We start from the raw sequence: 53,412 nt of genomic DNA, 5'->3' as shown, positions 1-53,412 counted from the left end.
CCGGGGGCCGGGGGCTCGTCGCCGGGGGCGGGGGGCTCTGTTGTCGGGCCCGGGGGCCGGGGGCTCGTTATCGGGCCCGGGGGTCGGGGGCTCGTTATCGGGGGTGGCCGGAGTCTCATCTCCGGAGGCCTGCGCTCCGTCCTCGGCGGCGGCCGCAGTCTTGTCGCCGGGGCCCGGGGTCGAGGACCCGTCGCCCGGCCCGGAAGCCCGCGCCTCCCCGCCAGAAGCGGCAGCCGCACCCTCACCGCCGGCACCGGAAGCCGCCGCCCCGTCGCCAGACCCAGAGCCCTGCGCCCCGTCGCCGGAGGCGGTGGCCGAGGCTCCCTCGTCAGGGCCGGAGCCCTGCGCCTCGTCGAGCGGTGGCGGCGGTGGGGGCGGGGCCTCGTCGTCTGCGTCCGGGGTCGTTTCGTGGTTCGTCGTGGCGCGGGGCTCGTAGTCCTGGGTGGCGAGGGACGTGGTCGTCTCCGGGGCCGCCTCGGCGAGGTGTTCCACGAATCGGTTCAGCAGCCGGGTGACTGCGCCCTCGACCTGGTCCGCCGGGAGGCCCTCGATCCGCCCGTCCGCCGCAGCCGTCCCCTCGAAGACGACCGTCGCGCCGCCCTCCGCCTCCCGCAGGGAGATCCGCAGCGCGAGCGTGACCGAGCCGCTGCCGCGCGACTCCTCCGCCTCGCCTTCGACGGAGTACGCCCCGTCGTCCCGCCGGGAGACCCGTGCGGTACCCCGGTAGGTGACGGAGTGGCTGCCGACGCGGATCTTCAGCCGTCCGGCGACGGGCTCTGCGCCGGCGTCCTGCTGGAGCCCGGGGACCGCCCGGGCGACCCGCGCGGGGTCGTCCAGCACCTCTCTGAGCCGCTCGGCCGGGACCGGAACGAACACCTCGTGCTCCATGTGGACGGACTCTACCCAGCACGGGCCGAAACGCACCCCCGGCTTGGGGATTCGTATCCGAGACGCCCCCGCCGGGCGTATGCTCCCCGGCCCTCCCAACTCCCCGGGCCCCCCTCAGTAGCGCGGATGCACCAGCGTCGACGCGGGCAGCCCCGCGATCCGCGTCCCCCGCGCCGCCCGCTCCCCCGCCGCGAGGGACGCGTCCGTCAGGACGTACGGCCGCGGACCGCCCGGGTCGAGCCGCGGGCGCGGCTCCGTGCGGGCGGCCAGGATGAAACCCCAGTCCCGGGGCGCCCGGGAGCGGTCGGCGGGGGTGCGATCGGGTCCGACAGTGGCGAACCCGGCCCGGCGGCCGCCCGTGCCGTAGGGGGCGGTGCGCAGGCCCGCCGCACGGACCGTCGCCTCCACCGTCCAGAACACCCGGGGACGGGACGCGACCGGCCCGGCATGCACCACGAGCCGCCCACCGGGCGCCAGCACCCGCCGCGCGAGGCCGTAGAACTCCTGCGAGTACAGCTTCGTACTCGCCGTGATGCCCGGGTCCGGCAGATCCGAGACGACCACGTCGTACGCCGCCGCGGGCGCTCCACGCAGCCAGCCGAAGGCGTCCTGCGTGGTCACGTGCACGCGCGCGTCGCCGAAGGCGTGCTCGTTCAGCGCGGACAGGGCCGGGTCGGTGCGGGCCAGCCGCACCACCTCCTCGTCGAGTTCGACGACGTCGACCCGGTCCACTCCGGGGTACCGCAGCGCCTCGCGTGCCGCCAGGCCGTCGCCGCCTCCGAGGACCAGTACGCGCGCGTGCGGCCCGGTCATCGCCGGGTGCACCAGGGCCTCGTGGTAGCGCAGCTCGTCGCGCCCGCTGACCCGCAGTCGGCCGTCGAGGAACATGTCGAGGGACCGCCCGTCCGTACCGCCGGCGAGGACCACCTCCTGCACGTCGGTCTGGAGCGCCACGCGTACGTCCGTTCCGTACACCGCGTGCCGGGCGGCCCGCTCGAAGTCGTCGACGAGGACGGCGGCCGAGGCGAGGACCGCGAGCACGAACGCGTTGAAGAGCAGCAGCAGCCAGCGGGCGCGCCGGGTGAGGTCCCGGCGGAACAGGCCGAGCACCAGCGCACCGCCCACGACCGCGTTGACGGCCCCGGTGAGCAGCGCGCCGGTCAGCTGCCCCAGGAACGGCAGCAGGAGGAAGGGGAAGGCGAGACCGCCGACCAGGGCACCGACGTAGTCCGCGGCGAACAGGTCGGCCACCGCGCCGCCCGCGTCCTGGCGGCGGATGCGCTGGATCAGCTCCATCAGCAGCGGCACCTCGGCGCCGATGAGCAGTCCGGTCGCGAGGGAGAAGGCGACCAGGAGGCAGCGCGGCCCGCTGGCCCACACGCCGCCCCAGCCGCCGGTCCAGGCGAAGACCGCGTACAGGGCCATCGCGCTGCACCCGCCGACGAGGGCGAGGGTCGCCTCGAGCGCGCCGAAGCCGGCCGCGGCGAGCCCGCGCAGCCGTTTCGCGGCGAGGGATCCGACGCCCATCGCGAAGACCATGACGGACAGCACGACGGACGCCTGGGTGACCGAGTCGCCCATCAGGTACGAGGCGAGGGCGACCAGTTCCAGTTCGTACACGAGTCCGCAGGCCGCGCAGACGAACACGCCCGCGAGGACCAGGAACCGTCCGGTGCCCGGCCGGACGGGCAGTCGCGCCGGTCCGCAAGGGCGGCCCGGGGTGGTCCAGGGCGGCGGGGAACCGGGCGGGGCGGGCGCGTGCGGCTCGATCACTCTGCGACGTTACGTCACGCCTCGACTGCGGTTCGTCACCCACACGTGTGGTGCTGGTCTACAGGGAACCGATACCGGCATGAGAGGGGTTTCGCCGCATAAGGAAGGCCCGGCGGGTTCAGTCGGTGGCAGCCGCGGTCGGCACCCGTACGCCCACCCTGGTGCGGGTCGCCACCAACTGGCCGTCCTGCGGGTAGGCGTGCCAGGTCCGCCAGTGCACCTGTCCCTCGTGGTGCTGGGCCAGCAGCGCCGTGAAGGCGTGCGGGCTGCCGGGGAAGACGCCGGCCAGGCCGTGCGGATGGTCGGAGACGAGGGCCAGCAACTCCTGGGCGCGGCCCTCGAAGACGCCGGGTGAGAGGACCTCGACCCGGGCCGTGAACTCGTACTCCCAGTCGTCCACCCGCTTGGCGACGCCGAGCGGAAGCGGAGTGCTGCTGCCCGGGATGCACGCCACCGTCTCCGAGCAGATGCCGCGCCGCTCCTCCAGCAGCACCTGGTGGGACGCGCCGAGGAGCCGCAACTGCAGTTTGGTGCCCGTCAGTTCGAGGTCGAGCGTCGCCAGCGCGGGAAGCGGCTCGCGCCCCAGAGCCCAGGCGAGATCGGCCGCACGCGTGTCGGTGTAGGAGGTGTTCAGGGTCGTGAGCATGGATCGGCTCCGCAGGCACGCAAGGAGAGGGAGATGGTCCGCTGCACCCCGGTCGCACCGGGGGTGTCGGCCCGGAACAATCCGGTCGGCCGGTTTCACGAAGTGTCCGCAGGACGTCCGAGGGGCTGCGTTGGTGATTTAGAGGGAATCATGAACTGTGGCGCTGCCACAGCGTTTTTACCCAAGTTCGTAGGGTTTCCATCCCTCAGAGGGCTCATCAGCTCAACTGTTCAACTACGGCGTGCGCCGGTCTCGCTGAGGCGTGCGCCGGTGTGCCGCGAATGGCGCCCGGAGCCGGGCCTGATCGGCGCCCGCGTCGGGGACCCGCCCCTGAAGTGCCCGCTTGACGCGCGCAGTTGACGGAGTCACGCCCGGGGGCCGTCGCACGACGGGCGCAGTTGTCCTACAGACATGCGAAGCCGCCCGGACGCACCCCGGATCGCCCGACATGCGTTCGACGTGTCCGTCGGCCGAGAACTTGGCACTCCGGCATGGGAAACGCGGGGCCGCCCCCAGGTGCGGACCCCGCGTCGGTGGATGTGCTCAATGGATGCGGCTTTCCCGTCGGGACGGCCGGCGTGGCTCAGCTGCCTCCGCCGCCGCATCCACCTCCACCACCCCCGCCGCAGGACGACCCGCCTCCGCAGGACGAACCGCCGCCGCAGGAGTGTCCCCCGTGGTGCCCGCCGCCGTCGGACGAGCCGGAGTCTCCCCCGCCCGCCCACCAGCTGCCGCTGCTGCTGCTCGAACCGGAGGACGCCCACGCCCCGCGACGCGTCGTCCGCCCGGATCGGCCGGCCCCGCCCCCGCGGGCCTTGGACACCAGCGCCCCGATGAAGACGACCGCGATCACCGCCAGGATGATGCCGACGACCATGGCTTCACCCTCCTTCCGTTTCCCCCGAAGCGGCCCCCCGTGGGCGCCTCGCTCTTGCGTGAACAGGGGATGCCCGCCCCCCGAGCGCCCCAAAGCAGAGTTGAGGAACTCCAGAGCTTCGGCGGAGGATGGCCGGCATGACCTCCAGCGCGCGCCCCCTCCTCAACCGCCGGCTCGCCGAGTTCGGGACGACGATCTTCGCCGAGATGTCGGCCCTGGCGCTGAGCACCGGCGCCATCAACCTCGGGCAGGGCTTCCCCGACACCGACGGCCCCGAGGAGGTCAGGGAGGCCGCCGTACGGGCGCTGCGGGACGGCCGTGGCAACCAGTACCCGCCGGGTCCGGGCGTCCCCGAGCTGCGCGCCGCGGTCACCGCGCACCAGCAGCGGCGCTACGGACTGTCCTACGACCCCGACACGGAGGTCCTGGTCACCGCCGGGGCCACGGAGGCCATCGCCGCCGCGCTGCTGGCCCTGCTGGAGCCCGGCGACGAGGTGATCGCCTTCGAGCCGTACTACGACTCGTACGCGGCGTGCATCGCGATGGCGGGCGGGCGCCGGGTGCCGGTCACCCTCCGCCCGCACGAGGGCGAGGGCCGCTTCCGCCTCGACCTCGACGAACTGCGCGACGCCGTCACCGACCGCACCCGTCTGCTGCTGATCAACACCCCGCACAACCCGACCGGCACGGTCCTCACCCGCGAGGAGCTGGCCGCGATCGCCGAGCTCGCGGTGGAACGCGACCTGCTCGTGGTCACGGACGAGGTGTACGAGCACCTGGTCTTCGACGAGGCCGAGCACGTGCCGCTGGCGTCTTTCCCGGGGATGCGCGAGCGCACCGTCACCATTTCGAGCAGCGGGAAGACGTTCTCGTTCACCGGCTGGAAGGTCGGCTGGGTGACGGCGTCCCCGGAGCTGGTCACGGCGGTGCGGTCGGCGAAGCAGTACCTGACGTACGTCTCGGCGGGCCCGTTCCAGTACGCGGTCGCCGAGGCGCTGTCGCTGCCCGAGTCGTACTTCACGGACTTCCGCGCCGACCTGCTGGCCAAACGGAACCTGCTGGCGGCGGGCCTGGAGGAGGCCGGGTTCCGGGTCTTCCGGCCCTCGGGCACCTACTTCGTCACCACCGACATCCGTCCCCTCGGAGAGACGGACGGCTTCGCCTTCTGCCGCGGCCTGCCAGAACGCGCGGGCGTCGTCGCCATCCCCAACGCGGTCTTCTACGACCACCGCGAGCAGGGCGCCCCGTTCGTACGGTTCGCCTTCTGCAAGCGGACCGGGGTGCTGGAGGAGGCCGTGCGGCGGCTGAAGGGCGTCTGCGGGGGCTGAGGGCCTCTCCGGGGGTCTCAGGGCGTCTCCGGGGTGTGAGGGCGCCCGAAAAGGCGTGACGGCGCGTACAGCACGTACCTGCTCGTACGCGCCGACGCGCCGTAGGGGCCCGGCTGGGCCTACTCGTCGTCCTCGGGCTTCTCCGCCTCGTTGATCTCCTCCTCAAGACCGAGCTGCTCGACGAGCCACTTGTCGAACTCGATCGCGGCGCGCACCCAGCTCACCGTCGAGGAGACGAAGTGCTCCAGGCTCACACCCATGCCGATCAGCATCTGGGCCTCGCCGATCAGGCGGACCGTGCCGTCGTCGTGGGTGTGGCTGTAGACCTTCGGCCACAGGGTGCGGCGGTTCCAGTCGTCGATGGACTCCAGGATCTGAGGCTTGGCCTCGATCTCGTGGGGCCGGTCGTAGAACGTCCGCACGGAGAAGACCTGCTGGTCTCCCTCACCCCGGAACATGAAGTAGGTGCGGAACTGCTCCCACGGCGCCGCGAGGTCTCCCTCGTCGTCGACGACGTACTTGAGCTCCATCTGGTCGAGGAGCTGCTTCACGAGGTCCTGATCCGGGACGACGGGGCCGGCCGGACCGCCGGACTGCGGCTCGGGCTGGCCCCCGAAGTTCGGAATCGAGGACGGGTCGATGGTCACCGTGAATTTCCCTTCGTACGGATTCCGCCATCCTCCCCCATGCGGGGCGGGAGGTGGCAAGCCCCGACTACCCCGCTAAGCCCATGGCTGACACGATCCGGTCACCCGCAACCTCCGGGTTCCGGATCCCGTCCTTCCAGGCGGCGGTCGGAGGAGGTCGGACGGCATGGTGACAGCGGGCAGAGGACGTACCCGGTGGGGTCTGGTCATGGCGATTCTGGGCGTGCCCGTGCCCGTGCTCGTCCTCGGGTGCATGGTCGTCGGCCTGTTCCTGTGGGCCCTGTCGGACGGTGACGACCCGCGCGCGGGAGGCAGGGCGACGGTACCCTGCGCCGAGGCGCTCCGCTTCGGCGGCGCCGAACGGCCCGCGGTCGCGCAGGCCGGGGACTGCACCGTGCAACAGGGCATCGACACCGCGTACGCGGCGGTGCTGCGGATGCCGCGCGAGGACGTGCGCGACTGGCTGCGCACGACGTACCGGGACGCGCCGGAGATCCGGACCGGCGGTCCGTGCGGGGCCCTCTGTCTGGATGTGACCCACGAGGACGGCCTGCCCGGTACGGCCGAGGCGCATGTGGTGCAGGTGAGGGTGGAGTACGAGAACGCCGAGACCGCGGTGGTGCGGTACTCGGCGTTCACCATGTGACCGCGTGACCGCTACAGCGTCTTGCCCGTGGCCGGTCCCACCAGCAGACCGTCCTCGGAGCGGTCCACCCGTACCGTGTCGCCGTCCTTGATCTCGCCGGAGAGGATCTCCTTGGCGAGGCGGTCGCCGATCGCGGACTGGACGAGTCGGCGCAGCGGGCGGGCGCCGTAGGCCGGGTCCATGCCCTCCTCGGCGAGCCAGGCCAGGGCCTCGGGTGTGATGTCGAGGGTGAGGCGCCGCTCGGCGAGGCGCTTGGCCAGGCGGTCGATCTGGAGCTTCGCGATGCGCTCCAGCTCGGGCTTGGTCAGCGCGGCGAAGACGACCAGGTCGTCCAGGCGGTTGAGGAACTCCGGCTTGAAGGATGTCCGCACCACCTCCAGGACCTGCTCCTTCTTCTCCTGTTCGCTGGTGACCGGGTCGACCAGGTACTGGCTGCCCAGGTTCGACGTCAGGACGAGGATGGTGTTGCGGAAGTCGACCGTGCGGCCCTGGCCGTCCGTCAGGCGCCCGTCGTCCAGCACCTGGAGCAGGATGTCGAAGACCTCGGGGTGGGCCTTCTCGACCTCGTCGAGCAGGACGACGGAGTACGGCCGCCTGCGCACGGCCTCGGTGAGCTGGCCGCCCTCCTCGTAGCCGACGTATCCGGGCGGGGCGCCGACCAGGCGGGCCACGCTGTGCTTCTCGCCGTACTCCGACATGTCGATGCGGACCATCGCCCGCTCGTCGTCGAAGAGGAAGTCGGCGAGGGCCTTGGCCAGCTCGGTCTTGCCGACACCGGTCGGGCCGAGGAAGAGGAAGGAGCCGGTGGGCCGGTCGGGGTCGGCGATCCCGGCGCGGGACCGTCGCACGGCGTCGCTCACCGCGCGCACCGCCTCGGTCTGCCCGATGAGCCGCTTGCCGAGCTCGTCCTCCATGCGCAGCAGCTTCTGCGTCTCGCCCTCCAGCAGGCGCCCGGCCGGGATGCCGGTCCAGGAGGCGACGACGTCGGCGATGTCGTCGGAGCCGACCTCCTCCTTGACCATGGTGTCCTTCGCGACCTCCTCCTCGGCCTCGGAGGCGGCCTCCAGCTCCTTCTCCAGGGCGGGGATCTCGCCGTAGAGCAGCTTGGACGCGGTGTCGAAGTCGCCGTCGCGCTGGGCGCGTTCGGCCTGGCCGCGGATCTCGTCGAGGCGTTCCTTCAGCTCACCGACCCGGTTGAGGGACTGCTTCTCCTTCTCCCAGCGGGCGGTGAGGCCGCGCAGCTCCTCCTCCTTGTCGGCGAGGTCGCGGCGCAGCTTCTCCAGGCGCTCGCGGGAGGCCGCGTCGGTCTCCTTGCCGATCGCCAGCTCCTCCATCTTCAACCGGTCGACGGCGCGCTGGAGTTCGTCGATCTCGACGGGGGACGAGTCGATCTCCATGCGCAGGCGCGAGGCCGCCTCGTCGACGAGGTCGATGGCCTTGTCGGGCAGGAAGCGGGAGGTGATGTACCGGTCGGAGAGCGAGGCGGCGGCGACGAGCGCGCTGTCGGCGATCTGGACCTTGTGGTGGGCCTCGTACCGTCCCTTGAGTCCGCGCAGGATCGCGATGGAGTCCTCGACGGTCGGCTCGGCGACCAGCACCTGCTGGAAGCGCCGCTCCAGCGCCGGGTCCTTCTCGATGCGCTCGCGGTACTCGTCGAGGGTGGTGGCGCCGACCATGCGCAGCTCACCGCGGGCGAGCATCGGCTTCAGCATGTTCCCGGCGTCCATGGCGGAGTCGCCGCCCGCGCCGGCCCCGACGACGGTGTGCAGCTCGTCGATGAAGGTGATGATCTGCCCGTCGGAGTCCTTGATCTCGGCGAGGACGGTCTTCAGCCGCTCCTCGAACTCGCCCCGGTACTTCGCCCCGGCGACCATCGCGCCCAGGTCGAGCGCGACGAGCCGCTTGTCCTTCAGCGACTCGGGCACGTCGCCCTTCACGATCCGCTGGGCGAGCCCCTCGACGACGGCGGTCTTGCCGACGCCGGGTTCACCGATGAGCACGGGGTTGTTCTTGGTCCGCCGGGACAGCACCTGCACGACCCGCCGGATCTCCTGGTCCCGTCCGATGACGGGGTCGAGCTTGCCCTCGCGGGCCGCGGCGGTGAAGTCGGTCCCGAACTTCTCCAGGGCCTTGTACTGGCCCTCGGGGTCGGCCGTGGTCACCCGGCGCTGGCCGCGCGTCTTCTGGAAGGCGTCCTGGAGCTTCCTGGCGTCGGCCCCCTGCTGGGAGAGCACCTCGCCGGCCGCGCCGCCCTTGGCGGCGATGCCGATGAGGAGGTGCTCGGTGGAGAGGTAATCGTCCCCGAGTTCCTTGGCGCGGGTCTGCGCGTCGGCGACGACCGCGAGCATCTCGCGGTTGGGCTGGGGCGGCGCCACCGTCGACCCGGTGACGCTGGGCAGCCCGGCCAGTACGCGCTCGGCTCCGGCGCGCACGGCCGCCTGGTCGGCGTCGGCCGCGGCGAGCAGGTCGGTGATGTTCTCGTTGTCCTGGCCCTGGAGCAGCGCGAGCAGCAGGTGGGCGGGGGTGAGGTCGGGGTGCCCCTCGGTCACGGCCCGGTTGCTGGCCGCGTTGATCGCGTCCCGGCTCCGGTTGGTCAGCTCGGCGTCCACGTTCGCGTTCTCCTCCTTGCGTGAAGCTGCGTGCCACGTCCCACGGGACCGTCAGCCTGACTCGGCCAACGTGCACAAAGTTGAGTCTATTCCACTCAAGGCCGTTGGGGGAGGTACGGATTGAGTAAGTTCCGGTCCATGGCGACCAAGTACTCCGTGGATCCGGGCGCTCCTGACGCTCCGTACCTCGACTTCTGGCGGGAACGGCATGTGTGCACCCTGACGACTCCCCGCCCGGACGGCACTCCGCACGTAGTACCCGTCGGGGTCACATACGATCCTGCGGCCCGTCTGGCTCGAGTGATCACCAACAAGGCGAGCGCGAAGGCGCGGCACGTGCTGGCGGCCGGGGAGCAGGGGGCGGCGGTCGCCGTCTGCCAGATGGAGGGCCGCCGGTGGGCGACGCTGGAGGGCCGGGCCTTCGTCCGCGCGGAGCCGGAACGGGTCGCGGAGGCGGAGCGGCGCTACGCCGAGCGCTACGGGAGGAATCCGTCGCCGAATCCGGCGCGCGTGGTGATCGAGATCGAGCTGACGCGGGCGATGGGGCGGGGTTGACCCAAGTGAAAATCCACACCCTTGATCGACTGCTTCCGGCCACAGCGTGACGGGGCCGATACCCGGAAATGTCTCCACAAACTGCAGCGGCGTCACCGTGTTCAGGTCACGGTGACGCCGCTGCGGGGGGAAGCACCTGAGCGATCTTTTACGACGGGGGAATCGCGTCAGGCACTGCGGGGGGTGGCAGAGATGGTCCTCGGGGCAGGGGAGTCGGCCTCCACCTGCTGATGGTCCCGCTGGTCCAGGTTCACAAAGATCATTCCGTACCGTACGGCACATCGCACTGGCTGCGGCGCCCCCCGAGGCCGCCGCAGACACCGGTACGCCCGTACGTCTCCGTCCTCGTCCCGCGTGACGACGACCGGCTCTCCGAACACGGTCACCATCAGCGAGTCACCGTCGTGGGGGATGGCGGTGACCAGGTCGATGAAGTGCCAGCCGGAGCGGTAGGCGGTAGCCATTTCACGGCGGAAGGAGCGGTCGTCGGGTGGAGTGGTCACGATCAGCTCCCGATTTCCTCAGCACCGGGGCTCGAAGCGCTGTCTCCGCTGCCGGACTCGGCGCTCACAGCCACCGAGGGCCAGACGCTGTTCGCCCGCACCTCGTCCTTCGCGTCGGAGAAGCCCCCCAGCGCACCCAGGGCCGCAGCGACGGAGAAGGCGGCGACAAGCACCAAGCGAAGCATTCTGCTGCACATAGTCGGCTTCGTCCTCACTTGAAGGTCCCCTTTTCCCCCGTCAGGTACGACGATGGCTCATTCGGGCACGTCATGGCCACACAATCGATGCATCATGTTCCTGCATGTTCAGGACCCTGGGGGGTGGAAATTTGGGATCGAATCAGGCGAATGAGACACATCCCCATTCGATTACCGAGCTGTGCGAGGAAGGTGGCCGCCTTTACACCATCGCACTGCGCGCCGGACGTCTGGCGCGCAAGGACGCCGACCCCGCACCTTGCCTGATCGAGCTGGCCTTGCTCCACCCCGATCCGGACGACCCGACCTGGCTTCGCCCGGTTCCCCCTGTGGTGGCCCTCTCCCGGCAACTCAACCCCTTGGAACAGGAGATAGCCGACCGCCGGCGACGGGCGGTGGCAGTCGCGGAGATCTTCCAGCCGTTCATGACCCTCGGCGCCCAGATGGCCACGACCAGCGACTCCATCACCGTTCTGGAGGGCGGCGAGCGGATCAACGCCGCCCTGAACATCGCCACGTCCCAGTGCCAGAGCGAGATGCTCACGCTGCAGCCGAGTGACCGCGTGTCCGAGCGTAGCCTCCTGCAAGGGATGAAGCGCGACAGGCCGTTGATCGAACGTGGCGTGCGGATACGCACGGTCTACCAGCACACGGCCCGGTACAACCCGGAGCAGCTGACCTACTCCGCGCGTCTCGCCGACGGCAAGGCGGAGTACCGCACGATCGACGAGCTCGTGGAGCGCCTGATCATCTGCGACGAGACCGTCGCCTTCATCCCCATCCGCGACGACCAGCAAGTCGCACTCGAGCTACGGCACCCCGGGATCATCCGGTACCTGATCAAGGTGTTCGAGTTCATGTGGAACCGGGCGGTCCCGCTGAGCGAGACCACTCCCTACGAGATCGCGCCGGACGGCATCACGGAGATCCAGTACTCCATAGCCAAGCTCCTCGTCGAGGGCCACGTCGACGAGGCCATCGCCCGTCGCCTGGGCATGAACGTGCGCACGTGCCGGGCCCACATCGCCAAGCTGGCCTCGTTGCTGGGCAGCGGCAGCCGGGCCCAACTCGGCTATCTCATCGCACAGTCGGGGATCCTGGAGCGGGAGGGAGTGACCGAGTGAGCGTGCCGCACCGCGAGCACGGCATGGAGGACCTGTGCTCCGCGGGCATGGAGCTGTACGAACGGGCCCTGCGCCAGGGGCAGCTGCCGGCCGAGGACGCCCAGGCCGCCTCCTGCCTCATCGACCTGGGTCTGTTGCGACCCGCCGTCGACGACCCGATTCGGTGGGAGCCCGTCGCGCCGGTCGTCGCGCTGCACCGGCTGCTGCGGACGTCCGCGGAGCGGATCGCGAGCGAACGGCGGCATGAGGCACGGCTGGCCGAGACGTTCGGCTCGCTCATGCGGATCGCCGACCCACCTCTCGCGGCGACCGGCACCCGCACGATCCAGCTGCTCACGGGCACGGAACCGATCAACCGGGCCATCACCGAGGCCCTGGCCGACGCCTCCGAGGAACTGGTCACCGTCCAGCCCCGTGCCGGACTCACCGGCGAACGCGGTCAGGTCGCCGACGCAGCGTCCCTCGGCCGCGACCAGGCCGCGTTGGACCGTGGCTGCCGCATACGCACCCTGTACCCGCACACGCTGCGCCACTTCCCGATCATCGCGGCCCGTTGCGAGCGCCTGAAGGGCGACGTTCAGATCCGCACGCTGGACGAAGTCCCCGACCGCCTGATCCTCATCGACCGCACGGTCGCGTTCGTCCCGGCCGGCGAGGACGGCAAACTCGCCCTGGAGATCCGGCACCCGGCCATCGTGGACCACCTCGCCACCACCTTCGACCGCCTCTGGCGCCTGGCCACACCCATGTACCCCGTAGCCGCCCCCCGGCCCTCCCACAACGGCATCACCCCCCGCCAGCACGCCATAGCCGCCCTCCTCGTCGAAGGCCACACCGACGCCGTCATAGCCGACCGCCTCGGTATGAACATCCGCACGGCCCGCGTCCACATCGCCAAGCTCGCGGCGACGCTGGGGAGTCAGAGCCGGGCGCAGCTCGGGTTTCTCATCGGACGCTCGGGGATCCTTGACCGGGAACCCTGACGGCCGTGCCGGAGCTCGGTGGGCCGTCCAGGCCCGCCTGGGCGATGCGGACGCCCAGTTGGGTGCGGCTGGCCGCGCCCAGCGTCTCCGAGAGCCGGGCGATGTGCGCCCGGCACGTCCGCACGCTGATCCCCAGACGTTCCGCGATCACCGCGTCCTGGTGCCCCTCCGCCAGCAGGGCGGCGATCGACTGCTCCCGGTGGGAGATGCCCTCGATGCCGGTGTCGGGGAGCGGCGCGGTCAGCGGGATGGCGAGGCGCCACAGGCGCTCGAAGACCGTGACGAGGTACTCGACGATCGCCGGGTGCCGTAGCTCGAGGGCCATCGTGCGGTCGGTGTTGGCGGGGATGAAGGCCACCGTCCGGTCGAAGAGGATCAGCCGGTCGATCACCTCGTCCAGTGTGCGCGCCTCCACCGCGTGTCCCATCAGCTCCAGATACGTGAGCAGCCCCTGCCCGTGCCGGGCGACGTGCGTGTACAGGTCCCGCATCCGCACCCCGCGGCCGCGCAGCGCCAGTGCCCGGTGCAGCCCCTCGGACAGTTCCGCCTCGCGGCGGATCCCGCCGGGCTGGACCGTGAGCACCTCCGTCGTGCACGCCTGGGTCGCCTCGTCCATGGCGGCCTGGATCCGGGCGAGTCCGTCCAGCACCCGGATGGCCGGGCCCTCCGTGCCCGACGCGGCCGGCGGCACCTGACGGCCGAGTCCGGCGTACCATTCGACGGCCTCCACGGCCGAGCCCACCCGCCGCTGACTCGCGCTCACCTCGTCGTACATCCCGCGCAGCAGCCGGGTCATGACCTCCTGCGGGGAGGTCGGCACCAGCCAGTCCATGTCGTCGGGGTCCGGGTGCAACAGGGCGAGTTCCAGCAGACAGGGCACCGGCTCCGCGTCCCGGCGCGGCACGCGGCCCCGCCGTACGGCCCGGGAATACACGCGATCCCCGGCCCTGCACAGTCGGTCAGCACCGTGTGGATGCTCCTCCACCCCGCGCCCGGCCATCGCCCATCCCACCCCCGGTTTCGCCGTCTTCCGCAGCGCAACTATGCGCGGACCGGACCTGCTCCGCAACACGGCTCCGCCGAACCCAGACTCTCGTTTCGCACACATCTGGAACCATTTTCCCCCCCTCAGTCTGCGGCGTTGCAACAACATGAGGGTGGTGCGTGTGCATGCAACGATGCGATCGTCATTGATCGCGGGAAGCGTTAGGGAGTCACTGACCAACCCCTCAACGTCCGTTCTCGGCAACCGATTTACCTGAGGTATCGACGGGGAAGGTGTACATCGCTGTGACCAGGCGGGATCGCTCTGCGCCACTGTGTCTCGTCCAGTTGCAATATGGCGAGGGGCAGGCTGCTCCGACTTGGTACACGCGAGGCCAGCGACACCTTCGTGCATTCCTCGCAAGCGCGCGGTCCCGGCCTTCCCCCGGTCGGGACCGCGCTCCCGTGAAGTCCTCAGCGCTGCACGCGGCTCGCATCCCCCGCTGTGCCGAACGGAGTCGTTGGTGCCCTTTCAGGTGACCGCGATGTGACCGGAAAGCTTGCCCTGCGTCCGGTCCGCTACCCGGCCTGCGTCTTATCGTCGGCCAACCAACCCACCGCACCGTCGGGCGCGGTCAGCCGCGAGCCGACGGTGTCAGCCCCTTGACCACAAACGCCCCTTGGCGATTCTGGAGCCCCCGTCCGGAAGGGCTGCAGTAACGCCTCACGAGGTGCGGTGGGCCCATGCGACGGTCATCTTTCCTCATCCGGACGAGGGTGATCAAACAGTCAGGGATGCGGCGCATTCTGGGGCCGCCAAACTCGCGCGTGCCCCTGAATATCCACCGGCCTTCAAATGGTGACCCAACCCGTAATTCTGCAATGTGAAGCCCGCACAAAGGAGTTATCAATGCCTGTTTTAACGAGACGAATCTCTGGAGGTAACGTGGTGTGGATCACCGGACGCTAAGGGGGCGGCGTCATGCTGTTCGAAATCCTTGGCCAACTCCGTGTTCGCGGCAACGCCGAAGTGGGCTCGCCCACTCGGCGGGCGCTGCTTACCGCTTTGCTGCTCCGAACGGACCAGTCCATCGGGATGTCCGAACTTGCCGAACTGCTGTGGGACGAGCCTCCGGCTTCCGCCACAGCCAACATCCGCAGCCACCTCACGGGCCTGCGACGTGACCTCGAACTAGCCATGCCAGGACTCAGCCGTAGGATCAGGACGTACCGCGGTGCCCAGAGCGGCTACGGGCTTCACTCCACTCCCGACCAGCTCGACCTCTCGAGCTTCATGCTGGCCGCGCGACGGGGGCGGACACTGCTCGCGCACGGTGACGCCGATGGCGCGGTCGCGACGCTTGAGCACGCGTTGGCCTTGTGGCGGGGACCGTTCGGACAGGATTTGCCGCCGACAAGGTGGTTCGACACCCATACTGCCGGCCTAAACGGGGCACGCTTCGACGCGTACGAAGATCTTTTCACTGCCTGCATCCTCGCCAACAAGAGTGAGATGCTCTCCTACCGGATCGAAAGCGTCATTGCCGAAATGCCCTACCGGCAGCGGCTGTGGGAGTTACTGGCCGCCGTGCGGTGCATCGACGGCGATGTCGCCGGCGCCCTCACTGTGATCAAGCGCTGCAGGGTCCTGTTCGCCGATGAGCTGGGCCTCGATCTACCGCCCGATGTCGATGCGATGCAGACTGCCGCTCTCAGCTGGGACCGTGAACAGGCACTGCGCCTTATCGCGGTGCGTGCCTCCGCTTTCTCCAGCCACCGGCACTCAGCGCCCGAGCGGACTACGATGCCGGGATCGCACGCAGGATGCTGAGAAGATCTCGGGCGGCCGCCTTCGCACCATGGATCTGCGCCACGCCGTTGACATTGAGGACGACCTCATCGACCCCGGCAACCCGGTATTCGTCGAGCCGCCGGTGAATCTCCTCCCCCGTGCCATACAGGAACACACCGCCGTCGACCAGGCGCTTCACATCGTCCGCATTGTGCTCCCCGTGCAGGGTGATTCCAGCCTTGCGCAACGTATCCCGGTAGTGTTCAAGCAGCAGGTGCGAACCGCATGCGGCCGCCGCTAGTTCGATCATGTCGCGGTCTTCGCCGGACAGCGCGACAGGCACGATGGCCGTCACCCTGATCGGAGCCTCCAGTGCTCGGTCCGCACTCCGCATGGCGGGAATCAGGGTGTCGCCCACGTACCGTGCGGATCCCATCCAAGTGACGGCCACGTCGGCGACCTCACCGGCCAGTATCGCCATCCCCTCCCGCAGTACGCCCAGGCCCAACTCCACCGGCGGTACGTCGGTCTGGCTCAGTTTCGCCGATACCGAGTGGTAGTCCCCGGAGACATCCGTTTGCTCTCCGGACAGTAGATCGCGCACGATCTGCAGGTACTCCCGGGCCGCGCGGAGTGGGCTCGCGTACGGCTTGCCAAGCGCTCCCTTCTGAAGCGGCTTTGCTCCTGGGCCGAATCCGGCGACGACCGGATGCCCGGTCGTGAGTGCGACCGATCGGGCCTCGACCGCAGCCTGGTAGGGAGAACGGAACGGCATCAGCGAGACACCGAATCCGACAGGCACCCTGATGCCGATCCCGGCAAGCCAGCTGACCAGGTGGTGGGACTCGAGGGCCATGCCTTGGCCCTGCCACAGCCGTTCGGCACCAGTCCACTGCACCAGGTTGGCGAACGGTACTGCCTCTTCGGGCAGGGCCGGGCCGAGAGGGAGGAGAATCGAGTACCTCACTCAACGGTCCTGGCTGCGTCTGATCCTGACGTGCAGGACAAGCGAGATGACCGCGCCGGCCACCACGGCGAAGACGGCACCGCCGTAGTTGTCCTGGGTAATGCTGGCGACGGCTATCACGGTGCCGATCACGAGTGGGAAGCCAGTGGTCATGCTGTTCTTCTTCACGCGGGCTCTCCAGAGGGGTGGGGGGTGAAAAGCGCTATCGGGATGGCAAGATCGACCACGCCAGCGCGAGCTGCTTGCAGCATGATGTCAGTGTCACCGATGCCGGACCAGCCAAGCATGTACCCCAGCAGTGAGGTTCGGCCCGGGGATCCGGTGTGGAAGCCGTTCGAACGCGCCGCAGCCAACACCCGTTCCTGGTAGTCGGCGGCCCGGTCCAACAGCGAGTTGTCTCGAAGGATTTGGGCCGTGGCGATCAACGACTGGATCACGCCGCTGCTGCCATGGCAGACCGACAAGTCGACCGGCTGATCGGCGGGCAGCCGTGTCGCAGCGTCCGCCAGGGCGGTCAGCCGTGCGCCGGTCAGCAGTTCCTGCCGGCCAGCAGAGGTCAGGATCTCAGCCGAGGTCAGAAGCAGGCCGGCGGTGCCTCTGCACCATCCCGGCACGGGCAACGCGTTACCGTCGGCCGGTTGGTCGGCCAGCCAGTCCGCTGAAGCGTTCACCAGCGCGCTGTCGCCCAGAACCCGTCCGATCCGGGAGGATGCCCACCGCATCCCCAAGTCGCCGTGCGCCACGTCATACCATGGGAACGCCTTGGACACCTCGATGTGTGAGAGCACCAGCCGACGCAGCCGCGCCAGTCGCTCCTGGTCGACAAGCGGGGCTTCACCTCCCTCGAGCCTGGAAAGCAGAACCATCAGCGGACCGGCGGGTCCATTGGCCAGGTCGCTCTCCAGCGTGCCTGCGGCAGCGCGGTCGTCGATCGTGTCGAGAATCCGATCCATCTGGGCCCGGTCCACATGGGACGGCCGGGTGAGCAGAAGGGAGGCGCCTCCGGTGAACACGCCTTCCGATGCCTCGGCCAGAAGCTCGCCGTACTCCTCAATGAGCACGTCCAGCCCCCGGTTTGCTCCAACAGCGGCTTCCCGGAGAGCTTCGTCATGGCGCGCCGCGTTCGTCAGGAAGGTGACGATGCCGCCGACGTCGTGGAAAGAGATGAAGTTGCCCGGCGTGATGGTGGGGGCGTTCCGGTCGGGGCCGATGCCGCAAACCCAACCGATCTCCATGCCTTGCGGCCCCTCGTGGGACACACCGGCGGAGGCGATCGTCCGGGCGATTCCCGGCCACCACGCCGCTGGACGGGCGTCACGCAACGCTTCAGCGAAAACGCTCCATGCGGATGCGCCTGCTGGGTCGTCCGCGGCGACCTCGCCGAAGCACTCCTCCAGGAGGAAGCGATGGAAGACGCCGCTCCGCCTGGCGTTGAGGATGAGCCCACTGCGCGCGAAGTCCAGTGGTGAGGTCTTGTGGACACCGGGCAGTTGAGACGTGGGCGTGGCCAGTTCGGTGGAGCCGCCCCGTGCGGCAAAGTAGGGCACGTTGCCGGTGTTCAGGCTGGTCCGCTCCTCTTCACCCACGTAGGCGGCGGCTTCGGGCGTCAAGTAGTCGGGGTACTTACCCAGCAGCCGCAGAAGCCGTTCGGCATCCTCGGGTTGCCGCAGGTAGTCCGGGTGCGTGGCGGCGTCCAGAAACCGGGTATAGACCATGGTCGACCGAACGAGGCAGCGGACCGGCATGTCCGGATAGCTGTCGAGCACCTTCGCGACGGCGTCGTCCCGGACCGCTCCCAGGGCGTCGTCGTATCCCGCCACTATGTCGTCGAAGTGATCGAGGGGCGAGAGCGCCGATTCGCCGAGCCGGGGCACATTGTCCCCGGGACGGTGGGTGACTTGTTCCCATTGGACGGAGATGCCGTCCGATGCGCTTTCGCGGATGACGGCCCTCTTCATCTTCGAGGTCTGCTCCCCGTCAATGCCAACTCCCGCCATGATCAGGTCGATGGGGGAGCTGGGATTGGCCATCGGGACGAGCATCGTGGAGACCACAGACAGCTTCAGCTGGTTGATCAACACGTGCGGCAGCGAGTCGTTGTCGACCCCGGCGTTCGGTCGGATCATGGTCTCCGTATCGATCACACACGGGTTCTCGCCGGCGGCCAGCAGGTTCTCGTCGTGAAGGTCCGAGGCGCCGATGGCGCCGAAAAGTGCGCACAGCGCACCGAAGCGGTAGTAGTAGCGCGCAGGCTGGTCCGGGGCACTCATGGGCCGCGGTGTGACGAACTGCTGCCACCCGTGCGAGCCGATGGTGATTGACGCCGGTACACACTCCTGCAGCGAGTACACCAGGTGCGGCGCCGCCGTCGTGTAGAGATCGCGTACGAAGCGGTCGGAAATCAGCGCGCGGGGCTTGAAGACGACCTTGGTGCCGCTGGCCAATCGTACGCCGACGACCTTCCGGTTGTGGTTGTGGAGGTCCGAACCGGTTCCGAAGAGCTCCATGACGGGGTCGTCGTCGGCGCTCAGCAACCCGTGATTGCGCAAGGTGGTGCGATCTTGAGCGTAGGCGGTGAAGAGGTCGGCGTAGGCGTCGAGCGAGTTTTCCAGAACGGTTTCAAGGCGCTGCTTGAGTACCGAGTACTTGCCGATGAGCCGCTGGTTGTTACCGGGGTGTTCGACATGCCGGCGGAACAGCTGGAGTGCCCGGTCGCTGTCGGCATCCATGGGCAAGCCGAGCTGCTCGCGGAATTCGTGGAACTCGCCGATCAGCATCCGGAAGGCGTGACCTTCGACGGTGGTGATGAGGTCTTGCCACACCTGATCGAGCAGTAGTTCAGTACGGTCCGGGTCGGACACGTCGGCGGTCAAGACGCGCAGCCGGGCTGCGACCGTGTCGCGAGGGATCGCGTATCGATAGAAAGGGAGGAACGACGGGATGGAAACATGCGGCTCGGTCATTCGCGTTCTCCTCCAACGAGTACGTCCGCGGTCTTCTCTGCATAGAGGTGGGAGTACACCGAACCGCCGTTCAGCAACTCGTCATGCCCTCCGTGTTCGACGACTCGCCCGTTGTCGAACACGTATATATGATCGGCCGATTTAATAGTGGCTAGCCTATGGGCAATGATCACCTGTGTGGCGCCGATGTCTTGGATGATCTCCGTCACGCGCCGTTCATTGATGGTGTCAAGAGAGGCCGTCGCCTCGTCCATCACAAGGATCCGGGGACGCCGCAACAGCGCACGGACGATGGCAAGACGCTGGCGTTGCCCCCCAGAGAAGTTCGCCCCCATTTCAGACACCACGGTGTTGAGGCCCATGGGGAGCTCGTCGAGGAAATCGAGGATGCCGACGGTTTCGCAGTACGCGCGGACCTGCTCCAACGAGATGTCCTGGCCGAGCGTCAGGTTCTCTAGAATGGTTCGGTTATGCAGGTGCACTTCCTGCGGGATATAGCCGATGGTACGACGCAGCGCGTTCGTGTCGTACTCGCTCATGTTCCGGCCGCCGAACTGCACAGTCCCGCTCGTGGGTTCGTACAAGCCGCAGATGATCCGGCCCAGAGTGCTCTTGCCCGAGCCGGAAGGCCCGACCAGGGCGACCTTCGAGCCCGCCTCGATCTTCAGCGAGACGTCTCGGATGACGAAGTCGCTGTGCTTTGTGTACCGGAAGCTGACATCGCTCAGTTGGATCGACGTCGACGCAAGCTTCATACGGCTCCCGCCGGGCGGCTCCACAAGCGCGTTGGTGATGTCGTGGAGACGTGCCACATAGCGGGATGCCTCATTGAATTCGGTATAGGTCTGAAAAACCGATGTCGCGAGCGCGAAATACGTCGCCGACACCGCCTGAACGGAGACCGCCGCACCGAGCGAGATATGACCATGGCTGACGAGGTACAGACTGGCCAGCAGCAGGATGATCGGACCGAACATCTGCGTTGTGGTCGTCACACCGGAGATACGGCCCTGTTGGAGGCGCATCCGCTTCTTCATCGCGTCGAGGGAGAGGGAGTAGCTCAAGCTCCAGTCGTCAATGAACTCCTCTGCGTAGCCTCCCATTTTGATCGTGGGGATCGACACGATGGCGTCGAGCTGGGTCGACTGACTCTTCGACAGGTGAGCGATCTCGGCGTCGACCACTTCGAGAACTCTCATACGGGTCTTAATCAGGTAGCCGGCGTTGGTCAGGAAGATGCCCGACGCGATGATGCCCAGGCGCCACTCGGTGACGTAGAGATAGACGGTGACCGCCACCAGGGTGCCGGCGTCGAGGATGCCCTGGGCCACTCGGGAGGAAAGTAGGTCCCGGATGACATTCACGCTGTTCAGCCGGAACAGCAGTTCACCGGGTTGTCGTGTGGTGAAGAACCGGAACGGAAGGGACAAGAGTGTTCTGAACGTATGCGTCATCAGGTGCTTGCCGAGGAGGACGACAAGCGATGACAGGACGGTGACCCTGACCAGATAAATCGCGAAAAAGCCAGAGGCTACCGCAAGGATCATCGCGATGACCAGCGAAATGTCATCCAAGCCGTGCCAAGAGGTGGCAGACCGGTCGATGGCCCACTGAGTGAGCATGGGGATGCCGAGCACCGCCCCGTACCCACTGAGCGAGAGGAGTGCCACCAGGACGATCCGCTCGCGTGATCCTTCAGTGAAGAGAGGAAGGCTGCGCCATTCGCCCAGCGGCTTCGCGCGTGTCTTCTCGAAATCAGGCCCCGGCTCAGCGCTCAGGGCGATTCCGCTAAACCCGCCATCGAGATCGGCCCGGCTGATGCTGCGGCGGCCGACCGCCGGATCCATGACGATCGCGGTGCGGCCGTCAAACTTCTCGAGGACCAGAAAATGGTGGTCCTCCCAGTACAAGATCACCGGCGAGGTGAACTTCTCCAGCGCGGTGATGTCCTTGATACGGTAAGACTTGACCTCCATGCCCCGGGATGTCAGGAACTGAGCCAACTGGCTGGCGGACAAACCGTCACGCCCCGCGTCCATGGTCTCGCGGGCGCTGGAGATCTCTTCCGCCCGTCCGTGGTAGCGCAGCAGCGCGACGCACGAGCACAGGCCGCACTCGGTCTGCGTGACCTGAGTGACTGTGGGTACGCGGCGTGCCATGCTTATCGGCCCTCACTGGCAACGAAGGTGGTCGGTGAGATGCGGCCGGCCGGGTCGACGCGGTTGACCAGGTGGAGCACGATTCCCGCGGTGCCGACCAGCAGGCTGTTGGTGTGTGCGTAGCGGCTGCTGGTATCCCCGAGCTTGCGGGCGAAGGTTTCCGGATGAAGCCAGCGTTGCTCGATCTTCTCGATCTCCGCCCGCAGCGATGTAACTCCGCAATCCGCGAGAGTTATCAGGGCGTCATGGTTGCCCAAGTCTCCGTGGCACCACGTCAGGTTGCGTCCGAAGCCCTGGCGTAGCACGTAGTCAACGGCCGTGTCCCGCATGCGTACGACCTCGTTACCACCGGAGACGTCGGCGTATGTGGACAGGGCGAGAGCGATGCCAGCCGGACCGTGGCACCAGCCGGTCGCGAAGGACGTCGGCCTGTCGATGCTGGTGTGCCAATTCCTCTCTTCGGCATCGAAAAAGCCGTGCAGTCGGCCAGCCAGATCCTGAAGCGTGGACTCGACGAGCGGCCGGAGGCCGGGCGAAAGACGCGGATGAACCCGGCTGAGTGCATGGAGGATGCCGCTGATGCCGTGACCGAACCCGGACTGAGCGAGTACGGGCCCGAGCCACTCGCCGCTCGCACCGCCCTGGAAGGAGTCCACGAGTATTGAGGTCAGTGCCGTGACGGCTGCGTTTGCATGGGGCCCCCCGATCGCGGTGATGCAGGACATCGCACCGGCGAGACCGCTGATGACGTCTAGGGGCAGCTTGCCGGGGGGCACACTGCTCACCTGGTCGAGGATCAGCGGCACGGCGCCTTGCGCAGCACGAGTCCAGCTGTCCTCGCCGAGGATCCTGCCCGCCGCGGAGAGGGCGAACAGAATGCCAGCCATGCCTGTGTAGCCGCCGAATCCGAGCTGCTGGATGTTGCGGGTCTCATAGCTCTCGGTGGCGAGGATCTCTGCGGTGGTCGAAAAGATCTGCGCCGACAGATCGCGGTACCTGCCCTCGTCCAGTAGGCGGCCGGCGGCGGCCAGCGCGAGGGCGGGGCCCGTCCGTCCGGTGTACAGGTCGTACCCCAGGACGCAGGGCGGCCACGGCCGGTCGGCCTCTGCGGAGGCCCGAGGACCGATCCAGGTCCGGGGAAGGTGCTCGAACCGGTCAGGCAATGACGTGGCTATCAGGTGGTCGCACAGCGTGCGCACCACCGTTTTCAGCTCGTTGTCCGATTTCAGGGCGGCCGAGCCCGGCCGCCCCGGGACCGGTGCCAGGCCGGCGACGGGGGTCAGGTGGTTGTCCGGGAAGCGTGAGGCGAAGGCGGAGTGAATGAGCCTGAGCTGTTCGCTGAGGTCGAACTCGCTCAGGCGCGCGGCCTTGGCCAGAACCAGGTCGAGCGGCGACCGGTCAAAGGCGGCTCCGATTTCGGTGCCTTCGCCATCCATCAGAGCGGTGTCCGTGCTGGCGACGGTGAAGTACGGGACATCACGCTCGGCCAGTTGCCGCAACTCAGACCTGACAAGTTGTCGGGCGGAGGCTGGGCTGGCGATCGCGATGCGCTTCAGCAGGGCCAGGTACGGAGCAGTGTCTTCCAGGGCGCTGGGGCTGGAAGACATGCGCAGCGTTTGCGCATACAGCACGGTCGCGTTGTGGACGTAGCGGATGCGGAGGTCGGTGGCCGTCTTGCGCAGCAGTGCGGTCCAGGTGTCCGGATCGACCATGGCGGCGCGGTAGACCTTAGTGAAGCCGTCGGCCATATGCCGACCGAGGTCGTAGACCTCGTGCTTGGTCAGTGCGTTGACGACAGTACGCCGCTCTGCGGCGGCCGCTGCCTGGAACGCCAGACTGATGTAGTCGGTGTATGGGTCCTTGAACTGCACCGCCTTGAAGGGCGAGTTGCCGTTTCCTTGGGCTCCGAGGAACCCAAGGTCGACATGACCCCCGTCACCGCCTTTGCCGGCCATGACGAGTGGAAGGATCCCTATGCCATAGACCGACTGGGCGATCATCTCGTACGCGTTTCCGGTGACCTCAGGGATCATCCCCGTGTGAACCCTCTCAGGGTGCAGGATTGTTTCCAGGTCTATGGGGAGCGGTCCGCGACGGGTCGGCAGGATGTTCTCGAAGTGCATGTCCCGCGCATTGAGCAGGTAGAGCACGGCGGCGAGTTCGCCGCTGGCGTACAGGAACTCCGGGGAGATGTCGGAAACGTCTTCGGCCTCGATGTACTCCACGTACCCGTAGCGGTCGCGTTCCAGGACGGTGGCCGCGACCAGGCTCGTCCCGAAATGAGCGTTGACTTCGCCGGCAATGGAGACGTAGGCGGCCTCACACGACACGTCGCGGGGCTTGTACACCAGGCGCTTCCCGGACCGAAAGACGAGGACCGCCACGGTGCGCCCATGGTGGTGCGTGTCGCCTTCGGGCAGACCAAAGGACTCCAGAAGGTCGCTGGCGTCGATACCGAAGGTGTCCTCGATAGCGGCCCGGTCGGCTCTCAGTCGGGTGCAGAGTTCGCCGACACTGTCCGTTTCATTGCGGAGAAGGATGCGGGTGACATCCTGCAGGACCGGAAAGGACAGGCCGCTCACGGTGGTGAAGGACGTACGGCTCGATTCCTTGACGAAGTACTCGTAGCGCTCCCTGGGGGTGGCACCCCTGAGGAGGTCGTTCTCGCGCGCGTGGTTGATGGCGGCCACCAACGGGCGCATATAAACACCACGAAGCCGCACTTCGGCCCGTTCGAGCAGTTGGACGAGAGCGGCCTGCTGGTCGGCGAACAGATCCGCGAATGAGGCGAGCGGGTCCGTGTCCGCGAGGGTGGCCGCAACGGTCCTGACCACATGCTGGAACGGATACTGCTCCGAGCCGCGCAGCCATTCTTCCACCGCGGCAGTCCTGCTGCCGGTGCCTACGCCAGGAGCGGATGTCCTCGACGCAACTCCGGACCTGCCGTCCCGGAGCACAGCGGTGGTCTCACTGTCGAACTGCGCCAGCGGTGTGATGGTTTCTTCGAATTCAACGCTGTTGAATTCTGGATAGTACTCGGCTGGAGATATCACGTTCTGCTACTCCATTTTCGCACGATGTCGAGCAACGAGACGACGGAGCGGAATGGAAGCCGGACCATCGGCTTCCATTCCGCCTCATCGTGCTACACGTTGATCACGAGTGGTGAAGCGAGCTTCAGCATTTGCTGGTGCACTTGGTGGTCGGGCACACGGTCGCGGTGACCAACGTGACGGTGGCTATGCACCACGGGCCCGTACCGCCGTGGTTATCCGCTTCACTGAGCTCGATGAGCTCCGCCTCGTCGTAGGCGCCCAGAATGTCCGTCTTCTTGTCCTGCATGATGTTCCCCTTCATGCTGACGCAGGTCAGTTACAGCTGGCCTGGCATTCCTTGGTAAGCGTGCAGCAGTCGCCGTCGTTTCCGAAGATTCCCGACAGCGAAAACGTGGTGAAGTTGGCGCTGCACCCAGCGCCGAAAGCGAAGTCCTGCTCCTCGATCTCTTCCAGCAGAGAAATATCGCCTCTGTACACAGTTTCCTCCAGGTTGATGGCGGGAGCCGCAGGGTCTCTTGAAAGCGATCCGCGGCACATGCACCATCCTCCGCCATCAGAATTCGCCTGGCGCAGCGTGAGAACACAGACGGCGCACAGGCTTCGCATACGCGCGGCACACACAAACGGACGCCTTGGCCGCGCTTACACAGTCGAAGTACGTGACTGACCGCGCCCGGAGGGCAGGTCGGCGTCTCTCGTCTGGTGTGCCGAGTGAATTCGGAGGGGGGCTGCGCTGCCGGCACGTTATCCACTTCAACCGGCCGACGCGTCTTGACAATTACACACCTCATTGATCAGATTATGTGCCGCCTTGCACCCTCGACACCGACCTGATGTTTGCCCCCAGAGCTGCGTCCAGCCGCTCCGGGCCTTGATTCATAGGAGAATCATTGCGTTACTCTCTTGTGCTGCCTGTGCCAATTATTCGCCCCGAGCAGGCTATTCCCTTTGCCGGCCTGGTTCGCTGGGGCAGGGCCGAACGGCTATGGCAGGGACAAACCGAGGTCATTGACAATCACCAGCTTGTCAGCTGGCTGGCCGGCATCGGCTTACGTGTCCCGAGCGGTTTCGGAGTGAACCTGAGCCCGCTGCGTTCTCCCTACCACGCGGCAGTGGAGGCGCGCTCTACGGCCCTGGCCACAGGATGCTCAGTAATTGCAGCGTACGGGCCGGGCTCTGTGGACTTTCAACGTGGCGTCATGGGAAATCCATACCAAAGCCCTCTCACCGCCACTCGTGAGTACGTGACGACGGTACGCGCATTGCTCAATGGCGAGTTAGTGGCCACAGAGGGCGAATGCTATTCGACCACTGGTCGACTTGTTCCCGCGCGTAGCGCCGAGGTGCGTGTGGGTATGGGCGTACTGCGCACCAAGATGGCCGCCCTGGCCGGACAGATTGCGGACGACGCGATCACCTGGCTCTGCCCGCCCACCTACCTGAGCGACGTCATCGTTCCGCAGGTATGGGGGGCGAGTACCCAGGCAGGACGGGATCGGGTTCCCGTGACAGCCATCATTCCGTGTGCGGTAGCTAGAGAAGGTCGGCGTGCACGTGACATCGCCTTCGAAGCGATCGGCATGCATATCCAGTTGCCCCACTACCAGGACACGCTTCGCGACGCGAATATCGAGGTGACGGGAAAGACGGAAGACGTCGACAAGTTGATCGATGCGGGCGTCTTCCTGTACGGAACCATATCGGACATCCGTGACGGCCTCGATCGCTTCAGCCGTGCCGGTGTAGACGAGGTGGTGCTAAATGTCGCCGGTGTCGCCAAGGGATTCGGCCTTCGTGCCGCCTCGCGTGACCTGGAAGAGATCCTTGACGCGGTGTAACCCGCTCTGGTGAGGTGCGGCGAGCACAAGGGCCCATTCCCATAGGGGGCATCCCCGCCAGTCCCAAGCCCCCACACACGGAAGATGGCAGCTGACCCGCACCTTGGTCGGGCCCCAGGGCCCCACCCAGGTGCGGTTATAACCCACGCCCCGCCCGTTCGGTTTCCCTGCTCCCTTCGAAAGCAGTGCCCCACGGGGGCGGTTCGTCATTCAAGACAGGAACAGACTGGCATCATCTCTTAACGTAGAGGTATTGGAAAGGCGAGAAGGGGCCGAACGGGACGCAAACATATGCGCTCCACTTGCCCTCCTCTACGCCATCCCTACCCACCGACTCGCAGGCAGCAGCCATACCATAAAAAGTGACTTCGCGAACGAATCCCTCGGGAGGCGTCAAGGCATCCGCAGAGAAAGCCACTGAGTGCGGTGCGGCGCTAGCGGCGTTGCCATCAGGGGCGGCAAAAGCTTGCGAGGCACCTAGGGCGAGTAAGCCAGTCAGAATCACGCAATGCAGAGCTTTACGTATCGAACGAGTCATGGAACGTTCCTTCTCGTCAGTCGCTTGGAATTGTCCGCCCCCAGGTACGGGCGGTACGAATAAAGGGCGGACGCACTTCGACGTCCGATCGGCTGAGCCGGCCGTGCCCCCTGGATGGGAGATTCGGGGTCCTGACAGCGGGAGTGGACCAATCCACAGAAGCGAGCACACTGAACGCTCAGCACTGTATCTTCCGACTGCAGACACCGCGATCTCCGGCGCATACATACGGAAATTTAAGATGGCTACCCCTCTTGCGTCAAGTATCTTACAAGCCGGATCGAGGCTCATTCCGAATGTCCTCCGCATCGAAAAACAAAGGCGCGGCAGTGTGAACTGAAACTCCCAAGGGAATGAGTTTGTGAGCAACGGGGCCCAGCGATCTTTTCTCGCCAGTGGCTTGCTTCGGCGGTCTCATCGTTGTGGCAATGGCAAGCAAATCACCCAACGATGCGGGTTGGGGCCACGAGGTAGGGCTCTGCGTTCGTAGCAGCGGCGGAGGCGCCGGCATCCGGCGAGCCAAGCCATCGTGCATTGGCTGGTCCAACGGTGCCGCTTGCCTCTTCACGGCTCGATGCCCAGTCGGATGCACACCGCGACCAGTCGATCTCGCCGCGCGACCCGAGCTCGTCCGAGACTAGACGATGCTGCTTAGCCCACACCCAGGCCATCGACCACTCCACGAACCGGCGCTGAGCGGTGGCACCGGACGAACCGACTACCGGATGCCCACCGGCAACCGGTGGGCGCCGCGGAGATGATCGCGGCCAGCCCTCCACGATCTCCATACCGGTGTCGGCCACCGTCCTGTGGACGGCTCGGCACACCGGGAACCACCCGCTCAAGCAAGAGCTACGCTACCCGTAGCTCCAAACGAGGCGTTCGGCAACCGGCAGACCGTCGCCCCCCTCACACAGAAGGGCGGCTCTCCGGCAGGTCAACCTACTTCAGCCCGATCTCCGAGCACGCCGCCTTGTACTGCGCGGTGCAGATGTCCGACAGCTTGTAGATGTCGTCGGCGACGACCGTGTCCTCGATGTTCTCCTTGGTGAGGGCGACCACGGGCACGAGCTGGGCCGGGATGCCCTTGTCCGTGGGGCTGTCGACCTTGTCGCGGGTGAGGGCGGCGAACTGGATGTCGCGGCCCTGGACCTTGGCCACGGCCATCTCGGCGGCGTTCTCCGCCTCCTGGGGGTACGACTTGTAGACGCTCATGTACTGCTCACCGGTGATGATCCGCTGCACCGCGGGGAGCTCCGCGTCCTGCCCGGTGATCGGCGGCAGCTTGGTCACGCCCGCGGCCTCGAGCGCGTCGACGATGCCGCCCGCCATGCCGTCGTTGGCGGAGTAGACCGCAGCGATGTCGCCCTTGCCGATCTTCGCGATCGCGTCGGCCATGTTGGCCTGCGCGTTCTCCGGCTTCCAGTCCTTGGTGTCGAAGGACTGCGCGATCGTCACCTTGCCGTTCAGCTCCGACAGCGCCCCGGCCTTGAACTGCTTGGCGTTCGGGTCCGTCGGTGAGCCGTTCATCATGACGATCTTGTCGGAGAGGCTCACGTCGTCGCCGATGGCCTCCAGCAGGGTGCGCCCCTGGACCTCGCCGACGAGTTCGTTGTCGAAGGAGATGTACGCGTCGATCGGGCCCTCGGCGAGCCGGTCGTAGGCGATGACCGGGATGCCCGCGTCCTTGGCCTTCTTCACGCCGCTCGCGATGGCCTTCGAGTCGACCGCGTCCAGCAGGATCACGTCGACCCGGTCGTCGATCATCTTCTGCATCTGGGTCGCCTGCTGCCCGGCGCTGGCCTCGGCGTTGGCGTACTCGACGCGGCCCTTGTTGTTGGTGAGGGACTCGACCTTCCTCTTGATGATCGGGTAGTCGAAGTTCTCGTACCGGGTGTTCGCCTTCTCCGGGAGCAGCAGCCCGACCGTGATGTCGTCGCCCTTCGCCGGGCTCGCGTCGTCGCTGCTCCCGGTCGCGTTGAGCACACCGCAGCCGGCGAGCGTGACGGACATCGTGGCGGCGGCCACGGATATGGAGATACGACGACGCATGCGGGAGCTCACTTCGCGTGTGATTCGGACGTGGGCACAGCTTTGCGGCCCATGTGACTGAAAAGCCAACGCGGACCGGGCCCCAGCGTCAAGCGTATGCACTTAACGAGATGGCAACACCACGCTCCGCAGTGGTTGTGAAGACGGTGCGGAATCGTCTCCAAGTGCTCTGCACCGGTCAGTCATGGACAGGAGATCCGGCGAAATCGGGTCAGGTCATACGAAAGGGGCCGGGAGTTGCCTCCCGGCCCCTTTCACGCACGTCACACACGCGTACGCGTCAGTCCGACTGCTGCTGCCTCTTCGGCCGCCACACCACCAGCGCGCTGGTCTGCTGGACCTCCTGATACGGCACCAGGTCCCGGCGGTACGACGCGTGCACCGCCGCCTCGCGCTGCCGCATGGCCGCCGCCGCGCCGTCGAGCGCGTCCTCCATCTCGGCCACCCGGGCCTGGAGGGCGGCGACCTGGTTCTCCAGTTCGATGATGCGCTTGATGCCCGCCAGGTTGATGCCCTCGTCCTGCGACAACGCCTGCACCTGGCGGAGCAGTTCGATGTCACGGGCCGAGTAGCGGCGGCCCCGGCCGGCGGTGCGGTCCGGGGAGACCAGGCCGAGGCGGTCGTACTGGCGAAGGGTCTGCGGGTGCAGGCCGGACAGCTGGGCCGCCACCGAGATGACGTAGACCGGGGTTTCCTCGGTCAGTTCATACGGATTGCGTCGACGACCGTCCATCTGACTCATGCTCCCTTCGCGGCCTGGAACAGCTCCGCCCGCGGATCCTCACCCGCGGTCGCCTCGCGATACGCCTCGAGTGCGTCACGAGCCTTCCCCGTCAGGTCCGCCGGAACACTCACCTCGACGGTGACCAGAAGGTCGCCGCGGGTGCCGTCCTTGCGGACCGCGCCCTTGCCCCGGGCGCGCATGGTACGCCCGTTGGGGGTGCCCGGCGGGAGCTTCAGCGTGACGGGCGGGCCGCCCAGCGTCGGCACCCGGACCTCCCCGCCGAGGGCGGCCTCGGTGAAGGTGACCGGGACGGTGACGGTGAGGTTGTCGTCCCTGCGGCCGAAGACCGGGTGGGAGTCGACGTGCACGACGACGTACAGATCGCCCGCCGGGCCGCCGCGCTCGCCCGGCGCGCCCTTGCCGCGCAGCCGGATCCGCTGGCCGTCGCTGACGCCCGCGGGGATGCGTACCTGCATGGTCCGCGAGGACTTGGCCCGGCCGCTGCCCTTGCAGACCTCGCAGGCGTTCTCCGCGATCAGGCCGCGGCCCTTGCAGTCGGGGCAGGGGTCGGTCAGGGAGAAACCGCCGCCGCTGCCCCGGGCGACCTGCCCGGTGCCGACGCAGGTCGGGCACACCCGGGGTGTGCCGTTCTTGTCGCCGGTGCCCGAACAGGCCTTGCAGGGCGACTGCGAGGACATCCGCAACGGGACGGTCGCGCCCTCGATCGCCTCCGTGAAGCTCAGCGTGACCTCGGACTCGATGTCCTGGCCGCGCCGCGGCTGCGTGCGCGTCCCCGCGCCCGCGCCGCCGCGGTTGAACAGGCCCCCGAAGACGTCACCGAGTCCACCGCCGAAGCCGCCGGCCCCCTGGCCGCCGCCCTGGGCGCCGCCTCCGAAGAGGTCGCCCAGGTCGAAGTTGAAGGAGCCGCCCGCGCCGCCCGGCCCCGGGCGGAAGCCTCCGTTGCCGAAGAGGGCGCGTGCCTCGTCGTACTCCTTGCGCTTCTTGGGGTCGCCGAGGATGTCGTTGGCCTCGGAGATCTCCTTGAAGCGCTCCTCCGCCTTGACGTTTCCCTTGTTGGCGTCCGGGTGGTTCTCGCGGGCGAGCTTCCGGTACGCCTTCTTGATCTCGGCCTCGGTGGCGTCCTTGGGGACGCCGAGGACCTTGTAGTAGTCCTTCTCGATGAAGTCCTTGGTGCTCATCCTCGACGTCCCTCCTTCCCTTCGTCCGTTATGACGTCAGCCCTCGTCCGGGCCACCGCTCTCCTTGTCGTCGGCGTCGGCGGACTCGTCCGCCTTGACCGTCTGTGCCCCCGGCTGGGGTTCGGCCACGGCCACCCGCGCGGGGCGGATGGTGCGCTCGCCGATCCGGTACCCGGGCTGCAGAATCGCCACGCACGTCGTCTCGGTGACGTCCGGTGCGTAGCTGTGCATCAGGGCTTCGTGGATCGTCGGGTCGAAGGGCTCGCCCTCCTTGCCGAACTGCTGCAGGCCCATCTTCGCCGCGGTGCCCTCCAGCGACTCGGCGACGGACTTGAAGCCGCCGACCAGTTCGCCGTGTTCGCGGGCGCGGCCGATGTCGTCGAGCACGGGCAGGAGCTCGGTCAGGAGGTTCGCGATGGCGATCTCCTTGACCGCGATCCGGTCACGCTCGACCCGGCGGCGGTAGTTCTGGAACTCGGCCTGGAGGCGCTGGAGGTCCGCCGTGCGCTCGCTGAGCGCCGTGCGGGCCTGGTCCAGCTGGGCCACCAGAGCCACGTCCTGGCCCGTGTCCCCGGCCGGGGCCGCCCCCTCCTCAGCGGAGGGGGAGGCGGCCTTCGGCTCGGCGTCGTCGGAGGTGGCGCCGGAAGGGACGTCGGGCTGCTGCTCGTCGAAGCCCGGGGTCTCCTCCGTCACGCGGCACCGTCCTTCCGGTCCTCGTCGACGATCTCGGCGTCGACGACGTCGTCGTCGGCCTTGGCGTCACCGGCGCCCGCACCGGCTCCGGCGGCTGCGCCGTCGGCGGCCTGCGCGGCGCCCGCGTCGGCGTACATGGCCTGGCCGAGCTTCTGCGAGACGGCCGCGACCTTCTCCGTGGCGGTGCGGATCTCGGCCGTGTCCTCGCCCTTGAGCTTCTCCTTCAGCTCACCCACGGCTTCCTCGACCTCGGTCTTGATCTCGCCCGGGACCTTGTCCTCGTTGTCCTTGAGGAACTTCTCGGTCTGGTAGACGAGCTGCTCGCCCTGGTTGCGGGACTCGGCGGCCTCGCGGCGCTTGTGGTCCTCCTCCGCGTACTGCTCGGCCTCCTGGCGCATGCGGTCGACCTCGTCCTTCGGCAGCGAGGAGCCGCCGGTGACGGTCATCTTCTGCTCCTTGCCCGTGCCCAGGTCCTTCGCGGTCACGTGCATGATGCCGTTGGCGTCGATGTCGAAGGAGACCTCGATCTGCGGGACGCCGCGGGGCGCCGGGGGCAGACCGGTCAGCTCGAACATCCCGAGCTTCTTGTTGTACGCCGCGATCTCGCGCTCGCCCTGGTAGACCTGGATCTGCACGGACGGCTGGTTGTCCTCGGCCGTCGTGAAGATCTCGGACCGCTTGGTCGGGATCGTGGTGTTGCGCTCGATGAGCTTGGTCATGATGCCGCCCTTGGTCTCGATGCCGAGGGACAGCGGGGTGACGTCGAGGAGCAGGACGTCCTTGACCTCGCCCTTGAGGACACCGGCCTGCAGGGCGGCGCCGATGGCGACGACCTCGTCCGGGTTGACGCCCTTGTTGGCGTCCTTGCCGCCGGTCAGCTCCTTGACGAGCTCGGCGACGGCGGGCATACGGGTGGAGCCGCCGACCAGGACGACGTGGTCGATCTCGCTGATGGAGATGCCGGCGTCCTTGATGACGTTGTGGAACGGCGTCTTGCAGCGCTCCAGCAGGTCCGCGGTCAGCTGCTGGAACTGGGCGCGGGTGAGCTTCTCGTCGAGGTGCAGGGGGCCCTCGGCGGAGGCGGTGATGTAGGGCAGGTTGATCGAGGTCTCGGTGGACGAGGACAGCTCGATCTTCGCCTTCTCGGCGGCCTCGCGCAGACGCTGCAGGGCCATCTTGTCCTTGCCCAGGTCCACGCCGTGGCCGGACTGGAACTGCTGGACCAGGTAGTCGACGACGCGCTGGTCCCAGTCGTCACCACCGAGGTGGTTGTCACCGTTGGTGGCCTTCACCTCGACGACGCCGTCGCCGATCTCCAGCAGCGAGACGTCGAACGTACCGCCACCGAGGTCGAAGACCAGGATGGTCTGGTCGTCCTTGTCGAGGCCGTACGCCAGGGCGGCCGCGGTGGGCTCGTTGACGATGCGCAGCACGTTCAGACCGGCGATCTCGCCGGCCTCCTTCGTGGCCTGACGCTCGGAGTCGTTGAAGTACGCCGGGACGGTGATGACCGCGTCGGTCACCTTCTCGCCCAGGTAGGACTCGGCGTCACGCTTCAGCTTCTGGAGCACGAAGGCGCTGATCTGCTGCGGGTTGAAGGGCTTCCCGTCGAGCTCGATCTTCCAGTCCGTGCCCATGTGGCGCTTCACGGAGCGGATGGTCCGGTCCACGTTCGTGACCGCCTGGCGCTTGGCCACCTCTCCGACGAGCACCTCACCGTTCTTGGCGAAGGCGACGACGGACGGCGTGGTCCTGGCGCCCTCGGCGTTGGTGATGACGGTGGGCTCGCCGCCCTCCAGAACGCTGACGACGGAGTTAGTCGTGCCCAGGTCGATGCCGACCGCACGTGCCATGGTTGATTCCTCCAGCTGACTTGAGTGGAACGGACTCAAGTGTGCACGACGGCCCCCAACCGGTCAACAGAGCTGAGTCGGGCAGGCTCAACTCTTATCCGTTCCTTACACGCAACGGGGCGCTGACCTGCGTCGATACCGTACGCCCGGGACTGCGGGGACCGTACACGCGCACGCGTGACAGCGCGAGTACGACGGCGAGAGCCACGCCCGCCACCCACCACAGGGCGTCCGTGCCGACCCAGCCGGCGTGCGCGAGTACCCCGACGAGCACGCCGGAGAACGCGCCGGACGCCAGCAGCAGAGTCGCCCCGGGCGCGGTCAGCCCGAGCCGCCGCAGCCGGTGCCCGAGATGGTCCGGCCCGCTCCGCAGAACGGCCCGCCCGTCCAGCCGCCGCGACACCAGGACCAGTACGGCGTCGGCACCCACCACGGCGGTGAGCGCGAGCAGCACCCCCGCGCTCTCCCCGAGCCCCTGCCCGGCCCGCGCGTACACGACTCCCCCGGCCAGCACGAACCCGGCGGACATCGACCCACTGGCCCCGAGCGCGGCCCGCGCGGGATGCCAGTTGTGGACGAGGAACCCGGTCAGCGCCGCGGCCAGCGCGCTCATCAGCACGGCGATGCCGTCCATCACCTCGATGGCGGCACAGGCCCCCGCGCCGAAGGCCGTCACCACTCCCACGGCTCCCGCGAGCCCGTCGGCGTGATCGAGCCCCCGGAAGCCCAAGGTCGCACACACCACCCACCCGACGGCGAGCAGCCCGCTCCCGATCCCCGTCTCCCCGTAGGGCACGACACACGCCGCCGCCACCGCCGTGCCCACGGCCAGCACCCGCCGCCGCAGCCGCCACACGTCGTCGACGAACCCGAGCACGGCGACCACGCCCCCGGCGACGAGGAGTTCCAGGACCTCGTCGTCCAGGGGCGGCGCGACCCCGATCCAGTGCCCCGCACCCACGACGGCCCCAGTGACGAGCACGACGGCCGGCCCTCCGGACAACGGCACCTCCCGCTGCCGCCGCCGGTCGAACAGGCGCAGCCGGCGAGCGGGGGCCCGGAGGAGGGCCGCGAGCAGGGCGGTGAGAAGGAGGGCGGTTGCGGCGGCGGCGATCCCGTAGAGCACGGATATAAGTTAGGCGTCACTATGACAATTCGGTACGAATAACACGACCGGATCACGTCCGGATCTGAGGCGACCCTCAGCGATTCAGATCACCCCCCACCCGACTACAGTGCGGCGGAAGGTAGGGGTAGTCTCAGACGGACTGCATAAGTTACCGCTTAGTAATTTCGGGAACCCTCCTGAGGAGAGTCCCGACGAAATGCCTCGCAGGCCCGAGGAGCCCCCATGCAACTCGCCGCGATCATCGTGTCGCTGGTACTGACCGTGGTCGGTGTTGCGCTGCTAGCACGCGCGATCGGCCAGTTCGTCCGGTACTTCAAGCTGGGCCAGCCCGTGCCCGCCGGTACCCGGACCGACAACCCCTACCAGCGCAGCGTGACCCTGGTGAAGGAGTTCCTCGGCCACACGCGCATGAACCGGTGGGGCATCGTCGGTGTCGCGCACTGGTTCGTCGCCGTCGGCTTCCTGACGCTGCCGCCGACCCTCGCCCAGGCCTTCGGCCAGCTGTTCCAGGCCGACTGGGTGCTGCCGGTCATCGGTGACTTCCTGCCGTTCGAGCTGTACATCGAGTTCATCGGCGTGATGACGGTGCTGGGCATCGCGGTGCTCATCGCGATCCGCCTGCTGAGCCTGCCGTCCCGGGCCGGCCGCAAGTCGCGCTTCGCGGGCTCCAAGGCCGGTCAGGCGTACTTCGTCGAGTACGTCATCCTCACCATCGGCCTGGCGATCTACGTGCTGCGGGGCCTGGAGGGCGCACTCCACCACGTGGACCACTACGAGGCGTCGTACTTCGCGTCGTATCCGCTGGTGCTGGCCTTCAAGGGGCTGAGCGTCTCCGCGCTGCAGAACCTGGTCTACTTCGTCGCGATGATCAAGATCGGCACGTCCTTCGTGTGGATGATCGTCGTCTCGCTCAACACGAACATGGGTGTCGCCTGGCACCGTTTCCTGGCCTTCCCGAACATCTGGTTCAAGCGCGAGGCGAGTGGCGGGACCGCGCTGGGCGCCCTGCAGCCGATGACGTCCGGCGGCAAGCCGATCGACTTCACCGACCCGGGCGAGGACGACGTCTTCGGTGTCTCCCAGGTCGAGCAGTACTCGTGGAAGGGCCTGCTGGACTTCTCCACCTGCACCGAGTGCGGCCGCTGCCAGTCGCAGTGCCCCGCCTGGAACACGGGCAAGCCCCTCTCCCCCAAGCTGCTGATCATGTCCCTGCGGGACCACGCCCACGCCAAGGCGCCGTACCTGCTGGCCGGCGGCGGCAAGACGATGGAGGGCGAGGAGAAGGCCTCCGAGGAGCAGCTGAAGGACGTCCCCGCCGCGGCTCTGGCCGAGGCCGAGCGCCCCCTGGTCGGCACGCTGGAGGAGAACGGCGTCATCGACCCGGACGTCCTGTGGTCCTGCACCACCTGCGGCGCCTGCGTCGAGCAGTGCCCGGTGGACATCGAGCACGTCGACCACATCGTCGACATGCGCCGCTACCAGGTCATGATCGAGTCCGCGTTCCCGTCCGAGGCGGGCACGATGCTCAAGAACCTGGAGAAGAAGGGCAACCCCTGGGGCCTGGCGAAGAAGCAGCGCCTGGAGTGGCTCAAGGAGGTCGACTTCGAGGTCCCCGTCGTCGGCAAGGACATCGAGGACCTCACCGAGGTCGAGTACCTGTACTGGGTCGGCTGCGCCGGTGCCCTGGAGGACCGCGCCAAGAAGACCACCAAGGCCTTCGCCGAACTCCTCCACATCGCGGGCGTCAAGTTCGCCATCATGGGCGGCGACGAGAAGTGCACCGGTGACTCCGCCCGCCGCCTCGGCAACGAGCCCCTCTTCCAGGAGCTCGGCATGGAGAACGTCATGGCGCTGAACATGGCGTTCGGCGAGGAGACGGACGAGGACGGCAAGGTCGTTCCCGAGACGGCGAAGCCCAAGTCGGCCAAGAAGATCGTCGCGACCTGCCCGCACTGCCTCAACACGCTCGGCAACGAGTACCCGCAGCTCGGCGGCGACTACGAGGTCATCCACCACACCCAGCTGCTCCAGCACCTGGTGGACGAGGGCAAGCTCATCCCGGTCACGCCGGTCGAGGGCATCATCACGTACCACGACCCCTGCTACCTGGGCCGCCACAACAAGATCTACACACCGCCGCGCGAGATCATCGCCGCCGTCCCGGGCATCCGCAACGAGGAGATGCACCGCCACAAGGAGCGCGGCTTCTGCTGCGGCGCCGGCGGTGCGCGCATGTGGATGGAGGAGCGGATCGGCAAGCGCATCAACAACGAGCGCGTCGACGAGGCCCTCTCGGTCAACCCCGACATCGTCTCCACCGCCTGCCCCTTCTGCCTCGTCATGCTGACCGACTCCGTCAACGGCAAGAAGAACGACGGCAAGGCCAAGGAGTCCATCCAGGTCGTCGACGTGGCACAACTCCTGCTGGACTCGGTGAAGACGCCGGTCCCGGCAGCGGACGAGGGCGACGACGGGGAGCCGCCGGCGGGTACGGCGGACTCGGAGAGCGCGCCGGAGCCGGAGCCGGTGAAGTAGGCCGCCTCCGCGGGCTGTTGTGACTGTTCCGACGCCCCCTGCCCGAGTCATCGGGCAGGGGGCGTCGGTGTCTTACGGCTGCCGTCGCCTCCGGCTCTCGGCGACACGAAGGATGTCGCGCAGTGCCTCGGCCAGACGCTCGGCGAGAAAGCGGAGTGGACCTCGCCGGCGTTCGGAAGCATGTCGTCGCCGGGAGGTCTGTCCCTGGCTCGCCGAGGCCAAGTACGGCACGGACGCCCGCATCACGCTCCTGGACGTAGGTGTTTGGAAGGGCGCCGCAGCTACGACGACACCCCCACCGCACTGCGCCGGCGCATGCGGATGAGGGGCCAGGCCACCAGATCGGCCACCAACGTCTGGGTTCCCGTGGCTGTCCGCAGTCCGTCGCTCCGACCGTCATGCGGGACGCCCGGCGGAGAGCTTCTTGATCAGGCCCGGCTCGGGCCGCCTCGGCCGTTAGGGCGGATTACCCAAGGAAGTCGCCGCCTGGTCCACGAATCGGACGATGGTCGCCCGCAGACTGGGTTTTGTGTGAGGCGACGCCAGGAACGCGCGGCGGAAGAGATGGATCCAACGGTTCGATGGCGGCGATCCAGCCTCGTCCCCGGAGAGGAGCACGCGATGAACGGCAGGCACCGGCGTTGAGCGGCCCAGTTGCACCCACCGCAGCGCCGTTCGCGTTCTGATCATCGCGACAGCGCGAACCGAGCAAAGGAGAAAGACCCAAGATGGCAACACCGGTCAGCAAAGCGGTTCTGGTACGCCTCGAAGCACTGCCCGGCAGGGAAGACGACGTCCGCGACTTCTTGAACCAGGGGCTGGCGATCGTCGAAGGGGAGCCCAAGACCGTCAGATGGTTCGGAATCCAGTTCGGACCCTCGTCGTTCGGGATCTTCGACGCCTTTCCCGACGACGACGGGCGCCAGGCGCACCTGTCGGGTGAGGTCGCCCAAGCGCTCGGTGAGAACACGGGCGAGCTCTTCGAGGAGCCCACGATCGAGCAGCTTGATGTCGTCGCGGAGAAGCAGCCCGCGTAGAGCAAGCGGTGCCCGCGGGGCGGCGTGGATCAGCCACCCCGGATCACGGAGGCCCGGAGGTGGAGTCCGCCGAGGTAGCTCCCCGGGGTCTTGTCGTAGCGGGTGGCGATGCCTCGCCATGCCTTCATCCTGTTGATCGCCCGCTCGACGGTGTTCCGCTCCTTGTGGAGCTCGGTGTCGTGACTGACGGGCCTACCGCCTCCACTGCCCTGACCAAGGACAGGTCCACCTCACCGCGCTTCGCAGCTTCCGCGATCAGGCCCTCCAGCAGGGCCTGAAGCCCCCGGCGTCACGCCGATCGGCAGGTACGGCTCGATGAACTCCCGCTCCGGGTCTACCGGCCCAGACCGTGCCACAAAGGCACATCCCGCAGATTGATCACGAATCGATACGTGCCCTAGTTGCGCCTCGTGCTCCACTCCGGACAAGCCCCGATCCACCGCCCTCCACAATGGAGCATGTACGGATTTCGAAGGCCGTCCATAGCCTTGCTGGCCATGAGGCATCCGGAGAGCCGCCACATCCCGGTGTGACCCCGGCCGTCTCACATCACCCGCCCCGTGCGGAAACCGCAGTTCACCTGTCGCCACGAGATCACGCAGGTGCGCCGGATCCAGGGCTTGGCTTGCGGCAACGCGGCCGTACCCCGTCACCTCCCCCATTTCGCCCTCCCTTCGCCCGCCCGTGCCGTCGGCCGGACGCGGCTGGCGCTCGTATCTCCGGACCCCTAGTCGAGGACGCTCATGAGCACGACGAACGAGAAGAGGGTGTCACCCGGCACCCACGACCAGAATCCACCCTCGGCCGGGCTGCAGGCCGGGCTCAAGAACCGGCATCTGTCGATGATCGCCATCGGCGGTGTCATCGGAGCCGGCCTCTTCGTCGGGTCCAGCTCCGGCATCGCCACCGCCGGCCCCGGCATCCTCCTCTCCTACGCCCTCGTCGGCACGCTCGTGGTGCTGGTGATGCGGATGCTGGGCGAGATGTCGGCCGCCAACCCGACCTCCGGTTCCTTCTCCGCGCACGCCGACCGCGCGCTGGGCCGCTGGGCCGGCTTCTCCATCGGCTGGCTCTACTGGTTCTTCTGGGTCGTCGTGCTCGCGGTCGAGGCGACCGCCGGGGCGAAGATCCTGGAGGGCTGGATACCGGCGGTGCCGCAGTGGGGCTGGGCGCTGATCGTGATGCTGGTGCTGACCGCCACCAACCTGGTCTCCGTCGGGTCGTACGGCGAGTTCGAGTTCTGGTTCGCCGGGATCAAGGTCGTCGCGATCGCCGCGTTCATCGTCATCGGCGGACTGGCCGTCTTCGGGCTGCTTCCCGGTGTCGACAGCGAGCAAGCAGGACTGAGCAACCTCACCGCGCACGGCGGCTTCCTGCCCCACGGGCCCGGATCCATCCTCACCGGCATGCTGCTCGTCGTCTTCTCCTTCATGGGCAGCGAGATCGTGACGCTCGCCGCCGGCGAGACGGAGAACCCGCAGCGTGCGGTCACGAAGGCGACCAACAGCGTCATCTGGCGCATCGCCGTCTTCTACCTCGGCTCGATCCTCGTCGTGGTCTCCCTGCTCCCGTGGGACAGCAAGTCCATCACCGACAAGGGCTCCTACGTCGCCGCGCTCGACTCGCTCGACATCGCGCACGCCGGCCAGATCATGAACTTCATCGTGCTGACGTCCGTGCTGTCCTGTCTCAACTCCGGCCTCTACACCGCCTCCCGCATGGCCTTCTCGCTCGGCCAGCGCGGCGACGCCCCGAAGGCGTTCGCCCGCACCACCTCGCGCGGCGTGCCGCGCACGGCGATCCTCGTGTCCGTCCTGTTCGGCTTCATCGCCGTCTTCTTCAACTACAAGTTCCCGGACTCCGTCTTCCTGTTCCTCGTGAACTCCTCGGGAGCGGTCGCCCTGTTCGTCTGGCTGGTGATCTGCTTCTCGCAGCTGCGGATGCGGAAGATCATCCAGGCCGAGGCGCCGGAGAAGCTCGTCGTGAAGATGTGGCTGTACCCGTACCTGACCTGGGCCACGGCCGCGCTGATCGTGTTCGTGCTGGGCTACATGCTCACCGACACCGAGCACGACGGGCGGGAGACCGTGCTGCTGTCGCTGCTCGTCGCGGCGCTCGTCGTGGTGATCGCCCTGGTCCGTCAGCGGGTCCGGCCCGCTGCCACCGGCGCCGGGTCCGGTGCGCGCGACGACCGCCCGGGCGACCCCACGGCACTGCCGTAGCGACCCGGCCGGAGCAGTACGTCAGCGGGCTACCCGCATGACCTCCGAGGACGTCGCCGCGCGGAACGACTCCGCCTTGTCGAAGTGTGCGCGGAAGCAACCACGTTTCGCGTCGGCGACGTCCGCCGAGAAGGCATGCCCCTCACCGGACCACGGTTCCCGCAGCGGTGCGAGTTGCAAGGACCGTGGCGGTGCACGTCATGGCGTGATCGCGGCGGACACCTCGGCGAGGAGCGACTCGACCTCCGCTCCCCAGCGCGAGCTCACCACCAGGTCCCGTGCGGGGTCGACCCAGAGCAGGTGACCCCCGCCGTTGCCCCGGGCGCAGCGCCCGGTGGAGGGAGCGCCGGGCCAGACCGTGCGGTGGTCGTTCAGCCACCACGACAGCCCGTAGTCGGGCTTGACCGGGCAGGGCCGCCACATCTCCTCGATCCACCCGGCGGACAGCAGCCGGCGCCCGTCCCAGCGCCCGCCCCGCAGGCACAGTTGCCCGATCCGGGCCAGGTCGAGGGCGCTGATCCACAGTCCGCCGCCCCAGTGCGCGCCGCCGGACACCACGGGGACACGTCGGCCGTCGATCTCGACCACGGAGTCGGCGTAGCCGTGCCAGGACCAGCCGGACGAGGCGCCGATCGGTGCCATGATCCGCTCGCGCAGTGCCTCGGGCAGCGGTCGGCGGAGCAGGACGGTGAGCGCGAGGGCGGTCAGGTTCACTCGGACGTCGTTGTAGGCCCAGCCCGCTCCGGGCGGCCCGCCGGCCGACTCCGTTCCCTCGCGGGTGCTCTGGGCGTCGACCCAGGTGGGCTTGGACCACAACTCGCCCTCCCACTGGCTGGACTGGTCCAGCAGGTGCCGCCAGGTGATCTTTTGTGCGTGGGCGTCGCCAAACTGCGGCAGGTCGACCGAGCGGCACACGGGCTCGTCCAGCCGGAGCAGCCCGTCGTCGAAGGCCAGCCCGGCCACCAGGGACAGGACGCTCTTGGTGGCGCTGAAGGCCATCTCCGTCCGCTCCGGGTCTCCCCAGGTGGCGAGCACCACGCCGCGCCGCACCACGACACCGCTCGCCCCCTGCCCGTCGAGCAGGGGCCCCAGCACCTCCCGATGGGAGACGTCGTGGACCTGGGAGGCCAGGTAGGAACTCATGGTCCGGACACCTGGGACGGTGCGCCCGGCCTGTTCCTTCACGGCGCGTGCCAGCCGGTCGGCGTCCACCCGCGACCACGGATCACCGGCGCCCCCGCTCCCGTCCAGACACCGTTGCACGTCGTCCATCTGCCCCGCCCTCCACCTGTCCCGCCCTCCACGCGTCCGCGGACAGTCCGCGTGGTCCCTACCCACCCGAGGTGGCCGTGGCCGGCCGGGGGTTGGCAAGATCCTGGCATGCGGTTCGACGATCCCGGCAGCCTGAACGACGTGTGCGCACAGCGGCTCGGCGAGAAGACCGGCCGGCAGTTCGCCGCCATGGCCCGTCGCGGCTTTCGGCTGATCCCGGCGGCAGACGGGGTCCGGGCGACAGGCCGGTGCCGGCTCGGCGGTTCCGCTCTCCTCGAACCGGGGACTCTCTGGCCTGCGTTGAGCGGCGTTCCGCTGTCCCTGCACGCCGTTCTGGACACGGATGCTCTCGCCCCCTGGCTGGGCGCCGAACTGCCCGTACGGCCCGGCCTGCTGAACTTCTTCTACCTGGACCCGGACCTGCCGTACGAGGAGTACCGCAAGCTGGACGTGTACCAGCCCGGAGTGTGGCGCGTCGTTCCCGCCGACCCGGCACGGGCAGTCGCGGTGACGGCCCCCCGGCCCGCGAGGAGTTACGCGGCGACGCCCGTCCACGCGGTCGAGGTGACGATGCTCCCCGACTGCTGGGACGTGGAGGACGAGGACGTGGAGTTCGACCGGGATCAGCACTGGGGAGCGGCCTCGCTGATCCTCAGCGAGATGGCGGACCTGGACGGGAACACCGCCGGCACGCATTGTGCCTTCGGCTGGCCGGACACCTCGCACACCTTGCAGGTGTCGTCCCGGGACTCCGACGGCGCGGCGGCCGTCCATCTGCTCCAGCTCGCCGAGGACACCGAGTTGGGGTGGGGCTGGGGTGACGCCGGGACGTTGTACTTCACGATCCCGGCCGAGGCGCTCGCGGCCGGCGATTTCAGCAGGTCGGTGGCGCAGCTCCTCTGCGGTTGACGCCGCCTGCCTGAGATCTGGCTGATCTTCCTGCGCTCCACCTGGATCTGCCTGGGATAACCGCGGGTAACGGCGCCAGTGCGCGGAGGGGTGGTGCGGGGGCGCACGTGGGGGCGCGCGATATTCGCGAATGCACCTGCCGAGATGCGCCGCACAACTCCGCACACCCGTGAAATATGAAGATCATCTCCCTCGGGCGAAGCTTCCCAGCAGGGACTTGACCAAGCGTCACCCTTCAACCCGCGCTCGCTTCTCCACACTTCACAGGTATCGAATCAGTAAAAGGGGTTCCGCCTAGCGAATCTTTATTGAACTATGAAGGTCCACAAATGAGGGGGGTTTGTGAAGATCACTGGTTGCGCTTCGCGCATGTTCGGGCAGGGGGCCCGGGCAGACCGGTGACGCGGCGGTGGTGGTGACGTTCCCACGCCCGCTCCATGCAGTACCCGCAGTACCCGACGCCGCGGTCGCCTGCTTCAGGAACAGGCAACCGCACTTCAGGGGCGCCGTTTTTCCCGGCCCAGCGTCCGCGCACGGGCCGGCTCAAGGTGAGGAAACCACCATGCACATATGTGTGCTGGGGCAGGGCTATGTCGGCCTGCCCCTGGCCGTGAGGGCCGCAGAGGCCGGTCACACCGTGACCGGTTACGAGCCCGACCCGACGCGTTGCGAGGCGCTGGCGGCAGGGTCGTCGTACGTCGAGGACATCCCGTCCAGCCGGCTCCAGGCCGTGTCGGCCTCGGGTGCGTACCGCGCCACTTCCGACCCGCAGGACCTCAAGGGCTTCGACGTCGCCGTCATCACCGTGCCCACTCCGCTGACCGACCGGGCGCCCGACCTGAGTTGTGTACGGGACGCCGGTCGCGCGCTCGCCCAGTGGATCGAGCCGGGCGCCACCGTCGTGCTCGAGTCCACCACCCACCCGGGCACCACCCGTGACGTGCTCGTCCCGCTGCTGGAAGAGGGCTCCGGCCTCGTCGCCGGGCGCGACTTCCACGTCGGGTTCAGCCCCGAGCGCATCGACCCGGGCAACGCCGACTGGCGGCTGGAGAACACGCCGAAGATCGTCGCCGGGATGACCGAGGGGTGTCTGGCGCGCGTGAAGGAGTTCTACGACTCCGTCACCGACGTCACCGTGCCCGCCTCGGGGCTCGAGGAGGCCGAGCTCGCCAAGGTCTTCGAGAACACCTACCGGCACGTCAACATCGCGCTGGTCAACGAGCTTTCGCGGATGGCCCACACTCTGGGCGTGGACGTCTGGCACACGCTGGAGCTGGCGGCGACCAAGCCGTTCGGCTTCACCAAGTTCCTGCCCGGGCCGGGTGTCGGCGGGCACTGCCTGCCCATCGACCCGGTCTACCTCAGCCACCACGTCAAGGCCCGGCACGGACAGACCTTCCGGCTCATCGAGCTGGCCCAGGACATCAACGAGAGCCAGCCGGACTACGTGGTGCGCCGCCTCCAGGACGCCCTGAGCCGACGGTTCCGGCGGAGCGTGAGCGGGGCGCGGATCCTTGCGCTGGGGGCGGCTTACAAGCCGGGCACGTCGGACGCCCGGCAGTCGCCGGCCGTCGAGGTCACCGACCGGTTGCGGGCGATGGGGGCGGACGTCACGGTCGTGGACCCCTATCTGCCGGTGACGGACGGGAGTTGCCGGGAGATCCCCTTCACGGCCACCGAGCAGCGAGTTCGCGTCGCCGACTTCGACGCCGTCGTCCTGCTCACTCCGCACGACGAGTTCGACCTCGCCCGGCTCGCCGACGAGGCGGCCTACGTGCTCGACACCCGTGGCGTCATGGCCGCGGCACCCCACATCGAACGGCTCTAGAGAGAGCCGCACGGAAAAGCCACGCAGGAAAGAGGGAACAACATGTACGGACAGAACGGTGTGGGAGCGGCGATCGGTACCGCCACGGGTGGAGCTGCCCTGGCGGCCACGGGCGGGACGGCCCTCGGGTGGATCGTGCTGGCGGCGATGCTCTTCGTGCTCGGCGGTGTGGCGGTCTTCCGCACGGCGACCCGCGGCAAGCGGGTGACCGCTTGAGCGCCGCGCGCGCCCGTGCGTCACGGGTGAGGTTCACCGTCGTGACGGGCGTGGTGGTGGCGGCTCTGGCAGCCGCCACCGTGGTGGTGCACCTCCAGTCGAAGAGCCCGATCCTCACCTTCTACTGGTGGCTGGGCATGTCGGTGATCGTGCTCTGCCTGGTCTCGTTCCTGAAGGGCCGGTCCTTCACCCACCTCCCGGTGGCTCCGGGCCGGACCGTGGCGATCATCCCGGCCTTCGAGGAACCCTCCGAGAACCTGCACCGCACGGTGCGGTCGCTGCTGGCGCAGACGCACCCGGTCGACGAGATCCACGTGATCGACGACGGCTCGCGGCAGCACCCCGTCGAGCCCTTCGACCACCCCCGGGTCTTCTGGCACTGGCAGGAGAACAAGGGCAAGCGCGGGGCCCAGGTCACCGTGCTCCGGCACCTTCAGGAACAGAACAAGCAGTTCGACTACATCCTCACCATCGACTCCGACGGCGAGCCCTTCCCGGACGCGCTCGAACAGCAGCTCCGGGCCATGAGCAACCCGCGGATCCAGGCCACCACCGGCATGATCTACATCCGCAACTTCGAGGAGACCTGGGTCTCCCGAGCCGCGGACATCGACATCGGCACCTCGTGCGTGATGATGCGCTCCTCGCGGTCCATGCTCGGAGCCCTGGAGACGACCTCGGGGGCCCTCGCCCTCTACCGGGCCGAGCTGCTCTACGACCACCTCGACGCCTACGAGGTGGAGTGCGGCACGGGTGACGACCGCTGGCTGGCGCTGCGGGCCCTGATGCGCGGCGAGGTCGTCGCCGTCAACGAGGCCGGTGTCGTCACCGACATGCCCACGACGCTGAAGAAGACCTACCGGCAGCGGCTGCGCTGGGCCCGGTCGTGGTGGTGGATGCTGCCGTTCGTGTACGCGCGGCTCTCGCTGAAGCAGCTGATATCGCCGACGTTCGGCCTGCTCCAGCTCGTCATCACCCCGGTGATGCTGGCCTGGACCGTCATCATGACGTTCCTGACCCTGGGCGGCCGCTACCACAACCCCGGCGTCGCCCTGGTGTATCTCGCCGTGTACCTGGTGGTCCGCTTCGGCCAGTCCGGGCTCTACGTGCTCATGCGCCCGGACATGACCGCCCGCCAGCGCTGGCACTCGTGGCTCGTCGGCACCCCGGCGGCCGTGTTCATGAACCTCGTGCTGCTCTGCCCGACCCGCTACTGGGCCCTGTTCAAGCTCCGCGACAACGCGTGGCAGTCCCGGGGCCTGACGGCGAAGACGGCCCTGCCCAAGGGGCGGCACCGCGCGCCCTCGGAGAAGCTGCTGAACGTGTGACCCCGCCGCTCAGGAGTCTCACGATCCCGAGCGATTCCGACGTCCCCTGTTCCGAGTCATCGGTCAGGGGGCGTCGATGTCTTGCACGGGCGCCGGCACGGGCCTCCCTCGACAGGGTTACCCCTAGAACACCTGCCCGGTGAACCCGCGCGCCCATACGGCTCATCAGTTCGAGTCGAGCCCCTCGAACGACGTATGCGTAATCGATTCTGCGCTGCGTGATCAAAAACCTCAGGCGGGCCGCGCTCGCGGCCGCACTCGTTGCCCTTCCCCTACTGGCACCCACTCCGGCCCAGGCCCACGGCCGGGCCGCCGAGCCGAGCACTCTCCCGCTGGCGACCGCGGTCGGCGTCCTCCCCCTCGCGGAGGAGGTGCGGGACGGCTACCAGCGCACGAGCTTCAGGCACTGGAACGCGGGCCAGAACCCCACCGACGGCTGCAACACGCGGGCGGAGGTGCTCATCTCCGAGGCGGTCGACCCGCCCGAGGTCCTGGCCGGCTGCAGGCTCTCCGGGGGGCGGTGGTGGTCGTACTACGACGCCCGGTGGGTGACCGAGGCCTCCGCACTGGACGTCGACCACATGGTGCCGCTCGCCGAGGCGTGGGATTCCGGGGCATCGCAGTGGACTGCCCCGCGGCGTGAGGCGTACGCCAACGACCTCGACGCCCAGACCTCCCTCATCGCGGTCACGGCGGCCTCGAACCGCAGCAAAGCCGACAAGGATCCGGCCGAGTGGCTGCCGCCGGCCCCAGGCGTCACGTGCCGGTACACCTCGGAATGGGTCGCGACCAAGCTCCGCTGGGGTCTCGCCGCCGACGACGTCGAGTTCGAGGCCCTCACCCGACTCGCGCAATCCTGCCCCGACACCACCGTGACGTTCGATCCGGCGCCGTAGCACCGTGGTGCCGTCCCGACACCGGGGCGGCACCGCCACTCGATGCACCATTCGTTACGAGCGGCAACTCCTGACACTGCTGGTCGAAGGTGATGAGCACCCATGTGACCGTCACCTGCGGCATGGTCGAGATCCTCGCCGAACTCCCCCACAACCAGCCCCACACCACCGGCCTCGACGCCAACCTGGCCGACCTCGCCGGCTGCCCCGGAGGCAGCCGGTCCCGGCACCGGCCACCACACCGCGCGCCAGGTCAGGCGGTCACCGACGCCCCACGGCCCGCGCGCCGGGGTTCCGGTCGCCAGGTGGCGACCAGAGCGGCGGCCAGCAGCAGCTCGGCGATGTCACCGCCGTAGTACATGATCTCCGCGCCCCCCTGCACCTGGACGATCGACGCATGGACGTCGACCCAGAACCCGCCGTACATCAGCTGGGAGATCACCGCGTGCGCGGCGATCGCGACGCCGAGGTAGCACAGCCGCGCCCGCACACCCGGTCGGGCGGGGGCCGGGTCGGGTCCGGCAATGACGTAGGCGAACAGGCACCCGGACATCAGGAAGTGCGCGTGCAGCAGCCAGTGCGCTGCCGCATTACCCATGGTCGCGTTGTACAGCGGGGTGAAGTAGAGGACCGCGAGGCTGCCCGTCGACAGCGCCAGCGCGACCGCCGGATGGGCGGCCACCCGCGCGGGCGGACTGTGCAGCGCCGAGGTCAGCCGCCGTCCACTGGCCGCCGGCAGGGTGCGCAGCAGGAGCGTGACCGGGGCGGCCAGAACCAGCGCGGGCGGCGCGTACATACCGATCAGCATGTGCTGCACCATGTGCCCCCGGAAGTCCTCGTGGGCGAAAGGGGCGACGGGCGGCAGCAGCGCCACGCCGAGCAGGAGGATCCCGCCCAGGAACCACCCGGTCCGCCACCGGCTCCAGCCCAGGGCCGGATTGCGACGGCGGGCCCGGCGAACGAGCAGCAGATAGGCACCGGCGACGGCCAGGAGGACGAGCGCGGGGCAGCAGCCACTCCAGGAGGCTGCTGCCCGCCTCTTGCCCGTGTGCGGGCATGTCGTGGTCCATCAGGCGCTGCGGCCCTCACGCGGGGTGGAGGCGTCGGGGTCGAAGGGCCGGCCGCTGCGCTGGAGCAGGTAGCCGCCGGCCACCAGCAGGGCGCCCAGGACGAGGAATCCGATGTCCCACCAGACCTGGCCGTCCCCGGCGTAGACGTGGTGGATGCCCAGGATGTGATGGTCCAGGACGCCTTCGACGAGGTTGAACAAGCCCCAGCCGACGAGCATCCAGCCCCACAGCACCCGGGAGGTCCACACGCGCAGCCGGTTGTGGGTGACCCGCGAGTACAGGACGGCGAGGCCGAGTAGGACCGCGAGCCAGCACACGGTGTGGAAGACGCCGTCCCAGAGAGTGTTCATCTCCAGGCCCGAGACGGTGTGGGGGTTGTAGTACTTCACCCCGATGTGGTCCTCGTTGGTGCTGGAGAGCATGTGATGCCACCGCAGGAGCTGGTGGAGCAGGATGCCGTCGACGAAGCCGCCCATCCCCACCCCGAGCACGATGCCCGGCAACTGGATGCTCGCCGGCTGTGCCATGCCGGCCTGGGCCTCGCCCGTCGTGGTGGCCATCGCTCGTCTCCGCTCCGGTCGGGACAGGACTCAAGACGTGGTTCCCCCTGCCCGGCGCCCATACCCTTCCCACGGCCTCCGTCCGGTCCCTTCCGGACACATTCGGCTGGAACGCCTCCCGAGCAAGGGAAGAGCGCACACGTCGAACAACGCCCCTCTTCACCGGTGCCGCCACGGAGAGAATGACCGGCGCCTTCCCGGGCTCCCCGATCTCGGGACGTGCGGTACCGCCCGGCGCCCGCCGGCTGATCCGGCCCAGTCCCAACAGCCTCGAAAATTAACCGAACTCACGTACAACCCTTACGTCCCCACACAGGTCTCCTGATCGCCGACCACCCGTGAACGCCCGGACAACCCCCGGCGAACACGGACGGTCCGGCCCTCCATCGACTGTGGATGTCCGCCAGGCATCCCCCGCATGCAGCAGGAGACCCGCATGCAGCAGCACGAGCGCCCGAGGCGCCCGCACGCGCACGCGCACGCCCACCCCGTCCGGCGCCCCCGCCTGCGGCTCGCCCTGGCGCCCGGCGCCGCGGCCGCGCTGACGGGCACACTGACGGGCACGCTGCTCACCGCCACGGGCTCCCGCACCGTCTCCCCCGGCGCCTCGGGCGGCTCGACCACGGGCTACCCGAACTTCGGCGCGAACTTCGGCGCGAACTTCGGCGCGAACTTCGGCGCGAACTTCGGCGACTGAGCCGCCCTCGCGGTGACTGATCCGTCGTCCTCGCGGCGACTGATCCTTCGTCCTCGCATCGGCTGATCCGTCGTCGTCGCATCGGCTGAGCCGTCGCCCTCGCACCCACCAAGCCACCCGCATCCCCCGGGGCCCGCCCCTCACCGGTCCGGCCCCTTCCCCACCCGGAGCCCCTCCTTGCGCAAGCGCACCCTTCTCCTGGTCGCCACCCTCACCACCGGCCTCCTCACCGTCTCCTCCCCGGCGACCGCCGCCCCCTCCGGCCTCGCCGGCGACTTCAACGGCGACGGATACCGGGACATCGCCATCGGCGCCATGGGCGCCGACGTCGGCTCGGTGCAGAGCGCCGGTGCCGTCGTCGTGCTGTACGGGTCGTCGTCCGGTGTCTCGGCGGCCAGGAAGACCGTGATCACGCAGAACTCCCCCGGCGTCCCGGGCGCCGCCGAGTCCGACGACCGCTTCGGCAGCAGCCTCGCCGCCGCCGACCTGGACCGCGACGGCTACTCCGACCTGGTCGTGGGCGCCCAGTACGAGGCCATCGGCGACCGGGACGGCGTCGGCTCGGCCACCGTCATCTGGGGCGGCAAGTCCGGCCTGTCAGGCGGCAAGGGCCTGCCCCAGCCGTCCACCCTCTCCGAGTGGGGCGGCTTCTCCTCCGGCGTCGCGACCGGCGACTTCGACGGCGACGGCGCGACGGACGTGACGATCACCGGGCAGAGCCACACCCGCCTCTACAGGGGCCCGTTCAACCGTACGACCGGCCCGACCAGTCACACCGGCCTCAGCGAGTTCGGATCGACGTACGAGGTGTTCGCGGGTGACATGAGCGGCGACGGCGCGGCCGAACGCGTCTACCCGTTCCTCGTCGACGGCGACGAGGGCGGCGAGATCAGCTACCACCGCTGGACCGGCACCAAGTACGCCCGCACCTACCTCCCGCAGGCCGACGGCGAGGAGGGCACGATCGCCGACGTCAACGGCGACGGCTACGGCGACCTCGTCCTCGGCGACTACCAGGACCCGCGTGCCGCAAAGCCCGGCGGCCACAAGGGCGGCCAGATCACCGTCTGGTACGGCGGCCCCACCGGCCCCGACCCGGCGCAGACGCCGACCGTCATCCACCAGGACACCACGGGCGTGCCCGGCGCCGGCGAGAACGGCGATCTCTTCGGATCGGCGCTCAGCGCGGGCGACGTCAACGGCGACGGTTACGCCGACATCGCCGTCGGCGCCTGGGCCGAGGACATCGGCACGGTCGAGGACGCCGGCTCGGTGACCATCCTGTTCGGCTCGGCCTCCGGCCTGACCGGCAAGGGCGCCAAGTCCTACTCGCAGGACACCGCCGGCGTCCCCGGCAGCAACGAGACGATGGACGCCTTCGGCATGACCGTGCGCCTCGTCGACCTCGACAAGAACGGCAAGGCCGACCTGGTCAGCGGCGCCGGCTACGAGAACGGCTACGGCGCGGTCACCGTCCTGCGCGGCACCGCCTCCGGCCTGACCACCTCCGGCTCGAAGTTCCTCTCGGCCCGCGACGTCTCCCTCAAGGGCAGCGCCAACTTCGCCTGGGCCACCGCGCAGTGACGTCCCGTCAGCCCCGCCACACAACAAGGAAACCCATGCGTCTGCGCAGCGCCGCGCTCCTCGTCGCGGCCCTCACCCCGCTCACCCCGGCCCTCACCGCACCCGCCGCCCACGCCGTCACCGCCGCCGCCCCGTACGACTTCAACGGCGACGGCCGCATCGACCTCGCGATCGGCGCGCCGGGCGCCACCGTCTCCGGGAAGGCGAAGGCGGGCGCCGTGTCCGTCGTCTACGGCAGCACCAGCGGGCCGAAGAGCTCGACGCGCACGCTCCTGACCCAGGACACGGCCGGCATGCCCGGCGCCGCCGAGGCCGACGACGCCTTCGGCTCCGCCCTGGCCTCCGCCGACCTGAACACCGACGGCTACGCCGACCTGCTGATCGGCGTGCCCCGGCGAGGAACGCGTACGACACCAACAACGGCACCGTCACCGGTCGTCTGGGGGCGGCCAAGTCCGGGGCTGAGCGGCGCCCGTTCGGCTGTACAGCCCGTTCGACCGCGACTACGACCGCTACGGACAGTCGCTCGCCGCCGGCGACTTCGACAACGACGGCGACCTCGACGTGGCGGTCGGCTCCACGGGCCCCATCACCCTCACGCTCATCAACGGCCCGATCACCAAGACCGGTGCGAACAACGGGGCTTCCGGATCGCGCAACGACTGGTGGTCCACCTCGTACGGCATCACCCACCTCTCCTCCGGCCGCGTCACCGGCAGCGGCGGCCACCCCTGGGTGGTCCTGCACGGCCGCACCGCGGGCACCGACGACGCCGCCACCGCCCTGGCCGACATGGAGATCAGCAACTACAACGACTGGCTCCAGGACCTGCCCGGCGGGTACGTCTCGTCCGTCGGCGACGTCGACAAGGACGGCTACGCCGACATCGCCGTCGGCAACGACCGCGAGACCTCCGCCGACCCCTCGGGCGCGCTCGGCGGCAAGGTCACGGTCGTCTACGGCGGACCGGGCGGCCGCGACACGGGCCGTGCCCCGCTCGTCCTCACCCAGGACACCGCCGGGGTGCCCGGCGCCTCCGAGAAGGGCGACCGCTTCGGCAGCGGCGTCTGTCTCGGCGACGTCAACGGCGACGGCTACGCCGACCTGGCGATCGGCGCCGCGGGCGAGAACTCCGCCGCCGGCGCGGTCACCGTCCTGTACGGCTCGGCGTCCGGCCTGACCACCAAGGGCGCGACGTCGTACTCGCAGAACACCGCGGGTGTGGCCGGCGCCTCGGAGAAGGGCGACCGGTTCGGCGAGCGCGTCACGCTGACCGACCACACCGGCGACCGCCGCGCCGACCTGTCCGTCACCGCGCCGGGCGAGAACGCGGGCGACGGCGCGGTCTGGTCCCTGCGCGGTACGGCGACCGGCCCGACGGCCACCGGCTCGACGAGCTTCGGCCCGGGCACGACGGGCATCTCGACGGCCGGCGCACCGGGCTACGGCACGGCACTCAACTCCTGATCGCAACTCCTGATCGCAACTCCTGATCGCAGCTCTCGACCGCAGCTCTCGATCACACCTCCTGACGACAACGGGGACTCCGATGCGCAGACGCACCCTCCTCCTGGCCGCGACCCTCACCACCGGCCTGCTCACCGCCCTGCCCACGACGACGGCCACCGCCGCACCCGCCACCGGCCCCAAGGCCGACTTCAACGGCGACGGCTACGGGGACGTCGCCTTCGCCGCGCCCTACGCCAAGGTCGACGGCCTGGGCATGGCCGGCTACGTCGCCGTCGTCTACGGCGGCGCGACCGGCCTCGACCCGGCCAAGCGCACCGTGGTCAGCCAGAACACCGCCGGGGTGCCCGGCGAGGCCGAGGCCGAGGACACCTTCGGCGACGCGCTCGCCGTGGCCGACCTCAACGGCGACGGCTACACCGACCTGGCGGTCGGCTCCTCCGGCGAGGACGTCGGCACCGACGGCGACGGCGGCTCCGTCACCGTGCTGTGGGGCTCGGCGAGCGGCCTGAAGAACGGCACCACGGTCAAGGACCCGGCGGTCTCCGCCCACGACAACTGGGGCCGGCTGCTGACCGCGGGCGACTTCGACGGCGACGGCAAGGCGGACCTGGCCGTCGGCACCGGCTCGTCCCACGCCTACGTGATCCGCGGCCCCTTCACCACCACCGGCACCACCGGCGCCGCCCAGAAGATCAGCACGCCCGAGACGGCGTACAGCGTCGACGCCATGAAGGCCGGCGACACCAACGGCGACAACCGCTCGGACCTGGTCCTCACCTACCGCGTCCGCCTGAACGAGGACGAGTCGGGCAGCTGGTCCAAGGGCGTCGCCTACCTCGGCTCCCCCACCGGCCCGGACACCTCCGTCCCCCGCGCCCTGAACGGCGGCACCTCCCTCGCGCTCGGCGACATCGACGGCGACGGCTACGACGAGATCGCCCTCGGCAACGTCTTCTCGAAGGAGGACGACCACAGCGGCAGCCTCGGCGGCCGGGTCGTCGTCGTCCGGGGCTCCGAGGGCGGCCCGGTCAACGGGGACGCGCCCATGGCCGAGCTCACCCAGGA

At 68.6% G+C, this 53,412-nt stretch carries 43 protein-coding genes and 4 pseudogenes (1 of these 47 running past the window's edge); 21 read left to right on the top strand and 26 right to left on the bottom strand.

Features of this window, described 5'->3' with window-relative positions:
* The 4 genes from SSQG_RS42825 to SSQG_RS20815 form a co-directional block, all read right to left on the bottom strand.
* A partial coding sequence (locus SSQG_RS42825; protein ID WP_244299193.1) for an SRPBCC domain-containing protein occupies window positions 1–888 on the bottom strand: 888 nt, incomplete at its 3' end.
* 114 nt (window positions 889–1,002) lie between these two features.
* A complete protein-coding gene (locus SSQG_RS20825) occupies window positions 1,003–2,661 on the bottom strand; it encodes a polyamine aminopropyltransferase (protein ID WP_003991801.1) in 1,659 nt (552 codons plus the stop codon).
* Between the two features lie 118 nt (window positions 2,662–2,779).
* The gene (locus SSQG_RS20820) at window positions 2,780–3,307 is read right to left on the bottom strand and encodes a DUF2617 family protein (RefSeq protein WP_003991800.1); all 528 of its coding nucleotides are present in this window, start codon (window positions 3,305–3,307) and stop codon (window positions 2,780–2,782) included.
* Between the two features lie 583 nt (window positions 3,308–3,890).
* Window positions 3,891–4,184, bottom strand: a complete 294-nt coding sequence (locus tag SSQG_RS20815) for a hypothetical protein (protein WP_039933262.1) — start codon at window positions 4,182–4,184, stop codon at window positions 3,891–3,893.
* A 128-nt stretch (window positions 4,185–4,312) separates the two neighbouring features.
* Here SSQG_RS20815 and SSQG_RS20810 point away from each other — a divergent pair, with 128 nt between their 5' ends.
* Window positions 4,313–5,512, top strand: a complete 1,200-nt coding sequence (locus SSQG_RS20810; protein WP_039933260.1) for a pyridoxal phosphate-dependent aminotransferase — start codon at window positions 4,313–4,315, stop codon at window positions 5,510–5,512.
* A gap of 119 nt (window positions 5,513–5,631) precedes the next feature.
* On the opposite strand, the gene SSQG_RS20805 is transcribed toward SSQG_RS20810, so the two are convergent.
* Entirely contained in the window at window positions 5,632–6,159 is a 528-nt protein-coding gene (locus SSQG_RS20805) for a YbjN domain-containing protein (protein WP_003991798.1), read from the bottom strand.
* A 208-nt stretch (window positions 6,160–6,367) separates the two neighbouring features.
* On the opposite strand from SSQG_RS20805, the gene SSQG_RS20800 reads away from it, so the two are divergent.
* Entirely contained in the window at window positions 6,368–6,805 is a 438-nt protein-coding gene (locus tag SSQG_RS20800) for a hypothetical protein (RefSeq protein WP_244299192.1), read from the top strand.
* Between the two features lie 11 nt (window positions 6,806–6,816).
* On the opposite strand, the gene clpB is transcribed toward SSQG_RS20800, so the two are convergent.
* On the bottom strand, window positions 6,817–9,414 hold the full coding sequence (clpB, locus tag SSQG_RS20795; protein WP_003991796.1) for an ATP-dependent chaperone ClpB: 2,598 nt from the start codon (window positions 9,412–9,414) through the stop codon (window positions 6,817–6,819).
* Window positions 9,415–9,552: 138 nt separating this feature from the next.
* On the opposite strand from clpB, the gene SSQG_RS20790 reads away from it, so the two are divergent.
* Window positions 9,553–9,969: a pyridoxamine 5'-phosphate oxidase family protein gene (locus SSQG_RS20790; protein ID WP_003991795.1), complete on the top strand. Its 417-nt coding sequence runs from the start codon at window positions 9,553–9,555 to the stop codon at window positions 9,967–9,969.
* A 167-nt stretch (window positions 9,970–10,136) separates the two neighbouring features.
* Here the strand turns inward: SSQG_RS20790 and SSQG_RS20785 are convergent, their stop codons facing one another.
* Window positions 10,137–10,472 (bottom strand): hypothetical protein, encoded by a 336-nt coding sequence (locus SSQG_RS20785; protein ID WP_003991794.1) that lies wholly within the window; start codon window positions 10,470–10,472, stop codon window positions 10,137–10,139.
* Between the two features lie 301 nt (window positions 10,473–10,773).
* Between SSQG_RS20785 and SSQG_RS20775 the strand changes: the two genes are divergently transcribed.
* A complete protein-coding gene (locus SSQG_RS20775) occupies window positions 10,774–11,793 on the top strand; it encodes a helix-turn-helix transcriptional regulator (protein WP_078506882.1) in 1,020 nt (339 codons plus the stop codon).
* Window positions 11,790–12,776, top strand: a complete 987-nt coding sequence (locus SSQG_RS20770; protein ID WP_003991791.1) for a helix-turn-helix transcriptional regulator — start codon at window positions 11,790–11,792, stop codon at window positions 12,774–12,776. Before SSQG_RS20775 ends, SSQG_RS20770 begins: the two co-directional genes overlap by 4 nt.
* On the opposite strand, the gene SSQG_RS20765 is transcribed toward SSQG_RS20770, so the two are convergent.
* The gene (locus tag SSQG_RS20765) at window positions 12,739–13,776 is read right to left on the bottom strand and encodes a helix-turn-helix transcriptional regulator (RefSeq protein ID WP_039933257.1); all 1,038 of its coding nucleotides are present in this window, start codon (window positions 13,774–13,776) and stop codon (window positions 12,739–12,741) included. The genes SSQG_RS20770 and SSQG_RS20765 overlap by 38 nt on opposite strands.
* A gap of 966 nt (window positions 13,777–14,742) precedes the next feature.
* Between SSQG_RS20765 and SSQG_RS20760 the strand changes: the two genes are divergently transcribed.
* Window positions 14,743–15,591 (top strand): AfsR/SARP family transcriptional regulator, encoded by an 849-nt coding sequence (locus SSQG_RS20760; RefSeq protein WP_003991789.1) that lies wholly within the window; start codon window positions 14,743–14,745, stop codon window positions 15,589–15,591.
* Here SSQG_RS20760 and SSQG_RS20755 read toward each other — a convergent pair.
* The 7 genes from SSQG_RS20755 to SSQG_RS20730 all read right to left on the bottom strand — a co-directional run bounded on the left by SSQG_RS20755 (window position 15,560) and on the right by SSQG_RS20730 (window position 25,234).
* Window positions 15,560–16,519 carry an LLM class flavin-dependent oxidoreductase gene (locus SSQG_RS20755; protein WP_003991788.1) on the bottom strand — a complete coding sequence of 320 codons (960 nt, stop codon included), beginning with the start codon at window positions 16,517–16,519 and terminating at the stop codon, window positions 15,560–15,562. The two genes, SSQG_RS20760 and SSQG_RS20755, sit on opposite strands and share 32 nt — an antisense overlap.
* Window positions 16,520–16,687 carry a hypothetical protein gene (locus SSQG_RS41445; protein WP_003991787.1) on the bottom strand — a complete coding sequence of 56 codons (168 nt, stop codon included), beginning with the start codon at window positions 16,685–16,687 and terminating at the stop codon, window positions 16,520–16,522. It abuts the gene before it with no gap.
* Window positions 16,684–19,482 (bottom strand): type 2 lanthipeptide synthetase LanM, encoded by a 2,799-nt coding sequence (gene lanM, locus SSQG_RS20750; protein ID WP_003991786.1) that lies wholly within the window; start codon window positions 19,480–19,482, stop codon window positions 16,684–16,686. The genes SSQG_RS41445 and lanM overlap by 4 nt, the downstream gene beginning before the upstream one ends.
* Window positions 19,479–21,641, bottom strand: a complete 2,163-nt coding sequence (locus SSQG_RS20745; RefSeq protein ID WP_003991785.1) for a peptidase domain-containing ABC transporter — start codon at window positions 21,639–21,641, stop codon at window positions 19,479–19,481. The genes lanM and SSQG_RS20745 overlap by 4 nt, the downstream gene beginning before the upstream one ends.
* A 2-nt stretch (window positions 21,642–21,643) precedes the next feature.
* Window positions 21,644–24,694: a type 2 lanthipeptide synthetase LanM family protein gene (locus tag SSQG_RS20740; RefSeq protein ID WP_003991784.1), complete on the bottom strand. Its 3,051-nt coding sequence runs from the start codon at window positions 24,692–24,694 to the stop codon at window positions 21,644–21,646.
* A 124-nt stretch (window positions 24,695–24,818) separates the two neighbouring features.
* Window positions 24,819–24,983: a class II lanthipeptide, LchA2/BrtA2 family gene (locus SSQG_RS41860; RefSeq protein WP_167545791.1), complete on the bottom strand. Its 165-nt coding sequence runs from the start codon at window positions 24,981–24,983 to the stop codon at window positions 24,819–24,821.
* Between the two features lie 26 nt (window positions 24,984–25,009).
* Complete coding sequence (locus tag SSQG_RS20730) at window positions 25,010–25,234, bottom strand: plantaricin C family lantibiotic (protein WP_003991782.1); 225 nt, start codon at window positions 25,232–25,234, stop codon at window positions 25,010–25,012.
* A gap of 353 nt (window positions 25,235–25,587) precedes the next feature.
* On the opposite strand from SSQG_RS20730, the gene SSQG_RS20725 reads away from it, so the two are divergent.
* Entirely contained in the window at window positions 25,588–26,535 is a 948-nt protein-coding gene (locus SSQG_RS20725; RefSeq protein ID WP_003991781.1) for an LLM class flavin-dependent oxidoreductase, read from the top strand.
* A 1,077-nt stretch (window positions 26,536–27,612) separates the two neighbouring features.
* On the opposite strand, the pseudogene SSQG_RS42820 reads toward SSQG_RS20725, so the two are convergent.
* The 7 genes and pseudogenes from SSQG_RS42820 to SSQG_RS20695 form a co-directional block, all read right to left on the bottom strand.
* Window positions 27,613–27,922: pseudogene (locus SSQG_RS42820) on the bottom strand (IS5/IS1182 family transposase); the annotation flags it as partial.
* A 93-nt stretch (window positions 27,923–28,015) separates the two neighbouring features.
* Window positions 28,016–29,125 (bottom strand): sugar ABC transporter substrate-binding protein, encoded by a 1,110-nt coding sequence (locus SSQG_RS20720; RefSeq protein ID WP_244299191.1) that lies wholly within the window; start codon window positions 29,123–29,125, stop codon window positions 28,016–28,018.
* A gap of 280 nt (window positions 29,126–29,405) precedes the next feature.
* A complete protein-coding gene (locus SSQG_RS20715; RefSeq protein WP_003991778.1) occupies window positions 29,406–29,858 on the bottom strand; it encodes a heat shock protein transcriptional repressor HspR in 453 nt (150 codons plus the stop codon).
* Window positions 29,859–29,863: 5 nt separating this feature from the next.
* The gene (gene dnaJ, locus SSQG_RS20710; RefSeq protein WP_003991777.1) at window positions 29,864–31,048 is read right to left on the bottom strand and encodes a molecular chaperone DnaJ; all 1,185 of its coding nucleotides are present in this window, start codon (window positions 31,046–31,048) and stop codon (window positions 29,864–29,866) included.
* Window positions 31,049–31,084: 36 nt separating this feature from the next.
* Complete coding sequence (gene grpE / locus SSQG_RS20705; protein WP_003991776.1) at window positions 31,085–31,741, bottom strand: nucleotide exchange factor GrpE; 657 nt, start codon at window positions 31,739–31,741, stop codon at window positions 31,085–31,087.
* On the bottom strand, window positions 31,738–33,594 hold the full coding sequence (dnaK, locus tag SSQG_RS20700) for a molecular chaperone DnaK (protein WP_003991775.1): 1,857 nt from the start codon (window positions 33,592–33,594) through the stop codon (window positions 31,738–31,740). The genes grpE and dnaK overlap by 4 nt, the downstream gene beginning before the upstream one ends.
* A 94-nt stretch (window positions 33,595–33,688) precedes the next feature.
* Entirely contained in the window at window positions 33,689–34,720 is a 1,032-nt protein-coding gene (locus SSQG_RS20695; RefSeq protein ID WP_003991774.1) for an MraY family glycosyltransferase, read from the bottom strand.
* A 225-nt stretch (window positions 34,721–34,945) separates the two neighbouring features.
* Here SSQG_RS20695 and SSQG_RS20690 point away from each other — a divergent pair, with 225 nt between their 5' ends.
* Together SSQG_RS20690 and SSQG_RS20685 are read left to right on the top strand one after the other, a co-directional pair.
* Complete coding sequence (locus SSQG_RS20690; RefSeq protein ID WP_003991773.1) at window positions 34,946–37,258, top strand: (Fe-S)-binding protein; 2,313 nt, start codon at window positions 34,946–34,948, stop codon at window positions 37,256–37,258.
* A 728-nt stretch (window positions 37,259–37,986) separates the two neighbouring features.
* Complete coding sequence (locus SSQG_RS20685) at window positions 37,987–38,295, top strand: putative quinol monooxygenase (protein WP_003991772.1); 309 nt, start codon at window positions 37,987–37,989, stop codon at window positions 38,293–38,295.
* Between the two features lie 29 nt (window positions 38,296–38,324).
* Here the strand turns inward: SSQG_RS20685 and SSQG_RS41440 are convergent.
* Window positions 38,325–38,507: pseudogene (locus tag SSQG_RS41440) on the bottom strand (IS5/IS1182 family transposase); the annotation flags it as partial.
* A gap of 531 nt (window positions 38,508–39,038) precedes the next feature.
* Between SSQG_RS41440 and SSQG_RS20675 the strand changes: the two are divergent.
* Window positions 39,039–40,517: an amino acid permease gene (locus SSQG_RS20675; RefSeq protein ID WP_003991770.1), complete on the top strand. Its 1,479-nt coding sequence runs from the start codon at window positions 39,039–39,041 to the stop codon at window positions 40,515–40,517.
* A 198-nt stretch (window positions 40,518–40,715) separates the two neighbouring features.
* Here SSQG_RS20675 and SSQG_RS20670 read toward each other — a convergent pair whose 3' ends face one another.
* Window positions 40,716–41,789 carry a serine hydrolase domain-containing protein gene (locus SSQG_RS20670; protein ID WP_106434193.1) on the bottom strand — a complete coding sequence of 358 codons (1,074 nt, stop codon included), beginning with the start codon at window positions 41,787–41,789 and terminating at the stop codon, window positions 40,716–40,718.
* A 108-nt stretch (window positions 41,790–41,897) separates the two neighbouring features.
* On the opposite strand from SSQG_RS20670, the gene SSQG_RS20665 reads away from it, so the two are divergent.
* From SSQG_RS20665 to SSQG_RS20650, 5 genes are all read left to right on the top strand, one after another.
* On the top strand, window positions 41,898–42,698 hold the full coding sequence (locus SSQG_RS20665) for a DUF1963 domain-containing protein (RefSeq protein WP_003991768.1): 801 nt from the start codon (window positions 41,898–41,900) through the stop codon (window positions 42,696–42,698).
* 562 nt (window positions 42,699–43,260) lie between these two features.
* Window positions 43,261–44,526, top strand: a complete 1,266-nt coding sequence (locus SSQG_RS20660) for a nucleotide sugar dehydrogenase (RefSeq protein ID WP_003991767.1) — start codon at window positions 43,261–43,263, stop codon at window positions 44,524–44,526.
* Window positions 44,527–44,568: 42 nt separating this feature from the next.
* Window positions 44,569–44,742: a hypothetical protein gene (locus SSQG_RS41435; protein WP_003991766.1), complete on the top strand. Its 174-nt coding sequence runs from the start codon at window positions 44,569–44,571 to the stop codon at window positions 44,740–44,742.
* A gap of 41 nt (window positions 44,743–44,783) precedes the next feature.
* A complete protein-coding gene (locus tag SSQG_RS20655; protein ID WP_244299190.1) occupies window positions 44,784–46,070 on the top strand; it encodes a glycosyltransferase family 2 protein in 1,287 nt (428 codons plus the stop codon).
* Between the two features lie 218 nt (window positions 46,071–46,288).
* Window positions 46,289–46,966: an HNH endonuclease family protein gene (locus SSQG_RS20650; RefSeq protein ID WP_003991764.1), complete on the top strand. Its 678-nt coding sequence runs from the start codon at window positions 46,289–46,291 to the stop codon at window positions 46,964–46,966.
* A gap of 253 nt (window positions 46,967–47,219) precedes the next feature.
* Here the strand turns inward: SSQG_RS20650 and SSQG_RS20645 are convergent, their stop codons facing one another.
* Together SSQG_RS20645 and SSQG_RS20640 are read right to left on the bottom strand one after the other, a co-directional pair.
* Window positions 47,220–47,897, bottom strand: a complete 678-nt coding sequence (locus SSQG_RS20645) for a cytochrome c oxidase assembly protein (protein WP_244299508.1) — start codon at window positions 47,895–47,897, stop codon at window positions 47,220–47,222.
* Window positions 47,898–48,035: 138 nt separating this feature from the next.
* Window positions 48,036–48,596: a DUF2243 domain-containing protein gene (locus SSQG_RS20640; protein WP_039933250.1), complete on the bottom strand. Its 561-nt coding sequence runs from the start codon at window positions 48,594–48,596 to the stop codon at window positions 48,036–48,038.
* A gap of 436 nt (window positions 48,597–49,032) precedes the next feature.
* Between SSQG_RS20640 and SSQG_RS41015 the strand changes: the two genes are divergently transcribed.
* The 6 genes and pseudogenes from SSQG_RS41015 to SSQG_RS20615 all read left to right on the top strand — a co-directional run.
* Window positions 49,033–49,293 (top strand): hypothetical protein, encoded by a 261-nt coding sequence (locus SSQG_RS41015; protein WP_039933247.1) that lies wholly within the window; start codon window positions 49,033–49,035, stop codon window positions 49,291–49,293.
* A gap of 177 nt (window positions 49,294–49,470) precedes the next feature.
* Window positions 49,471–50,877: an FG-GAP-like repeat-containing protein gene (locus SSQG_RS20630; RefSeq protein ID WP_003991760.1), complete on the top strand. Its 1,407-nt coding sequence runs from the start codon at window positions 49,471–49,473 to the stop codon at window positions 50,875–50,877.
* Window positions 50,878–50,912: 35 nt separating this feature from the next.
* Window positions 50,913–51,242 (top strand): annotated as a pseudogene (locus SSQG_RS42815) (integrin alpha); the annotation flags it as partial.
* A gap of 115 nt (window positions 51,243–51,357) precedes the next feature.
* Window positions 51,358–51,432 (top strand): annotated as a pseudogene (locus tag SSQG_RS44040) (hypothetical protein); the annotation flags it as partial.
* A gap of 9 nt (window positions 51,433–51,441) precedes the next feature.
* On the top strand, window positions 51,442–52,344 hold the full coding sequence (locus tag SSQG_RS38245; RefSeq protein ID WP_003991759.1) for an FG-GAP repeat protein: 903 nt from the start codon (window positions 51,442–51,444) through the stop codon (window positions 52,342–52,344).
* Between the two features lie 82 nt (window positions 52,345–52,426).
* Window positions 52,427–53,412, top strand: partial view of an FG-GAP repeat domain-containing protein gene (locus SSQG_RS20615; protein WP_003991758.1) — the 5' portion only. It continues 463 nt past the right edge of the window; the window shows 986 of its 1,449 coding nt (coding positions 1–986); the start codon lies at window positions 52,427–52,429; the stop codon falls past the right edge of the window.

Source organism: Streptomyces viridochromogenes DSM 40736, from assembly GCF_000158955.1.
GTDB classification, from domain to species: Bacteria; Actinomycetota; Actinomycetes; order Streptomycetales; family Streptomycetaceae; genus Streptomyces; species Streptomyces venetus.
The sequence above is the reverse complement of the archived record's forward strand: the minus strand, read 5'-3'. Positions and strand labels throughout refer to the sequence as shown.

What these genes read in the sequence shown, in the direction of transcription:
- SSQG_RS20820 (WP_003991800.1), bottom strand. Translation starts at nt 3,307, where the DNA reads ATGCTCACGACCCTGAACACCTCCTACACCGACACGCGTGCGGCCGAT.
- SSQG_RS20815 (WP_039933262.1), bottom strand. Translation starts at nt 4,184, where the DNA reads ATGGTCGTCGGCATCATCCTGGCGGTGATCGCGGTCGTCTTCATCGGG.
- SSQG_RS20810 (WP_039933260.1), top strand. Translation starts at nt 4,313, where the DNA reads ATGGCCGGCATGACCTCCAGCGCGCGCCCCCTCCTCAACCGCCGGCTC.
- SSQG_RS20800 (WP_244299192.1), top strand. Translation starts at nt 6,368, where the DNA reads ATGGCGATTCTGGGCGTGCCCGTGCCCGTGCTCGTCCTCGGGTGCATG.
- SSQG_RS20790 (WP_003991795.1), top strand. Translation starts at nt 9,553, where the DNA reads ATGGCGACCAAGTACTCCGTGGATCCGGGCGCTCCTGACGCTCCGTAC.
- SSQG_RS20775 (WP_078506882.1), top strand. Translation starts at nt 10,774, where the DNA reads ATGTTCAGGACCCTGGGGGGTGGAAATTTGGGATCGAATCAGGCGAAT.
- SSQG_RS20765 (WP_039933257.1), bottom strand. Translation starts at nt 13,776, where the DNA reads ATGGCCGGGCGCGGGGTGGAGGAGCATCCACACGGTGCTGACCGACTG.
- SSQG_RS20760 (WP_003991789.1), top strand. Translation starts at nt 14,743, where the DNA reads ATGCTGTTCGAAATCCTTGGCCAACTCCGTGTTCGCGGCAACGCCGAA.
- lanM (WP_003991786.1), bottom strand. Translation starts at nt 19,482, where the DNA reads ATGACCGAGCCGCATGTTTCCATCCCGTCGTTCCTCCCTTTCTATCGA.
- SSQG_RS20745 (WP_003991785.1), bottom strand. Translation starts at nt 21,641, where the DNA reads ATGGCACGCCGCGTACCCACAGTCACTCAGGTCACGCAGACCGAGTGC.
- SSQG_RS41860 (WP_167545791.1), bottom strand. Translation starts at nt 24,983, where the DNA reads ATGCAGGACAAGAAGACGGACATTCTGGGCGCCTACGACGAGGCGGAG.
- SSQG_RS20730 (WP_003991782.1), bottom strand. Translation starts at nt 25,234, where the DNA reads ATGTGCCGCGGATCGCTTTCAAGAGACCCTGCGGCTCCCGCCATCAAC.
- SSQG_RS20720 (WP_244299191.1), bottom strand. Translation starts at nt 29,125, where the DNA reads ATGCGTCGTCGTATCTCCATATCCGTGGCCGCCGCCACGATGTCCGTC.
- SSQG_RS20715 (WP_003991778.1), bottom strand. Translation starts at nt 29,858, where the DNA reads ATGGACGGTCGTCGACGCAATCCGTATGAACTGACCGAGGAAACCCCG.
- dnaJ (WP_003991777.1), bottom strand. Translation starts at nt 31,048, where the DNA reads ATGAGCACCAAGGACTTCATCGAGAAGGACTACTACAAGGTCCTCGGC.
- dnaK (WP_003991775.1), bottom strand. Translation starts at nt 33,594, where the DNA reads ATGGCACGTGCGGTCGGCATCGACCTGGGCACGACTAACTCCGTCGTC.
- SSQG_RS20690 (WP_003991773.1), top strand. Translation starts at nt 34,946, where the DNA reads ATGCAACTCGCCGCGATCATCGTGTCGCTGGTACTGACCGTGGTCGGT.
- SSQG_RS20685 (WP_003991772.1), top strand. Translation starts at nt 37,987, where the DNA reads ATGGCAACACCGGTCAGCAAAGCGGTTCTGGTACGCCTCGAAGCACTG.
- SSQG_RS20675 (WP_003991770.1), top strand. Translation starts at nt 39,039, where the DNA reads ATGAGCACGACGAACGAGAAGAGGGTGTCACCCGGCACCCACGACCAG.
- SSQG_RS20670 (WP_106434193.1), bottom strand. Translation starts at nt 41,789, where the DNA reads ATGGACGACGTGCAACGGTGTCTGGACGGGAGCGGGGGCGCCGGTGAT.
- SSQG_RS20665 (WP_003991768.1), top strand. Translation starts at nt 41,898, where the DNA reads ATGCGGTTCGACGATCCCGGCAGCCTGAACGACGTGTGCGCACAGCGG.
- SSQG_RS20660 (WP_003991767.1), top strand. Translation starts at nt 43,261, where the DNA reads ATGCACATATGTGTGCTGGGGCAGGGCTATGTCGGCCTGCCCCTGGCC.
- SSQG_RS41435 (WP_003991766.1), top strand. Translation starts at nt 44,569, where the DNA reads ATGTACGGACAGAACGGTGTGGGAGCGGCGATCGGTACCGCCACGGGT.
- SSQG_RS20640 (WP_039933250.1), bottom strand. Translation starts at nt 48,596, where the DNA reads ATGGCCACCACGACGGGCGAGGCCCAGGCCGGCATGGCACAGCCGGCG.
- SSQG_RS41015 (WP_039933247.1), top strand. Translation starts at nt 49,033, where the DNA reads ATGCAGCAGCACGAGCGCCCGAGGCGCCCGCACGCGCACGCGCACGCC.